Genomic DNA, 56445 nt, shown 5'->3' on the forward strand with positions numbered 1-56445 from the left:
GGGATGGAGCAGCCCGGTAGCTCGTCAGGCTCATAACCTGAAGGTCGCAGGTTCAAATCCTGCTCCCGCAACCAATATAAAAGCCCATTCCATCCTTCCCCCAATTCCCGCAAACCGCGGCAGGGCCCAGCCCGGATCCGCTGATCGCCCCGAAGCCTATGCTCGCGGGGCCACTGGCGCGTCTGCATCAAGCCCAATACGATGACTAGCGGGCGAGTTGCCCAACACATGATCGATAAGAGCCTTTGCCAGATCGGCGGCGCGCCAGGCGTGAACATCAAACCCTGGTGAGCCTGCTATTGCTGCCGAGACGGCTAGGCGATTTCATCGCGACCTGCGCGAACTTCCAGTCACCATCGAAGGCGTGTCCAAGGTGGGGCAGCTGCGGCAGCCGGGCATCGAACGACCGTGCCAGGCAGAACCTGCATCAGGACGCCGCGAAACGCGATTTGATCGTCCCAATTCTGCCCACTTCCCGACTTTTACATGTCAAATCGCGTCAAATTGACGTCGATTACGTCAACGAACGGGGTAAACTGTGTCTCGAAAACGGACATTTTGTAAAATCCGGCCAAATTCATGGTACCCAATCGGGATTCCCGGCTGCTGGCTGAGCTCCTGCCCACCCTACAGATTAACTACCGCAGCGCGCGGGAAAGCTGGGCTTTGATGAGTCCCAAGCCATTGCAACTCCATGCGAACGCGTCTGGATACCCCCAATATGGGGCTATCCTATAGTCTATTTGCACTATTTTACACTCCGTTAATCGCTCCTAAGGTCCCGTTAACAAAATTCGAGTCGCATGAATTTTATGCCGTTCGAGAGGCAAAAGCTTCCGGGGGCGAGCTGCAGGAGATGAGTTGTGCACTCGTACAAGCGTGCGGTCAGGGCCTTGACGGTGGCCTGGCTGGGAGTGGCCGGTATTGCCATGCCACTCGGAAATGAGGCCGTTGCACAGGACATCGTCTACCAGCCTGTCAATCCCAGTTTCGGCGGAAACCCGTTCAATTCCAATCACCTGCTGGGCATCGCCAATGCCCAAAACGATTTCACCAACCCGGCGTCGAGCTCGAGCAGTTCGCAGGCGGACATCTTCGCCCGCCAGCTCCAGTCGCGTCTGCTGTCCGCACTTTCCTCGCAAATTGTTACCGCGATTTTCGGTGACAACCCCCAGGAAAGCGGCACGATCAGTTTTGGCGGTCAGACTGTCAGATTCATCCGCTCGCTGACCGAGGTGACGATCACGATCATAAATGACGATACCGGTGAAGAAACGGTGATCGTCGTCCCGACCTTTGTGGATGTCGACTGAGCCATGCGTCTTCCGATCCTTCCCGGCCTGGCAGCCCTTTCAATTGCCCTGATGGCAAGCGGCTGCACCACCGTTGGCGGCAGCGGCAAGGCGTTTCTGCCCGAAACGACCAGCTATGCCTATCTGCCCAACGCGACCCAGACCCAGCTGCTGCTGCGCGGCATTCCCAAGCCGTCGCGCCAGGTTGCGGTGGCGGTCTACAGCTTCACCGACCAGACCGGCCAGTTCAAGCCCAGCGCGACCGGCCAGACGCTGTCGCGCGCAGTCAGCCAGGGCGGAGCCTCGGTGCTGGTCAAGGCGCTTCAGGATGTCGGCGATCGCAGCTGGTTCACCATCGTCGAGCGCGAGAATCTGAAGAACCTGCTTAACGAGCGCCAGATCATCCGCGAGATGCGCGAACGTTATCTTGGCGAGCGAGTCGTCAATCCCGATGCGCTGCCCGCACTGCTGTTTGCCGGCGTGCTGCTCGAAGGTGGGATCATCGGTTATGATACCAACACGCTGACCGGCGGCGCAGGCGCAGCCTTTCTGGGCATCGGCGGCCGCACCGAATATCGCCAGGACACGGTCACCGTCTATCTGCGCGCGGTATCGGTACGCACCGGCGAGGTGCTGACCACGGTCACCGCGTCGAAGACCATCGCCTCGCAGGCCTTTGGCGCGAGCGCGTTCAAGTTCGTCGCCTTCCGCGAGCTGCTCGAGGCCGAGGCCGGGTTCACCACCAACGAACCCGACCAGCTGGCGCTGCAGCAGGCGATCGAAAAGGCGGTCTATGCGCTGGTCATGGAAGGCGTCGAGCTGCGCCTCTGGGATTTCGCCGACCGCGATGCCGGCATGGCCAAGCTGCTGCAATATCAGCAGGAACGCGATGGAAAATTCACGCCGGGACAGGTTCAGCGCGCAGAAGAACGTGCGCGCCAGCTTGCCCCGATGAAGGTGAAGGACAGGAAAACGAACGGGAAGAAAAGCGAGGTAAGCTCGGAGACTAATTGACCAGCTATGTCCTGCATCACAGCTAGCGGCGTGTATGCAGGCGCAAGACAGGATCGGGAAAGTCCCCCAATCGGGGTACCCAACCGCTCCAGGATCGCGGACGAGAGCCGAAGCCGGTCAGGCGGCATTCGGAACTGACATAAAGACCTGACAAAACTCGCGCACCGGAGCTGCAACTCCGATGCGCGAGCATGACAACAATGAGTGCGTGTGAAACAATCATGCTGACCCCGGCGGCAATGCTGCTTCCGGAGCAGCATGGTTATGACCCTTGAACAGAGGATTATCAACCATGAAGACCTCCATTTACACCTCGGTCTCGGCACTGGCGCTGATGATCGGCATGCCGGCGATGGCCCAGACCGTCGTCAACAACAGCTCGACGATCGACCAGAGCGGCGCAAACAACAGTGCTGACGTCAGCCAGCTGGGCAGCAATGCCAAGTCGACCGTGACCCAAAGCGGCAACGGCACCACTGGCAGCCGCAACACGGTCGAAGTCGACCAGGCGGGCAACAGCTCGGAATCCGAAGTCACCCAGTCGGGCGGCGCGGGCAATGTCGCCAAGGTCAATCAGGACGGAGATAGCTTCTCCGAGATCGTCCAGTCCGGTGTCCTCAATGACGCCGACGTCGATCAGAAGGGCGGCGTCAACAACACCTCCGACGTCGCTCAGACCGGTGACAAGAATTTCGCGGAAGTCGATCAGGAAGGCAGCGACAACGAATCGACGGTTGACCAGACGGTCGGCGGAGAAGGTGCCACGGCCGATGTGGCTCAGTCTGGTGACGAGAACGTATCGACGGTGACGCAGACCGCCGAAGCGCTTGCGATGGTGACCCAGAACGGTAACGAGAACGACAGCACCATCGAACAGTCGGGTGACGGTTCGAGCGCGACCGTGTCGCAGACGACCAACGAGTCGGGCAACGGTGTCCGTTTCCGCGGCGAGGATGGCCGCGATGATGCGGGTGGTGACAGGATTCGCAGCAACTTCTCGAACATCGTTCAGGGTGGTTCGGGCAACACAGCGGGCGTGACTCAGACAGGCGATCTGAACCGTTCGGAAGTAAACCAGTCCGGAATTGGCGGCTCGGCGACTGTCGGCCAGACCGGCATCTTCAACAATTCGCAGATCGACCAGACCGCTGGCGCAACGGCCACTGTCAGTCAGGGTGATCTCGGATTCTATGGCGACAACAATTCGCAAATCGAGCAGAATGCCGACGGCGCTTCCGCTACCGTTACGCAGCTGGGCACTTCCACTTCAACCAATCCTAACTTCCCTACCAACAGCTCGGTAATTACGCAGGACAGCGCCGCAAGCGCTCTGGTAACCCAGACGGGTAGCCAGAACAGTTCGACCGTGACCCAGGAGGCAACGGCCGCCGGTGCCTCGGCGATCGTCACGCAGACCACAAACCCATTTGAAATTGGCGCAGACGATGTGGAAAACGTCTCGACCATCACCCAGTCGTCGGACGCTTCGGCCACGGTCACGCAGGATGGCCAGCAGAACAGCTCGACGGTTACCCAGCTGATCGATGCCACGGGTTCCAGCGCGCTGGTTTCTCAGAAGGGCTTCGATAACGATTCGAAGATCACTCAGAGCGGCTCGGCAGGGCTTGCTGATGTCGATCAGGACGGCACTTTGCTGACTTCCACCATTACGCAGAGCAGCCCCAACAACAATGCCACTGCGTTCGTCACGCAGACCGGCGAGGAAAATGACTCGAAGATCACGCAGGAAGCCAATGCCGGCGGCTCGGCAGACGTGACCCAGGCGGGTTCGCTCAACAATTCGACGATCACCCAGGCCTCGGTGGACTCCCAGGCTGTCGTGGATCAGGGTGGTACCAACAACACGTCCAAACTGACCCAGGGTCGCATTGCAAGCAACCCCAACCAGACCAATAGCCAGGGCGCGCTGATTGTTCAGCGCGGTGAGGGCAACGTATCCGATGCGATCCAATCGGGTTCTAGCGGTGATCTGAACGTCAATCAGTCGGGCGACCGCAATACGTCGGACGTGCTGCAGTCGGGCTTCGACAACTCTGCCGGCGAAAGCAGCGACTTGAGCATGGTTGGCGTTGATCAGAGCGGCGATGACAATACAGCCGAGGTGACCCAGTCCGGGCAGCTGTCGAATGCTATGATCGATCAGATTGGCAGTGGTAACCTTGCTACTATTAACCAGTCCGTTAACAACGCCCCGAACCCGTCGGGTGGTCCCGATCCGCGCGTGGCCTCGGCTTCGATTGATCAGATCGGTGGCGGCAACACCAGCACGATCAACCAGACCGGTGGCTCCAATACCGTCAGCGCTCGCCTGATGACTGCAACCAGCACCCAGGGTGGTGACGGCAACACCAGCACGATCAATCAGACCAACACGCTGATTGCTGCGTCTGCCGCCAACAACTCTGCTACTGCCGATCAGGGTGGCAGTGACAATATCTCGACCATCACTCAGGACGGTACGTTGATGATCGCCAATCTGGACCAGTCGGGCAGCGACAACCGCTCGACGATCACCCAGAACGGTACCGACCACTTTGCCGACGTGGACCAGTCCGGAAACGATAACGTTTCCATGCTGACCCAGAACGGCACCAACAACAGCGCTGAAGTCACGCAGACGAGCAACGAAAACGTGTCGACGATCACGCAGTCGGGAGCCAACAACTCTGCAATCGTGACCCAGGGCGGCGTCAACTAAGGCAAGAGAACTGACTGGCTGGTGTCCATAACCAGGCACCAGCCAGCATTCTTTGAAGGATATAAGATAATGAAAAAGCTTCTTCTTGCCGGCGCATCGACGCTGGCGATCTTTGCCCTTGCTCCGGCGAAGGCACAGACGGTCAACAACACGTCAACCGTCACTCAGACCGGCACTAATGGCAACGCGACGGTGGGCCAGAGCGGTACCAATGGTATCTCGGTCGTCACCCAAGGCGGCAACACCAACAAGGCCACGCTGACCCAGTCGGGCGACAAGAACGACTCGTCGATCGTGCAGGATAACGGCACAGGCAGCTCGGACGACAACAACACCGCCACGGTCACCCAGTCGGGTAGCGAGAACATCTCTAAGGTTTCGCAGACTAATGATTCGGCCCTAGCGACAGTCACTCAGGCAGGAACCAGCAACGAATCAACGGTGTTGCAGAGCGGCGACTTCGACGAGGCTACCGTCGATCAGGATGGCACGAATAATACATCCACGGTTACGCAGACTGGCAATTCGAACGCTGCCACAGTGACGCAGGATGGCAGTGACAATATCTCCACCGTGACACAGGCGGGATTGCTCGGCTCCAACGAAGCAATCGTCACCCAATCGAATGTCAGCAACGAATCCACGGTGTTCCAGAGCGGAGCCGGGTTCAATGCCGCCAATGTCGAGCAAACCGGTGCTGATAACACTTCTACCGTGACCCAAGGTGGCTTCGGCAACAGTGCTGGAACGACCGGGAGCAGTGCTGCTGCAGGTGTCGTCCAGCTGAGCAATGGCAATTTCGCCACCGTCACCCAGGCCGGTGGACTGCATGAAGCGTTCATCGAGCAGCAGGGCGGCGATGTGAACCGCGCCACGATCAACCAGGGCGCGGATGTCAGTAGTGACCATACTGCGTCGATCAGTCAGAACGGCGGCGCAAACGAGAGCGAAATCACACAGCGCGGTTTCAATCAGGATGCTGTCGTCAGTCAGAATGGGGATGCCAACAAGGCATTCATCAACCAGGGAACCGGAATCGGCAGAAATCATAATGTTCTCGTCGGCCAGACCGGTCGCGAAAACCGCACGGAAATCACGCAGACTGGCGTCAATCAAGATTCGATTGTCAACCAGAATGGCGATGAAAATCGCGCAATAATTACCCAGGGCGGTGACCTCTTCGGCGAAAATCACAATGTCGAGGTCAATCAAGGTGGCGACGACAACGAGACGAATATCCAGCAGACCGGTCGCAACCAGTTCGCTGATGTGACCCAAGACGGGACTGGCGGTCTTGCCAATGTCGACCAGGGTCGTGATTCGCCTTTCGCATCGCAGCGCGGCGACAATCAGACTGCTACGATCAATCAGGCCGCTGGCGGCAATAACAACACCGCACGCGTCGAGCAGCGGGGTGACAATCAGAATGCGTTCATTTCGCAGATTGGAACGCAGAACAATGACGGCGCCTTCCTCGAAGGCGTGACCCCCACAGTCTATGGTGCCGAAATTCGCCAGGGTGGAACTCAGGGTCGCGATAACGATGCGGATATCATCCAGATATCGGATGGAAACCGCGCCTTGACCATCCAAGACGGCATCAGTCTTTCGGCAAATGTCACTCAGGGGGCATTGGGTGTTAACACCGGTGACAACACGAGCTTCATCAACCAGTCGGGCAATGGTGGCTCGGTGCTGAATGCGGACGTTCTTCAGACGGGCTCGGGCAACGATTCCAGCATCATTCAAGGGGGCTCGAACCAGGTTGCGATCGTGAAGCAGACCGAGTTCGGCAATGACAACGACTCGTTCATCATCCAGAACGATTCGGGTCATGTCGCTGAGGTGACTCAAAACTCGAGCAACAACTTCTCGACCATCACCCAGAACGGCACGGGCATGATCGCCACCGTGACCCAGGGTGCACCGAACTGACAACTGATGACCTGAGGGGCGGCTCCGCTTCGTGCGGGGCTGCCCCAAGGGCAGTACAGGAGAGTTTCCATGCGCACATGTTCTGCCAGGCTGGCCATCGCCGCGATGATGGTACTGGGGGCACAGACGGTATATGCGCAATCCGCTCCGAGCGACCCGTGCGCAGGGGCCTCTGCGGGAGCCTGCACGGCGGGCCCGCTTTCGGAACCGATCGAGCTGATGCGGCCCGTGCCGCTGCGCACCAGCGCCTTCATCACGCAGATCGGCGACAACAACACCGCCACCATCAGCCAGAATGGCAGCCAGCAATTTGCGCGCATCGGGCAGGATGGTGACAACGGCACGGCCCGCGTGACCCAGGAGGGTGCGGGCACCGCCTATCTCGAAATCGACCAGGCGGGTCTGCTCAACAGCTTCATTTCCAAGCAGAATGCAAGCGATGGCGGCGGCAATATCGCGGTCGCGGCCCAGCAGGGCGAGAGCAACGCGATCTGGCTTGATCAATCTGCGATGGCCGGTAGTGTAAATACCGCAATGCTGGGACAACAGGGCGATGGCAACCAGATGCGACTGGGACAGAACGGGTCCGACAACCGCGCCGAGCTGTTCCAGCGGGGTGACAACAACGCCATGACCGCGACGCAGAACGGAACCGCCAACCAGCTTCGCTGGGTGCAGAATGGCAGTGGCCTGTCCGATCTCCAGATCGTGCAGAGCGGCAACCAGACGATGTCGATCACCCAGTCGAACGGGGGCAGCTGACATGCCCCGGCTGCCCCTGCTGCGTTCGCTGCCACCGCTTCGTCTGCCCAGCGGCGAAGAGATGGTGCGCTATGCGGTGCTGGGGCTGCTCGTTCTCGCAGCGGTCGCATCGACCCAGTTGCTCCCCCATGCATCGGCGCAGGATGCCGGCGCCGTGGATGCGCAGAGCGACGAGAGCGATGCCGCCGATCGCAGCGCGGCCGTCGTGACCGATCAGGCCTCGTCCCCCGACCGGTCGCTGGCAGTGCCCTCGATCGGCACCAGCCAGGGGGACAGCGCCGCTCTGCCGACCGAATTCCAGCTGTCCTCGCCCTCGGGCAACGCGGTGCCGCAGCGCCAGCTGAGCGCTGCCGGCCAGGATGGCGGCCAGCTCGGCACCCAGCGCCTGGAAGGCGCGGATGCGTGCGATGATGCCAAGCCCGGCGCCGGCCCCGATATCTGCGCACGTCCGATCGAAGCCCGGGCCGGCGAATTTGCCGGGCGTCGCCAGCCGCAGCTTTCCGCCGAACAGAGGCTGCTCGCGCAGCAGGCCGCGACCGGTGCCGTGGCCGACGCGCCCGATGCTGCCGCGCGCAGGCTGGGCAGCGGCCGCAGCGCCGATTTCAGCAATGACGATCTCGCCATTGCGGCAGCGGTGACGTCCGGTCAGGCGGGACAGGCACCGCCCACAGAAGAAGAGACCAGCGACATTCCGGCCGATGCCACCAATGCGATCGATGCAATTCTGGGAGCGATCGTCAATGCCCCACCACCGCGGTGATGCCCGATGGCTCACCCCCATTCTTCTGGCCGCGGCCATCTCCGCCGCGCCGCCTGCCGCCGCAGCGGATGATGCCATGACTGCAGGCGTTGCACAGGACCAGCCGATCACGCTGGTCGTCAGCAAGGATGGCGCGCTGGTCGATGCCAGGGTGATTGCCGCAGCCCCATGCCGCTGCGCCGGCCGGTTCCGCATCGAATCGCGCTCGGGCAGCTCCAACAATTCGGTGAACACCAGCAGCTTCGGCACGATCGAAGAGGCTGGCCGCATGCTCAGCCATGTACGCTTCGGCGGGTCGGACGATTGGAGCATCCGCCTGACTGTCTCGATCGACGGGCGCGACGATTACGTCATCACGCGGTCTTCCGGCACTGGCACATGACCGGCTCATGATCCTTCTTTCCAACCGGTTCGACAGGCTGGATGAGTTGATTGCTGATGCTGCGTTGGGCCATTGCACATGGTCCGATGCGCTCACGCGCATGCTGCCGCTGGCCGGGGCTGACGCCATGTTGATAAGCGTGATCTTCGGCAACAATCGCATGATCCGGCCTTTGGGCACCGCCAATATCGACCAGGGTGTCGTCGATGCCTATGCAGAGCATTTCTACCGGATCGGGCCGCGCGCCCGCCATGGGATGCCGCCGGCGGATCATGGCATCATCCTGCATGATGAATTGCGGCGTCCCGATGATATCGACGAGCAGGACGAATTCTGGGCGTGGTACGATTCGCACAACCCGCCGAGCGATGCCTCCATGCTGATCATGCCCTGTATCGGCGATGCCCGGATCGGCCTCGGGATCCTGCGACGTGGCGCCGAGGCCTCGCAGGCGGATATCGCCGAATTCTACCAGCGCTTTTACGACAAGTTCAGCGCGATCAACCTCTCGCTCCGCCGCAAGGTGGAACCGGAGCAGGCGGCGACGGCCATGGTGGCGCAGCTTCAGCAGATCGACACGTTTTCGCTGGTCGTCGATGAGGACATGCAGGTGGCCGCCGACGAGCGTTCGCCGATGATCCGCTATACCTTGCCGCTGACCGGCCTGGCGCGGCTGGACGAGGACGGGAGGCTTGGCACTATACTGCCCGACTTCCAGTCGGCGCTGACGGCGATGATCCAGAACCCCGGTCCTGGCCAAGTCATGGACCTGACGCTCAAGACCGGCCTTGCCGACACCATGGTGCGCGTGGTGTCGCTGCCGCAATCGACGGCGCTCCGCAGCGTCAAGGTCGACGTGACCTATATGAAGCACGCCCAGGACCCGGTGAAGGTGTTCATGGGCGCACTGGGCCTGACCAAGCGCCAGGCGGAATTGCTCGATGTCCTGCGCCGGGTCGATGCGCTCGACGAGGCTGCGGCGCTGATGGCGATCAGCCGCAACACGGCGCGGGTCTTTCTTGCGCAGATCTTCGAACGCACCGGCGTCCGGCGCAAGGCCGATCTGCTTCGGCTGGCGGGCAGCTTCGCCTGAGCCGGGCTCAGCGCTCGCCGGCGAGCGCGATCACGTCGATCTCGACCATCAGCTCGGGCAGCGCCAGTGCGCGCACCTCGACGATCGTGTCGGCGGGCCAGGGCGGGGTGAAATAGCGCCGCCGCGCCTCGACGATCGCGGGGAAATTTGCCATGTCGGTGAGATAGATCGTCACCTTGACGATGCGGCTGCGGTCGCTGCCGCCTGCAGCGAGCACGCGGTCGATATTCGCGAAGGTCGCCTCCAACTGCGCGTCGAAATCGCCCGCGCCGACGATCGCGCCGTTCGGGTCGATCGCCGCCTGGCCCGACAGGAAGAGCAGTCCGCCCGCTCTCCAGCCCGGCGAGATCGCATAGGGTGCCAGCGGATCGGGATCGAGCGTGATGACTTCGGCCTTGGCGGACATGACAGGCGACCTTTCGTGACGTACCATCGGGCATGGATTCGCGGAACGACTGTAACCTTGTGCGCCTGGATTGCGAATGACCGACATGATCGCCGCTCTCGACCCTGCCGAGCCCGTCGCGGTGCCCCAGGCCGCGCCAGAGATCGCGCCTCCGGTCAGCGAACCCGATCACAGCCATGCGCTGACGACGCGGATCTGGCACTGGGTCAATCTCGTTTCGCTGATCACATTGTTTATGAGCGGCCTCATGATCTTCAACGCCCACCCCCGGCTCTACTGGGGCGAATATGGCAATCGCGACGAGCCCGCCTGGCTCGAGATCGGGCAGCAGGGGAGCCGCGGATATCTCGGCATCGGTAGCACCCGGATCGATACCACCGGCGTGCTCGGCGTCTATCGCGATGGCGAAGGGCAGATGCGCAGCCGCGCCTTTCCCGGCTGGGCGACGATCCCCAGCGACTACAGCCTGGCCGATGGGCGCCACTGGCATTTCTTCTTCGCCTGGTTTTTCGCCTTCGGCCTGCTGTTCTTCATGATTTTCAGCCTGTTCAACGGGCATATCCGATCGATGATCGCGATGCGCGCGGCCGAATGGCACCCGCGCGCGCTGTGGCGCACGATCGTCGATCACGCGAAGTTCGATTTCCACACCGCGCCCGGCGAGGCGTACAACCCGCTGCAGAAATTGAGCTATATCGCGGTGATCTTCGTGATGCTGCCGCTGATGATCGTGACGGGGCTTGCCATGTCGCCGGGCACCGATGCCGCGCTGCATTTCCCCAGCATGATGTTCGGCGGACGCCAGACCGCGCGCTCGATCCATTTCATCATCGCCTGGTCGCTGATCGGCTTCATGGTGCTGCACGTCGCCCTGGTGATCGTGCACAAGCCGCTCACGCTGCTGCGCGGCATGACGATCGGACACCGGCGATGAGCGAGACGAAGAGCCCCCTGATCGTCACGCGCCGCGCGCTGGTCGGCTCGCTCGCGGTTGCCTCGGGCGGTCTGCTCAGCGGCTGCGATGCGCTCAACGCCAACCAGGGCTGGCGCGATACACTGCTGCTGGCGGAAAAGGGCAATATGGCGTTGCAGCGCGCGATCCAGGGGCGCGAGCGGATGGCGCGCGAATATTCGCCGCGCGATATCGGGCGCTCGGTCCCCGCCAACGGAACGCGTGCGCCGACCGATGCCGATTATCTCAAACAGGCCGCGACCGGCTTTTCCGACTGGACGCTCGCCATCGACGGGCTGGTCGAAAGGCCGATGCGGTTCGCGTTGGGTCAGATCCGGTCGATGCCGAAGCAGACGCAGATCACCCGGCACGACTGTGTCGAGGGCTGGAGCGCGATCGGCAAATGGACGGGGGTCAACCTCGCGCACCTGCTCGACAAGGTGCAGGTCAAGGACAGCGCGCGCTATCTGGTATTTCACTGCGCCGATACGCTGCGCGCCGGGCCCTATTACGAGAGCATCGACATGGAAGATGCGCGCCACCCGCAGACGATGATGGCCTGGGCGCTCAACGACGAATTGCTGCCGATCGGCAATGGTGCGCCGCTGCGTCTGCGGGTCGAACGGCATCTCGGTTACAAGCACGCCAAATATGTCCGGCGTATAGAGGCAGTCGCCGACTATCGGCTCGCCTATGGTGGGGGCGGCGGTTACTGGGAGGATGCGGCTGGATATGAATGGTATGCTGGCATCTGACTTTGGCTGCACTATCTAGGTCATCATGAGCCTTATCGACCGTTTCCTGAACCGGATCATCCGCCACGGCACGCTCGAGCTGACCGACCATCAGGGTCGTACCCGCAGTTTCGGCACAGCCACGCCCGGCTTTCCCGATGTCGCGATCCGGCTCGCCGACAAGGACGTGGCGAGCTTCATCGCGCTCCACCCGCGCCTCGGGGCGGGAGAGGCCTATATGGACGGGCGGCTTATCATCGAGCGCGGCGACATCATGGAGCTGATCGAGCTCGTCCGTGCCAATGCGCCGTGGGACAAGGGCGGCGACCTTAAGCCGAAAGGGCCGTTGCGCAAGCTCGTCCGGGCAATCGGCGGACGGATCGACCAGATCAATCCGGCGGGCCGCTCGCAGCGCAATGTCGCGCACCATTACGATCTCGACGACCGGCTCTACGATCTCTTTCTCGATGCCGACAAGCAATATAGCTGCGCCTATTTCACCGATCCCGGCAATTCGCTCGAGCAGGCGCAGGACGACAAGAAGGCGCATATCGCCGCCAAGCTTGCCCTGAGACCGGGGCTGAAAGTGCTCGATATCGGCTGCGGCTGGGGCGGCATGGCGCTGTATCTCAACCGCGTCGCCGATGTCGACGTGCTCGGCATTACCCTGTCGCAGGAGCAGCTCAAGGTCGCGCGCCGCCGCGCCGAGGAGGCGGGCGTTGCCGACCGGGTGAAGTTCGAGCTGATCGACTATCGCGCGCTCACCGGCAGCTTCGATCGTATCGTTTCGGTCGGCATGTTCGAGCATGTCGGCGTGCCGCAATACGAGACCTTCTTCCGCCAGTGCCGCAAGCTGCTTGCGCATGACGGCGTGATGCTGCTGCACACCATCGGGCGGATGGGCGGTCCAGGCGCGACCGATGCCTTCACCGCGAAGTACATCTTTCCCGGCGGCTATATCCCGGCGTTGAGCGAGATCGTGCGCGCGAGCGAGCCTTCGCGGCTGATCGCCACCGATGTCGAGACACTGCGGCTGCATTATGCGCATACGCTCAGGCTCTGGTATAAGCGCACGGTCGAGAAACAGGCCGAGATCGAGGCGCTTTACGATGCGCGCTTCTTCCGCATGTGGACCTTCTATCTCGCCGGGGCCACCGCTGCGTTCGAACATGGCGGCATGTGCAACTATCAGGTGCAGTTCGCGCGCAGCCGCCATGCGCTGCCGATCACCCGGGACTATATGGCCGAAGCTGAATCACAATACCGCTCGGGATAGAGCTCAGGCGGAATACCAGGCAACCCCGTCACGCACCGCACAGGTCGCGCGGCCGGCATATTCCAGATAGCGCAGATGCGCCATCGCCTCGCCGGTGGCGATGCCATAGACGCTGTCGTCGACCTTGCGCGCGAACAGGATGCCGAACGTGTCGACCGCGCGCATCTCGCGCTCCTTGAGCGCCGCCTCGAGCGCATCGAGCCGGTCGTGATGACCCGCTGCAAGAGCATCGAGCCGTTCGTGAACCCCGGTGAACGGAAAGCCATGCGCGGGCAGGATGAGCTCGTCGCCGGTCAGTGCGGCACGGAATTTCGCGATGCTGTCGAGCCATTCGCGCAAGGGGTCTGCGGTCGGTTCGCTCGCCATGATCGAGACATTGCTGGTGATGCGCGGCAAGATCTGGTCGCCCGCGATCACCACTTGCCCCGCCTTGTCGATCAGGCACGCATGTTCGGGCGTGTGCCCGCCGCCGGTCATCACCGTCCAGCACCGCTCGCCGATCTGCACCTCGCCGCCGTCTTCCATCCGGACATGGCCGATCGGCAGCGGGGCTACCATGCGCGCGAAATTGCCCCAGCCACGCGCGCGCATCTCGTCGAGGCGCTTGTCGTCCCACCCCGCCAGGCGCATCTGGTCGATGGCTTCCTCGGGAGGCTGTTCGCGCACATCGGCGGTCAGCATCCGCGCCATCAGCCATTCGGTGCGGTTCATCCATAGCCTGACGCCGAAACGGCGGCACAGCCAGCCGGCCGCGCCGACATGGTCGGGATGGAAATGGGTGACCAGCACGCGAGTGATCCGCCTGCCCTGCAGCCCTTCGGCGAACAGCTTCTTCCACGCATCGGTCGAGGCGGGCATGTACAGCCCGGTATCGACGATCGCGACGCCATCGCCCTCGTCGTCGGTGTCGTCGAGCAACCAGATGTTGATATGGTCGAGCGATCCGGGGACCGGCAGCCGGGTCCAGCCGAGCCCGGGCGCGATGGCGAAATAGTCGCCATAGCCGGGCGCATGATCGCCCAGCGGATAGGTCAGCCCGCGAAATTCCTTGGGCTCGAGCCCGTGATCGGCGAGCGAGGCATCATAAGCGGGCGGCCCCGAGCGCGTTGCCGCTTCTTCGGGGACCGCAGCCTCGGTCATCAGTCTTCGCTGCTCTCGGTTTCGACGGTCGCGTTGCCGAGCAGCGACGATTCGATCGCGGCCTCGCGCGCGGCTTCCTCGGCGGCGCGGTGCTGGGCATCGCGTTCGGCGCGCAGTTCCTCGATCAGCGCCTCGCGGTCGCCGCCCAGACGCGTGTCGGTCGGCGCCTGGTCGGTGATCCCGGCCTTCTTGGCGGCCTTGCTGACGATGGCGTCGAGCTCGCGCTGCGAGCACAGGCCGAGCGTCACCGGATCCTTGGGCTGGATGTTCGAGATGTTCCAGTGGCTGCGATCGCGGATCGCGGCGATGGTGTTGCGGGTGGTGCCGATCAGCTTGCCGATCTGCGCATCCGAGATTTCGGGATGGTTGCGCAGGATCCAGGCGATGCCGTCGGGCTTGTCCTGGCGCTTCGACACCGGGGTGTAGCGCGGACCCTTGGTGCGGCGCACCTGCGCGGGCCCTGCGATGATCTTCAGCCGATAGTCGGGATCGGCCTGGCCCTTCTCGATCTCGGCCATGGTCAGTTCGCCCGCGCGCACCGGATCGCGGCCGGTATATTTGCTGCTGGCAAGGTCATCGGCCATCGCCTGGACTTCCAGGATGTGCAGGCCGCAGAAATCGGCAATCTGTTCGAAGCTGAGCCCGGTATTGTCGACCATCCAGGATGCGGTCGCGTGCGGCATCAGCGGCTGGGGGTTGGCAGACATGCGCGTTTCTCCAAAAAATATGGCCACCCCTCGCGGGGTGGCCGAATGCTGCGCACGGCTATAGGCGAACGCGGTGCTTTGGGCAAGGAAAAGGGTCCGGGGGCAAGGAAAGGGGCTGGCGCGGCCCGAAATGTGGTGAACGTCCCCTCGGCCGGTGGCTTCAGGGCTTCAGCCCATAGCGCGCATATTGCCGCTCCAGCGATGGCGAGAGCTGCCGCGCGACCGCCAGATCGGCCGCCGCATCGGCTTCGCGGCCCAGTTTGCGATAGACGATCGATCGCAGGTACCGGCTTTCGGCGAGGCTGGGTGCCTGCAGCAGCGCGGCGTCGAGATCGGCCAGCGCCTCTTCGAGCCGCCCCATGCGCAGCCAGACCAGCGCGCGGCTGTCGAGAATGCCTGCGGTGCTGTCGCTGAGCTCCAGCGCGCCGGTACAGTCCTTCAGCGCCGATTCGGTCTGGACCATCCGCGTGCCCTTGATCCAGCAGCGCATGTTGAGCAGCGAAGGATCGCCGGGCTTGGTGGCCATCACCTGGTCGAGTTCGGTCAGCGCTTGCGTGGCGTCGCCATACATCCCCAGCAGATCGGCGCGGATCACTCGCAAGTCGGTCAGCGTCTTGCCGCCCAGCGCAATGCGTTCATCGACCAGCGCCAGCGCAGCGTCCAGATCGCCGAGCTCCGCCTTCAGCCCCGCGACCTGTCCAATATAGCCGATATCAGCTGGATCAAGCAAACGCGCCGCCTCGGCATCCGCCAGTGCGCCTTTCAGATCGCCCAGCTGCGCGCGCACCGACGCCCGGTCGCTATAGGCTTCGGCTGAAGGCAGCAGCGCGATCTGCCGATCGAGCACGCCTGCCGCCCCCTTGAAATCGCCGATGCCACGATACAGAGACAGGCTGCTGACCAGCGCGGTCGTGTCTTCCTCGTCGGCCTTCTGCACCTCCTTGTCATAGATCGCGCGGATTGCCCTGATCTGCGAATCCGACGGCGCACCGGCCAGCGACCAGCGCCGCCGCGCATCGGCCGGAGCGACCAGCCTGGGCGATCGCGCCAGCAGCGTCGCCATGCGATCGCGTTCGCGCGCCACATCGCTCGCCGCGATCTCGCCGCCCAGCGATGTCAGGTCTTCCTCGATCATCACCTCGCCGTTCGCCATCGTCAGCGACCGGCGGATCGCGGTGCCGCCGACCGTCATGTCGACCGACGGGTCACCTTCGATCGTGTAGCCGCGTCCGCCATCGGCCAGCCGGATCGTCATCTTGTAACGGCTGCGCAGCGGTCCGGCGGTCGCGACCGGGATCGCGGCCCAGGCTGGTCTTGCCCGGTCCGGCTTGAAATCGAGCAGATCCGGCACGCGCGAAAGCCAGCGCTCCATGCGCCGCTCCTGCATCTTCCAGCCGGTGTTGAACGCGCCCCGGCCGCGAATGGTGACAGTGCCCGCATCCGGATCGGGCACGGCCTCGAGTTGTTCGAACTGCGCCTCGCCGACAAATTCCTGGAGGACCGACTGCACGCCGTCGCGCAGCTCGGGTTCGGGCATCTGTGCGGTCATCAGCGTCAGCAGGCTGGCCAGCTCGCCGCGCACGACCATCTTGAGATCGATGACCGAAGGCAGGTCGATGCTGGTGCTTTCATCCGCCGTCATCTCCAGGTCGATCATCGGGCGTCCGGGCGCGCGCAGGTCCACTTGCATCAGATCGGCACCGTCTGCGCGCAATGGCAGCACATGGCCCAGACGCGGCGTGTCGCGCATGTCGGCCAGCCTGGTGCCCATCGCGGTGCCATCCAGCCACAGCGATTCCGATCCGATCGTCGCCCTGACCAGCACATGGTCGAACGCCGCCGCGCTTGGAATACGCTCGGGCACCAGTTCGCCCAGCCGCACGCCGGCCAGCACCGGCTCTGCCTCTATCCCCATCGCATGCAGCATGGCGAGCAGCAGCAGCGTCTTCGCCTTGCAGTCGCCATAGCGCGCGTCCCAGGTCTTTTGCGGTGACTGGGGCATGTAATTGCCGCCATCCATTCCCACGGCGAGATAGCGGATCTTGTCCTGCACCAGCTGCAGCGCCCTGGCGGCGCGCTCCATGGGATCGCTGGTCGCCTGCATGATCGCGGCGATCTCGGCGGCGATAGGGCTGTCCGGCGCGACGGTGCCTTGCGTGGCATAGAGCGGCGCCATCACCTTCGACACGTCGGCCCAACTGGCAAAGGTGGAGGCCTCGATCATCGGCAGCAGGCGATATCGGCCCGGCGCATCGTCGGGCATCTCGGCCAGCTTGGCGAGCGGTGCCGCGACCTCGAGGCGCATGAAATCGCCATCGCGCACCGGCTTCACGTCGAGCCTGCCCGCCAGCGACTTCCACTGCACCGGCTGATCCTTGCGCCAGGCCAGGCTGTAACCCGCCGAGGGGATGCGTGCGGGGGCGGCGGGCAGCCATTGCACGATCTGCGACCGTCCGCCCAGCGCGGCATCCTTGCGGGTGACCGAGGCGCGCAGGCGCAACCTGTCGCCGACGCGCAGCCCCTCGACCGCCAGGGTCGCAGACAGGATGCCGGAAAGCTCGCTCTTTTCGAGCTGCTCCTCGCGGCGCAGCACGGTGAATTTCTGCCCAGCCGCCAGCACGTCGATCGTCTGCCCGTCACGCAGGATCGAAAGCTGGTGGATGATGAGATCGCCCTTGTCCGGGCTCCAGGGCAAGGTGATGATGTTGCTCTGCGTCAGGCTTTCGGGCGAATCCAGCCGCCGGATCGTGTCGCTATACTGCCAGACGGTGGGGCCATCGATGCGGTGCTGGAAATCGAGCAGCATCACCCCGCCGGCCCCGCTGGGCTGCTTGTCATCGGGCAGGGCAGCCGGTTTCACCCATTCGGGGGCGGGAGCATAAAGGGGCTGATCGCCCGCAAAGGCCGGAGAGGCCAGAATCAGTCCAATGCAGCCTGCAACCCATAGCCCCCGCTTCACGCCTCGCTCCCCTGCCAGAATAGGCGGCGAGCTTGCAGACAGCCCGAGGACAAGGCAACTTGATTAAACTTCAATCTGAGGAGAGCGGGGTCGTGCGGCGAAACTCTGCCGCCTTTCGGGTGAGGCCGCTCGCATCGTAGATGGCGGCGGCGGTAGAATACAGATCGGGGGTGCGCCAGCGGGAGGCAAGGACGGTGTCGATCAGGGCGCGTGCCTCATCGATCCGGCTGTTCGCGAGCAGGGCAGCGGCGAGCTTGATCTTCGCTTCGCCATAGGGGCGTGCCTGATGATTGGCCTCCGCAAGCCTGAGCGCGCAGGACCAGTCCCGCTTCGCCATGCAATGGTCGATTGCATGACCATAGGTCGCTTCCGGGAACAGCTTCAGCCGCTCGGCCCAGATGGTCGACGAGCGGGCGTAGAGCCGCTGCGCTTGGGCCTTGTCGCCGCGCGCCTCGACGATCGCGGCCAGCGCATCGATGAACTCGGGATGGCCGGTGCGCCGGACGATATCGCGATACAGCGTTTCCGCCTGACCGGTCTTGCCCTGCAGCGCAAGCACCTCGGCGATATGCTCTTCGATCAGCCAGCGGCCGGGGAACAGCCGGTCGGCCTCGCGGAAATGCACCATGGCCTCAATGAGCCGACCCTGGTCGAGATCGAGAATGCCGCGCTGGAGCTGCATGTACGATCGGGTCTGCGGTGTGGGTGAGCGATAGGCCTTTTCCGCCTCGGTCAGATAGGCGTCGGCCAGATCGACCTTGCCGGTGCGCGCGGCAAAGATCGCGCGGCGGAAGTTGGCCGAACCCGGCACCAGCCGGTCGGCCGCGTCATACAGCGCCCAGGCCCTGTCATAATCACCGCGATAGAAGGCGATGTCGCCGCGCATCGCTTCGATCTCGGCGCGGTCGCCCGCATCGGGCGGAACCGCATAGGCATCGGTGGCCGCCAGCTGCGCTTCGGCGGCGGCCAGGCGATGCATGCTGAAATCGAGCGCGGCGCGCATCATGTGCGGTCCGCTGCCTTTCACCGCGACCGCAAAGGCCTTGTCGAGCGCAGCCTGGGCAGCGGCATAGTCGCGATAATCGCCCGAAAGCTGGGCGCGCGCCATCAGCTCGCTGGCATGGATTTCATGCATCAGCCACTGGTCCGCGCCCGCCTCGGCCGCCTTGCGGGCATTGGCGATCGCTGTCCGGCTGCGCCGCATCGCCTCGGCATAGCTCAGCGGCGGGCCGCTGCCCGAATAGGGCGAAGCTTGCCACGCGATCGGCTCTGGCAGGGGCTTGGCGTCATTCCAGGCGTCGATCGTCCAGACGCCTGCCAGGACCAGCAGCGCCATGATCCACCATTTCCAGGGTGACAGCCGTGCTGCCAGGCCGACCTCGCCCACCGCACCTGCCTCAGCCATTGGGTCGCGCGCAGATGCTCAGGCCCAGCCGACCGAAATCGTCGGCCAGCGCATTGGTCAGGATGGTCAGCGTGCTGCTGAGTTCAGGCACCCATTTGCCGGTCGCGTCGATCGCGGGGGTGTCGTCGTTATACTCGTTCTTGAACGGGTTGCCGGAGACGAGCGCGGTCGCCACCGCTGGCATGCCGGCACGATCGACCCGCCGATAGGCCGAGGGCAGATCGCTGCGGAAGGTGAAGTTCGTCCCCGCACCGCCCGATGTCGGCGGGCTGCCGAGCGGCGCGGCCAGAAACGGGAAGCTGGTGGGCAGCGGCTGGTCGAGCGTGTTGGGGTTGACCGGCAGCGCGGCAAAGGTGGTCGCGGGGTGCCGGGCGAGATCGAGGAAAATGACCGCGAGGGTCACATCGACTACCGGATCCTCGAACCGGCGGCCGTTGGGGAAGCCTGCCGGCTGGTTGAGATCGAGCCGGAGCAGATCGGGGACCACCAGATTCGCCACGGTCCGGCCGGGAACGACGGTCTGGTTGAGGCAGGGGCCGACATCGAAGCTGGTCGGCGGCGGCGGGGTCGGCGCGGGCGCGGGGGCGACCGCGACCGGCGGGATCACGATCGTATTGGTCTGCGGCTCGTTGCTGCCGCAGCCCGCAAGCAACGCAGATATGGCAAGGGCAGAGGCGAGCGCGCGCGGTGTGCGGTTCCGGGTCATGGTTTCAGCTCCTGATCCGGGCCGAGGTCGACCAGATATCGAGCGGCTGGCCCTGATCGAGCAGCCTGCGCGGGATCGAGATGACGACGAAGGTGGTGTTGAGATTGGCGAAGCGATTGCGCGCGTTGTTGAACGACAAGTTCCCCGTCGCGCGCGAATCGCGCAGCCCCTGCGGATCGAAGTTGAACGGATCGTCGAACAGCCCGGCGCGCACGGTTATGCCGTTGGGGGTGGTCAGGTTGCGTTCGACCGGACCGCGAACCAGGCTGGCCCCGGGCAGATTGCGGACCTCGATCCCCGGATTGGCCCCGTCGCGCCCGAAGCGGATCTCGATCGGAAACTCCACATCGGTGCGCGATCCGGCATTCGATATGTTGATCATGTACAGGACATCGGGATCGTAGAAGCCCGGCAGGTTGGTCGCCGACGGGCCACCGAAGCCGATCGACAGATAGACATTGTTGGCGTCGTGAAAGGCGTAGAGATCGGCAATGTCGGCGGCGACGTCGAATCCCACCGTGTTGGTGTCCGATCCCGTTCGAGCAGGCGGATCGAAATGGTCTGCGGCATCGAGCGCCTGGTGGCCTGTGAACATCACGCCGCCCAGCGCAAGCGCGCACGGCAGTATCACCCGGAAGAACGTGGCTGTTTGCATATCACCCCTGCATGCTGAACTGACTGTCTGGGGCGACCCGGATGTTGCATACTATACTATTTGAGGAAATGCGAGCGATCGTCAGGCCGCCATGGCGAGACGCGCGGTGATCGGTACCAGGGCGTTCAGGAACTGGCGGGTGCTGGCATCCCAGGTGAAGCTGCGCCCCGCGGCCAGGCAATCGGCGCGGTTCAGGCTGAGCGCGGCGGCGATCGCGGTGTCGAGATCGGCGTGCATCGCGCCCGCGCCCGGCGACAGCACGTCGAGCGGGCCGGAAACGGGGAAGGCTGCCACCGGGGTACCGCAGGCGAGCGCCTCGATCATCACCAGCCCGAAGGTGTCGGTGCGGCTGGGGAAGACGAACACGTCCGCGCCCGCATAATAGCCCGCCAGCGCCGCGCCCGATTGCGCGCCGACGAAATGCGCGTCTGGATACGCCCGTGCCAGCGCCTCGCGCGCGGGGCCATCGCCCACCACCACCTTCGATCCCGGATGGCGGCTCGACAGGAACGCCTCGATATTCTTCTCGACCGCGACGCGGCCGACATAGAGCTGGATGGGCCCCGCAAGCTCGGCATAGAGCGCGGGCCGGGGGGCGTGGGGCCCGAAACAGCCGAGATCGACGCCGCGACCCCAGTGTACCACCTGGCCCAGCCCCTGCTCGCGCAGCTGCGCCCGCACCGTCTCGGTCGATACCAGGATCGCATGGGCCGGGGCGTGAAACCAGCGGATGAACGGCCAGAACATCGCGGCGGGAAGCCCAGTGCGGCGCGCGAGATAGTCGGGAAACTGGGTGTGATAGGCAGTAGTGAAGGGATAGCCATGATCGAGGCAGAAGCGCCGGGCGGCAATGCCCAGCGGCCCTTCGGTGGCGATGTGCACCGCATCGGGCGCAAACTCGCTCAGCCGCGCGCCGATGCCGAAGCGCGTGGTCAGCGCGAGCCGTATCTCGGGATAGGACGGGCAGGGGATCGAGGCATATTGATCGGGCGAGATGACCAGCAGCTCGTGGCCCAGTCCGCGCAGACGCTCGGTCACCGCGGTGAGCGTGCGCACCACGCCGTTGACCTGCGGCGCCCAGGCATCGGTGATGATCGCGATCTTCATGCCGGGCTGCATGCTGTCCTCCGCTGTCGCACCATTCTGGATCAGGCTGCCACCGGTTCCAGATTCTGCCGCATGCGCGCCTCGGCCTCTGCCGCCTGGCGCTCCTTCATGATCTCGGCCCAGTGGAGCACTTCCATGCGTCCGTCGAAATGCTCGACCAAAGCGGTGCAGCCTTCGACCCAGTCGCCGTCGTTATAATATTCGACCCCGCCGATCTCGCGGATCTCGGCGGTGTGGATATGACCGCAGACCACGCCGTCGACACCGCGCTCGGCTGCGGCGCGCGCGACCAGTTGCTCGAAGCGCGAGATGAACTCGACCGCGTTCTTGACCTTGTGCTTGGCCATCTTGGAGAGCGACCAATAGGACAGGCCGAAGCGCTGGCGCACCCAGTTGACGCCGATGTTCAGGCTCATCAGCAGATGGTAGAGCGTGTCCCCGACGAACGCGAGCCAGCGGTGCGCGAGCATGATCGTGTCGAACTCGTCGCCGTGCAGCACCATCAGCCGCTTGCCGTCGGCGGTCTCGTGGAATGCGGCGCGCCGGATCTCGACGCCGCCGAAATTGAGCCCGCTGAACTGGCGGAACATCTCGTCATGATTGCCGGGAATGTAGACGATGCGCGTGCCCCGCTTGGCGCGCTTCAATATGCGCCAGACGATGTCGTTGTGCGCGGCGGGCCAGTAGAATTTCTTCTTCAGCCGCCAGCCATCGATGATGTCGCCGACCAGATACATGGTGTCGCTGTCGACATGGTCGAGAAAGTCGATGAGCATTTGCGCATTGCAGCCGCGCGTGCCGAGGTGAACGTCGGAAATCCACACGGTGCGATAGCGGCGGCGCGCATCGGCCGGGGGTTCGGGGACATAGGGCTGGCCGCCCGGAAAGCCGGTGACGTTGGCAAAATCGCCGCCCGCCAGATCATCGCCATCGGCCACCCTTGCCAGCAGGCTGCCAATGCTATCGCTGAAATCGTCGAGGGCCATGTGGCGCTTGCTCCCTTGCGGATATTGCATCCTCGGGACCACGCCAATGGCGGTTTAATGTGACAACTGGAATCGCCTAGCGATGACGACTTGATGACAGTGGGCGGACTATTCGCCGATCTCCAGCACGATCTTGCCGATGAGATCGCCCGATTCCATCTGCGCGTGCGCCTTGGCGGCTTCGTGCAGCGGATAGCGGCTGTGGATGATCGGCGAAAGCTCGCCGGTTGCGACCAGCGGCCAGACCTCGCGCGCAATCTCGTCGGCGAGCAGCGCCTTGAAGCCGTTCGAGCGCGGGCGCAGCGTCGAACCGGTCAGCGTCAGGCGGCGGCGCATGATCTCGAGCACCGAAATTTCCGCCTTCATGCCGCCCTGCACCGCGATGGTGACATTGCGGCCATCATCGGCCAGGCACGCCATGTTGCGCGGCAAATAGCTGCCGCCCACCATATCGAGCACGATCTCGACGCCCTTGCCGTCGGTGAGGCGCTGGACCTCCTCGACGAAATCATGGCTCTTGTAATTGATCGCGTGCGTCGCGCCGATATCGAGCGCTGCGGCGCATTTGTCGTCGCTGCCGCAGGTGACGATGGTCTTGAGGTCGAACAGCTTGCACAGCTTGATCGCCATCGTGCCGATGCCGCTGGTACCGCCATGGACCAGTACCGTCTCGCCGTCGCGGGCATAGGCGCGCTGGAACAGGTTGTGCCACACGGTGAACAGCGTTTCGGGCAGCGCGGCCGCCTCGACCATCGATATGCCCGAGGGCACGACCAGGCAGTGGTCCGCGCGGGCGAGGCAATATTCGGCATAGCCGCCGCCTGCGACCAGCGCGCAGACCGGCTGGCCGATCAGCGCATCGTCGGTATCGGGGCCAGCGGCCACCACCGTTCCGGCAATCTCCAGTCCGGGGATGTGCGGAGCACCCGGCGGCGGCGGATAGAAGCCCTGGCGCTGGATGACATCGGGCCGGTTCACGCCGGCGGCGGCGACGCGGATCAATAGCTCGCCAGCTGCTGGCACCGGAACTTGTGTCTCGCCGGCCACCAGTACTTCCGGCCCGCCCGGCTCGGCATAATCGACGGCACGCATGGTCGCCGGAATTACTTTCGCCATTTCCAGGGTCGTCATGACCTGGTGCTCCCCCCGTTCACGGACCAAACCGTCAACATCTGTAAACCCCATATTGACAGCTAAGGCACCGGGGTCAACAATAAGTCCCATGGAGCCCGACGAAAGCCTCGCGCGGTTGCGCGCAGATGCTGCCCAGAAACTGGGCGGCGAGGATATCGATGCCTATTCGCTGGACGAACTGGACGCGCGGATTGCGCTGTGCCGGGCCGAGATCGCCCGGTGCGAAGCGCGCAAGGCCTTTGCCGCGCAGCACCGGCTGAGCGCGGAAGCGCTGTTTCGCAAGAGCTGAGCACCGCCTGCAGGCTTTGAGCCCGAACGGCGCATCCGACATTCACGCAGGTGCCGTTCATCTGGCACGGCTCTTGCTGCGATTATTCGCGACGAGTGGCTTTGAGCCTGCTGGATTTGCCCGAATGCCGTCCTATATTGGTGCACGTGGAGCGCCCCGGAGTGGATAGGGGCAATGGCAAAGAGGCGCTTGACGATAAGGGGCCCGGCCCTTTTTTCCGGGCGAATTGAATAAGAAGGCGGGTATCTCGCCCGCTGCGGAGTATCGCAATATGCCATCCTTTGCCGAATCGCTGGAAAAGACGCTGCATCAGGCGCTGCACAATGCCGCCGATCGCCGTCACGAATATGCCACGCTCGAACATCTGCTGCTCGCACTGATCGACGATGCCGATGCCGCGCAGGTGATGCAGGCCTGCGGCGTGGACCTCGGCGAACTGGGCGATGCCGTCACCCATTATCTCGACAATGAGCTCGACTCGCTCAAGGTCGCCGAAAAGACCGACCCTGCGCCGACCTCCGGCTTCCAGCGCGTGGTCCAGCGTGCGATCCTGCACGTCCAGTCCTCGGGCAAGGATGTCGTCACCGGCGCGAACGTGCTGGTCGCATTGTTCTCCGAGCGCGAAAGCTATGCCGTCTATTTCCTGCAGCAGCAGGACATGAGCCGTCTCGATGCGGTGAGCTATATCAGCCACGGCATCGGCAAGGGCGGTCAGCCGGTCGAACAGCGTAGCGTGCGCGGGGCCGAGGAACCGCAGGAAGAGAAGCAGGACGCTGCCGCCAAGCAGAAGAAGGACAGCGCGCTCGACCAATTCACGGTCAATCTGAACGCGCGCGCCCAGGCCGGCAAGATCGATCCGCTGATCGGACGCGGGCCCGAGGTCGACCGCACCATCCAGATCCTGTGCCGCCGTTCGAAGAACAATCCGCTCTATGTCGGTGATCCCGGCGTCGGCAAGACGGCGATCGCCGAAGGTCTGGCGCGCAAGATCGTCGAGGGCGACGTTCCCGAAGTGCTGCAGAAGGCGGTGATCTATTCGCTCGACATGGGCGCGCTGCTCGCCGGCACGCGCTATCGCGGCGATTTCGAGGAGCGGCTGAAGCAGGTCGTCTCCGAGCTCGAGAAGATGCCGCACGCGGTGCTGTTCATCGACGAGATCCACACCGTGATCGGTGCAGGGGCCACCAGCGGCGGCGCGATGGACGCGTCGAACCTGCTCAAGCCTGCGCTGTCCAGCGGCACCATCCGCTGCATCGGATCGACCACCTACAAGGAGTTCCGCAACCATTTCGAGAAGGACCGCGCACTGCTGCGCCGGTTCCAGAAGATCGACGTGAACGAGCCGACGATCGAGGACACGATCAAGATCCTCAAGGGCCTGCGCACCGCGTTCGAGGACCATCACAAGGTCAAGTACACGCCCGATGCGATCAAGACCGCGGTCGAGCTGTCGGCGCGCTATATCAACGACCGCAAGCTGCCCGACAAGGCGATCGACGTGATCGACGAGGTCGGCGCGATGCAGATGCTGGTGCCGCCCGCCAAGCGGCGCAAGATCATCACCGCGCGCGAGATCGAGAGCGTGATCGCGACGATGGCGCGCATCCCGCCCAAGTCGGTGTCGAAGGACGACAAGAAGGTGCTCGAGCATCTCGAGCGTGATCTGAAGCGCGTCGTCTTCGGCCAGAACAAGGCGATCGAGGTGCTGTCGAGCGCGATCAAGCTCAGCCGCGCGGGCCTGCGCGATCCCGACAAGCCGATCGGCAACTATCTGTTCTCCGGCCCGACCGGCGTCGGCAAGACCGAGGTTGCACGGCAGCTTGCTAACATCATGGGCATTCCGCTGCAGCGGTTCGACATGTCCGAATATATGGAGCGCCACTCGGTCAGCCGGCTGATCGGCGCGCCTCCGGGCTATGTCGGCTATGACCAGGGCGGTCTGCTCACCGATGCGATCGACCAGCAGCCGCATTGCGTGCTGCTGCTCGACGAGATCGAGAAGGCGCATCCGGACCTGTTCAACATCCTGTTGCAGGTGATGGACAATGGCAAGCTGACCGATCACCACGGCAAGACCGTCGATTTCCGCAATGTCGTGCTGATCATGACGACCAATGCGGGCGCGGCGGACATGGCGCGCGAGGGCATCGGCTTTGGCGATGTCAGCCGCGAGGATGCGTCGGACGAGGCGGTGAAGAAGATGTTCACCCCCGAATTCCGCAACCGTCTCGATGCCATCGTGCCGTTCGGCTATCTCGGAACCGAGGTGGTCGCCCGTGTGGTCGACAAGTTCATCCTGCAGCTCGAACTGCAGCTGGCCGATCAGAACGTGCATATCCGGCTCGACCAGGAAGCGCGCGACTGGCTGTGCGAACGCGGCTATGATCGTCTCTATGGTGCCCGTCCGATGGCGCGGCTCATCCAGGAGAAGATCAAGCAGCCGCTGGCGGAAGAGCTGCTGTTCGGCAAGCTGGTCCAGGGTGGCGAGGTCAATGTCCATATGAAGGACGGCGCCATGGCCTTCGAGATCGTCCCCGCACCGCCCAAGGCGGGCAAGCCCAAAAAGGCGCGCGGATCGGCGAAGAAGGAAAGCGATACCAACGCGGATTGAACGAAAGGCCCGGCTGGCGAGATGTCAGCCGGGCTTTTTTGTGTCCATTCCATTTCACACCTACCCCCCGTTCGTCCCGAGCCCTTCGGCTGGCTGGCAAGCCAGCCGCTCAGGGTAAACTAAAGTCGAGGGACCTTGCACAACCGTTCGGGATTACGTCCCTCGACTTCGGTCGGGACAAATGGACAAGGGTTTGGCAAGAAGCCCCCCATGACCACCTTCTCCCTCCCCTTCACCGCCCAGCCCCAGCACATCGATGAACTCGGCCATGTCAACAATGCCGTCTGGGTGCAGTGGCTGCAGGAGCTGTCGGTCGCGCACTGGAATGAAGCCGCCGATCCCGCGCATGTGGCCGCCTATTTCTGGGTGATCGTGCGGCACGAGATCGATTATCGCGGCAATATCGGCCTGGGCGAGACCGCAATCGGCCGGACCTGGGTGCCCGGAACGCCCAAGGGCGCGCGCTTTGCCCGCCATGCCGCGTTCGCCGATGCGAACGGGCGCGACATCGTGATGGCCATCTCGACCTGGGCGATGCTCGACAAGGCGACCGGACGCCCGGCGCGGGTCACGGCGGATATCGTGGCCGCCTTCCAGCCCTGATGCTTCAGCCGCGCAGCGGGAAGGCGGCGATCACCTCATAGACGCTTCCGTCATGCCCCAAATGGCTCTGCATCAGCAGCAGCGCGTCAAAGCCGAACAGGTCGCCCGGCAGCGGTGGCTGTGATGCCATCCAGGCGGCGACCCCTGCCGGATCGGGCGCGGTGCTGCGGGCAAAGCGCGCGATCGTGATATGCGGCACATATTTGCGCGCTTCGGGCTCGAAGCCGGCGCGCACGCACAGCCGATCGAGCCGCGCGTGCAATGCCGCCAGCGGATCGCGCGGGGCGAGGCCAGCCCAGAGCTGATCGACCCGGCCCTTGCGGTCGAACCAGCCAAAGCCGTCAAGCCGCGCCTCGATCCGCGTGAAGCGTTCCGCGCCGAGCGCGAGCAGCAGCGCGTCTGCCCCGTGCCGGTCGGTCTCGCCGATGAAGCGCATCGTGGCATGCAACTGCGCGTCGCCTTGCCAGCGTGCCGCGCCCAGCCCCTGCATCCGGTCGAGCAGCAGCGCGCGAATGGCAATCGGAGGCACAAGGGCAAGGAACAATCGCATGGTAAGGATTGTATCGTAGCAAGGCGCGACGAACGGAAAACCGGTTTCGCTTGAAAATTCTGCCTTCAGGGGCGATATTGTGGCTATCCGGCAACAATGCCGGGCAAAGGAGACTCTTTCGATGGCTGACCGTTTTGATCCTCGCACGGCGGAGCGCATGCGCGCCGGTTCGATCAATGCGCCCGGCGGTGTTAGCGCGGCCCGGGACGAGGGCCTGCGCAAGTACATGCTGTCCATCTACAATTACATGACCAGCGGCATCCTGCTGACCGGCATCGTCGCGCTGCTGTTCGCCCAGTCGGGCATGGCCGCAGACATCATGTTCGGCCCGGGCCTGCTCAAGTACGTCATCATCTTCTCGCCGCTCGTGATCGTCCTGGCGATGAGCTTCGGCATGAACCGCTTCTCGACGCCCGCACTCCAGGCGATGTTCTGGGGCTTTGCCACGCTGATGGGCCTCAGCATGTCGACGATCTTCCTGGTCTATACCGGTGAGAGCATCGCGCTGGCCTTCTTCTCGACCGCAGCGGCGTTCGCGGGTCTCAGCCTGTTCGGCTATACCACCAAGAAGGACCTGACCGGCTGGGGCAGCTTCCTGATCATGGGCGTCGTCGGCCTGATTGTGGCGAGCGTGCTCAACATCTTCCTCAAGTCGTCGGTGATGGGCCTGGTCATCAGCTATGCCGCCGTCCTGATCTTCGCCGGCCTGACCGCCTATGATACCCAGAAGCTCAAGAGCCTGTACTGGCAGGTCGCGGGCAGCGACATGATGGGCAAGGTGGTCATCATGGGCGCGCTCAACCTGTATCTCGATTTCATCAATATGTTCCAGGCGCTGCTGAGCATCATGGGCAGTCGCGACTGATCTGTCCGGAAAAGCACTGGAACCCTGACAGCCCGGCGGATCCCCTTCCGCCGGGCTTTTCTTTTGCGCTTCGAAGGTTCACTCGGCTCGCCGCTCGAGCGACTCCGCTCATCCCGGCTTTTGGGTGGCTGTCGTCACCCAGCCTTTAACGGTTCACCGTTTTGGTGTTGAGATCGGCGCTTGGCGGGCATAAACCATGCCCATGAGAACGCGTGCGAGAGAGCCAAGGCCCCGCGCGTGCACCGGGAGATACTGAACATGGCACGTATGGCCCCCAGCCGTGCACTTCTGCTGGCCGTTACGGTCAGCCTTACCACCCTGATTTCGGCCTGTGGCGGCGCCAAGCCCGCCCCCGTCGCCGTCGCACCGCCGCCGCCCCCGGTTCCGGTCGCGCCGCCGCGCATGCCGACCCCGCCATCGAATGCCGTCACCGCCATGGCGATCCCGGGGCTGCGCGCCGACGGCCTGCGCGACACGCCGATGCGCGACATCGATGACAATGAAAAGCTCTGGTATTTCCGCGCCGCGTTCAACGTCGCCGCGCTCAATTGCCAGAATGCCGAGCATTTCCGGATCGCGGACGATTACAACCAGTTCCTCAAGACGCACAAGCGCGAGCTCGACCGGATCAACAGGACCGTCGAGGAGAAATATCGCAAGCGCTACGGCACCGGCTATGCGCGCATCCGCGATACCGAGAACACCCAGGTGTACAATTTCTTCGCCTTTCCCCCAGTCAAGAGCGATTTCTGCAATGCCGCGCTGATCCTGGGCCAGGAAGCGGTGGCACTGCCGTCGAAGGATCTGGTCGCCTTTTCGGTGCGCGCGCTGCCGACGCTCGAGGGCGTGTTCGACCGCTTCTATGCAAGCTACGAGAGCTATCAGAGCGACCTGCAGAAATGGATCGCGCTCTATGGCAGCCCCGAGATGCGGGCCGCCCAGGCCGCGCAGATGGGGCAGGCCCAGCCTGCCATCCAGCCGGCCTTGAACACCGCTCCTGGTGCTGCAACCCCGGCCAGCAACCCGCCGGTGCTGCCGACGATATTGCCGAGCAGCGGCGACTGATTTTTCCTCTGGATAGGCGCGGGGCGAACCATTATAGCCACGCGTCACCGGATGTGGGGCCGTAGCTCAGTTGGGAGAGCGCGTCGTTCGCAATGACGAGGTCAGGGGTTCGATTCCCCTCGGCTCCACCAGGTCCGCTCGTTCAGGCAAGCACGGGCTTGCGTTACCGACACCGTGGCGTGCGGTTTGTTAACCACTTCCGGAATAGGACAGACTAGCTTTTTCCCCGGAGCTAGACCCTTGTTCGATATCCTTTTCTGCATCCGCGACGATCATGACATCCGCTTTGTCGGACTGGCCGCCGCGATCTGCCTGCTGTCCACGATCACGGCGGTGCTGATGATCCGGCAGGCCCGGTCCGCTTCGGCGCGGGCGCGGCTGGGCTGGGCGGTGGCGGGCGGGTTCGCCACGGGCTTCGGCATCTGGTCGACGCATTTCGTCGCGATGCTCGGCTATGATCCGGGCATCATTATCGGCTACGAGATCGCGCGGACCGCAGGGTCGCTGCTCGTGGTCCTGGCGACCACCATTGCCGCGATGCTCATCGCAACGCGCGGGCAGGGGGCAAGGGCGCTGGCCGCCGCGAGCGTGCTAGCGGGATCGGGCTTTGCCGCGATGCACTATGTCGGCATGGCCGCGCTCGAAATGCCCGCGCTCATCCACTGGAACATGGGCTATCTGGCGCTGTCGGTCGTGCTGGGCATCGTGCCGCTCTATCCTGCCCTGTCGCTGGCGCGCCGCCGCGCCAGCCTGGCTTCGGGCCTTTCTGCGGCGCTGATCATGACCTGCGCGATCGTGGGCTTGCATTTTTCGGGCATGACCGCGATCGATCTGGTGCCTTCGCGCATCGAGGGTTCGCGCGCGCTGCTCTCGCCGACGACCATGTCGATCCTCATCACGCTGGCCTCTGCCTGCCTGCTGATGCTGTGCCTTAGCGGCCTCGTCATCGCGCGGCGGACCCGGGCGGCGATCCGCGCGAGCGAGATGCAGTTCGGCGCGCTGATCAAGGGCATTTCGGACTGCGCGATCTACATGCTCGATGCCGAAGGCCGGGTCGCCAACTGGAATGCCGGTGCGCAACGGCTCAAGGGCTATCGGCCTGAAGAGATCGTCGGCAAGCCGCTGGCGAGCTTCTACCTGCCCGAGGAATGCGCGGAAGGCGTGCCCGAACGGGCGCTCGTTACCGCGCGCGAGACAGGCAAGTTCAGCGGCGAAGGCTGGCGCGTGCGCAAGGACGGAACGCGCTTCTGGGCGCAAGTGACGATCGAGCGCTTCTGCGACGAATCGGGCAAGCTGCTCGGCTTTGCCAAGATCACCCGCGACATTACCCGGCTCAAGGAAGACCAGGACCGCATTGCCGAGGCGCGCCGCCATCGCGATGCCGCGCTCGATCATATGCACCAGGGGCTGTGCCTGTTCGACGCCAGGGGACGGCTGGTGCTGGCCAACCGGCGCTTTGCCGAAATGTGGGGCCTGGGCAACGACCAATGCCCGCCCGGAACCGGCGCGCTCGACGTTCTGCGCACCGCGCTGGCCGCGCGCACCGGCGAGGCGACCGCCGAATCGCAGCTGGCCAGGATCTGGGCGCGGCTGGAAGATTCGCTGCGCGACCCCAGCCTGCCGCCCTTCGTGCTCGAGCTCGACGAGGACCTGATCGTCGCGATGTCGAGCCGCAGCATGGCCGATGGCGGCTGGGTGACCACGATCGAGGACATTACCGCACGGCGGCGTTCCGAAGAGCAGATCGTGCACATGGCGTTGCACGACGGGCTGACCGGCCTGCCCAACCGCACCAGCTTCAACCAGTGGCTCGATAGCGAACTGGCCCAGGCAGCGGTGCAACGGGGACAGGTGGCGGTGATCGCGATCGATCTCGACCGGTTCAAGGAGATCAACGACACCCATGGCCATGCGGCGGGCGACCGGGTCCTGCAGCAGATCGGCACCGGCCTGGCCGAGGTGCTCGAGCGCGGCGAGATCGCCGCACGCGTCGGCGGCGACGAATTCGCCGTGGCCAAGCATTATACCGATCCGGCAGAGCTCGAGGGCTTCGTCGCGCGGATCAGCGCGTCGCTCGCGCCGGGCGAGGGGGAGGCCGCAAGTGTCGGCGCGAGCTTCGGCATCGCCACCTATCCGGGCGATGCGCAGGGCCGCGAGTCGCTGCTCAACAATGCCGACCTCGCGATGTACCGCGCCAAGGCCAGCCCCGGCGAGACGATCTGCTATTATCAGGCCGGCATGGACGAGGACGCGCGGCATCGCCGCCAGATCGCCAACGAACTGCGCCACGCGCTGGCGCGCGACGAGTTCCGGCTGCTCTATCAGCCGCAGCGCTCGCTGCGCACGCACCAGATCAGCGGTTACGAGGCGTTGCTGCGCTGGCAGCATCCGCGGCTGGGCCATATCTCGCCGATGGAGTTCATTCCCATCGCCGAACAGACCGGCGAGATCATCAAGATCGGCGAATGGGTGCTGCGCGAGGCCTGCCGGGAGGCGGCGAGCTGGACCAGCCAGGACAAGGTGGCGGTGAACCTCTCACCCGTGCAGCTGCTCCAGCCCGACCTGCCCGAAATGGTCACGTCGATCCTGCTCGAAACCGGCCTGGCACCGCGCCGGCTGGAGCTGGAGATCACCGAGACCGCGCTGATCACCGAAAAGACGCGCGCGCTGCACAGCCTCAGGCGGATCAAGGCACTGGGCGTTTCGGTCGCGATGGACGATTTCGGCACCGGCTATTCGTCGCTCGATACGCTGCATTCCTTCCCGTTCGACAAGATCAAGATCGACAAGTCCTTCCTGCTGCAATCGGGCGAGAGCCCGCAGGCTCAGGCGATCATCCGCGCGGTGCTGGCGCTCGGGCGCTCGCTCGGCATTCCGGTGCTCGCCGAAGGGGTCGAAACGCTCGACCAGCTCAAGCTGCTGGTCGATGAAGGCTGCGACGAGGCGCAGGGCTATCTGTTCGGTCGCCCGGCAGCGATGCAGCCCGCGTCCGAGGAACAGACCGCGCTGCGCGCGTGATGGAGGCGGCGGGCCCGAAGCCCCACCGCCGCCCTGTCACTTCATCGCGACCTTCTTCGACATCAGCGCCTTGTCCTCGTTGGCGCGGGCGATGACATACTGGCGGATGCTGTCGATCTCGCCCTTGGACATGACCGGTGCGAAGCTGACCATGCCATTGTCCTTGAGCGCACCGTCATGGACGATCATCTGCCAGTTCTCGGCGCTGGAGAGCGTGCCCGAATAGCGAAGGTCCGGGATGATGCCGCCCCGGCCCGAGGCCTGGACCGCCGCATCGCCATGACAGACGGTGCAATAGCGGCCATAGAGCTGCGCACCGCCCTGCACGACATCGGCCGCAGCCGTCAGGCCAGGCGGATCGAGCGGCAGCGCATCGGCGGCGGGCATCGCGGGAAGCTTGCCCTTGCCGCCCAGCTTGAACACCAGCAGCCGCGAGATGTTGCGCACCGGGCCCGACATGTCGCTGAGCACGCCGGCAGTGATCGGCCAGGCACCGCCCCATCCGGCGAGCACCGCGACATATTGCTGGCCGTCGATGCTGTAGGTCATCGGGGCGGCGACCACGCCGGTCTGCGCCTCGAAGCTCCACAGGTTCTTGCCGCTCGCCGAATCATAGGCGACGAAATTGCCCATGGCATTGCCCTGGAACACGAGGCCGCCCGCCGTCGCCAGCACGCCGCCGTTCCACGGACCGCCCAGTGTCACGCGCCAGCGCTCCTTCTGCGCCACCGGATCCCAGGCGATCAGCACGCCCTTGGTGGCCTTTTTCGCGGCCTCGCGCACCGCATTGTCAGCAGGCATCGCGTTGTTCGCGGTGTCCATGCCGACATTGAAGCCGATCTTGGAGGGCTTCCAGCCGGCGGCCGGGATATAGGGATAGCTGGTGATCTGCGCCGGGATGAAGACGAGCTTCTGCTTCGCGTCATAGGCCATCGGGTGCCAGTTGTGCGCGCCCAGCGGGCCGGGCGAGACGATGAAGGGCTTGCCGGTCTTGTCGACGCGCGCCGCCGGGTTCTCGATGGGGCGGCCGGTTTTCTGATCGATGCCCGTCGCCCAATTGACCGGCACGAAATTGTTGGCGGAGATGAACTCGCCGGTCGTGCGGTCGATCACGTAGAAAAACCCGTTCTTCGGCGCCTGCATCAGCACCTTGCGCGTCTTGCCGCCGATGTCCAGGTCGGCGAGCATGATATGCTGCGTGGCGGTATAGTCCCAGGTCTCGCCCGGCGTGGTCTGGTAGTGCCAGGCATATTCGCCGGTCTTCACCTTGATCGCGACGATCGAGGACAGGTACAGATTGTCGCCGCCGCCGGGCGACCGATAGGCCTGGTTCCAGGGGCTGCCGTTGCCGACGCCGACATAGAGCAGCCCGAGCTCCGGATCATAGGCCATCGCGTCCCACACGGTTCCGCCGCCGCCGATATTCCAGTATTCGCCCTTCCAGCTGGTCTCGGCGGCTTTCAGATACTCCGCCTCGTTGGCGCCGGGCCGGTCGGGCACGGTGTAGAATTTCCACAGCTGCTTGCCGGTCGCGGCATCATAGGCGGCGACGAAACCGCGCACGCCGAATTCCGCGCCGCCATTGCCGATGATGACCATGCCGTCGATCACGCGCGGCGCGCCGGTGATGGTGTACGACTTGTCCTGATCGACCGTGACCTTGCTCCAGATCTCGCGGCCCGTGCCGCGATCGAGCGCGATCAGCCGGCCGTCGAGGGTGCCGAGGAACAGCATGTTGCCCCAGGCGGCGAGGCCGCGATTGACGACGTCGCAGCACGCCTTGACCCCGGTTTCGCCCGGCACCTTGGGGTCATAGTCCCAGAGCGGCTTGCCGGTGGTGGCGTCGAACGCCTTGACCTTGGACCAGGCCGTCGTGACGTAGATCTTGCCGTCGATCACCAGCGGCGTCGCCTCCTGGCCGCGCGCGGTGTCAAGATCGGCATACCAGGCCAGGCCCAGCTCGCCGACATTGCCGGTATTGATCTGGTCGAGCGGGCTGAAGCGCTGCTCGTCATAGGTGCGGCCATAGCTCAGCCATTCGCCGCCATCGGCCTTGATGATCCTTGCGCCGTCGATTCCCGTGGTGTCGGTCGCCCTGTTGTCGTCCGCCCCGCCCGAACAGGATGCCACCAGCAGCGCCAGCGCCGCTCCCACAGCCGCTTTCAGCCTCATCGCCTCGATCCTCTCTCCATGCGCCCAGCCGCTTTTGTCTTGACCTTTGGCGGCCAATGGCTGTCTTTCTCGCAACCGGATATTGACGGGGGCCAGACGGCTTGTCCATGGTGATTTAACCACTCGGTTAAGAGCTGGCCGATCAACAACAGGAGAGTTCCATGTTTTCACACGTCATGCTGGGCGCGGACGATATTGACGCGTCCAAGGCGTTCTACGATGCGACCATGGCTGCGCTGGGCGGCAAGCCCGGAATGGTCGACCCCAAGGGCCGCGTCATCTACATGAACAATGGCGGGCTGTTCCTGCTGACCAAGCCGATCGACGGCCAGCCGGCGAGCTGCGGCAATGGCAGCACCATCGGCTTTGCGGCCAGCTCCACCGAAGCCTGCGATGCATGGCACGCGGCCGGCCTGGCGCATGGCGGTACCGCGATCGAAGACCCGCCGGGCGTGCGCGAAGGCGCAGGGATGAAGCTGTATCTCGCCTATCTGCGCGATCCCGCCGGCAACAAGATCTGCGCGATGCACCGGCTCTGATCGGATCATGGCCACCTGGCGGGATTCTGTGCCTTGCAATTGGCGCAGAATCCCGCTAGGCGCGCACGCTTCCGAATAAGCGGGCTGGCTGGTTATGGGCTGCCATGTTCGCTTGATGCGGATTTCCAAAAAGGAGACCAAAATGCCCAAGCTGAAGACCAAGAGCGGCGTCAAGAAGCGCTTCAAGCTCACCGCCACCGGCAAGGTGAAGCACGGCGTCGCTGGCAAGCGCCACCGGCTGATCAGCCACAATGCCAAGTATATCCGCCAGAATCGCGGCACCAGCGTCATTTCGGACGCCGATGCCAAGACCATCAAGAAATGGGCGCCCTACGGCCTGGGTTGATCCCGCCGGACCCCTTCTCTCGATTTTCACAAGGATATAACTCATGGCACGCATCAAACGGGGTGTTACCACCCGCGCCAAGCACAAGCGCATTCTCGCCCAGGCGAAGGGCTATTATGGCCGTCGCAAGAACACCATCCGCATCGCCCGTCAGGCCGTTGAAAAGGCAGGTCAGTATGCCTATCGCGACCGCAAGGCCAAGAAGCGCAACTTCCGCGCTCTGTGGATCCAGCGCATCAACGCCGCGACCCGCATGGAAGGCCTGACCTATGGCCGCTTCATGCACGGCCTGAAGCTCGCCGGAATCGAACTCGACCGCAAGGTCCTGGCCGATCTCGCGATGAACGAGGGCGAAGTGTTCAAGGGTCTGGTCAAGCAGGCACAGGCAGCTCTGCCCGCCGCCTGATCCGGCACCTTTATCGGTTCAACGCAATAAGCGCCGAAGTCCTCGCGATTTCGGCGCTTTTTGCTTGCGCAGGCGCGGCCTACCCCCACAAGGCCGCAAGATGACCCCCGCAGCACCGCCACCGCGCACGCGCTCCCGCTGGACGTTGGTGCTGCGCCTGCTGGCGCTGGTGATGCTGGTCGCGGTCTTTCTGGCGATCGATGGAAAGCCGTTGGTCGGCCCGCCGGTCCCGCCCGATGCGCGCAGCATCGCTCTGGCGCGCGGCATCGCCAAGCAGGTCGCGGGGCAGAATGCCGTCGCGGGCGCGCGCGAGACGATCGTCCTGGGACAGCGCGAGCTCGACGGCTTTTCGGCCATGGCGAGCCAGGTGATCGCGCCGAGCCGGGCCGAGGCACGGCTGATCGCACCCCCGGGACGCGCCGCTGCGCCGCCCGAACTCGTGCTGCGGCTGAGCCGCAGCCTGCTGCTGGGCGCGTGGCTGAACATCGAGGCGAGGGCGCACAGCACCGGCGCAGGCCGGGGGCTGCCGACCGTGCGCGCCAGCATAGGCCATCTGCCGGTTCCGGCCTGGCTGATGCGATGGCTGATCGGTCAGGCCTGGTCGATCGCCCAGCCCGACATGCCCGATCCGCCGACGCTCGAGGAGACATTGCTGCAGGTGCAGATCGCGCCGAAAGCCGTGCGTGTCGTGCTGATCAATCCCGGGCGCAACGCGGCGCTCGCGGGCCTCGCGCAACTGGGCGGCACGGCCAGCGATCCGCGCTGGGTGGCGCGCGCCTATTGTGCGCTGTCGCGCCATGCCGATCCCGATCTGGCCGTCATCGTCCGCCGCGCCTGGCAGCTGGAGCGTCCGGCGGAGCTCGGCCCGGCCGAACAGAATCGCGGTCTGCTCCTTGCGGTCGCGATGCGGACGGTGCCCGAATATCGCGATCGTCTCGCCGGGGCGTCGCTGCCGCTGGTGAGCGGATGCTCCCCGCCCGACGACCCGGTCGCGCTGGCAGGGCGCGCCGATCTCGCCAAGCACTGGGCGCTCTCCGCCGCGCTGGGGGCGAGCCTGGGCGGTCAGGCGGCGCAGTCGCTGGGTGTGTTCAAGGAACTGTCGGATAGCCTCAAGGGCGGATCGGGCTTTTCGTTTGTCGATCTCGCTGCCGACCGTTCGGGCGAACGCTTCGCCCGCGCCGCGACCAATGCGCAGCTTGCCCGCTTCCTCCAGACCCGGCTGGCGGCAGTGACCGACGATCAGCTGCTACCGGGCGAGGCGCTGGACAGGCCCGAGGGCCTGGATGCCGGGCTGTTCGAGCGCACCTATAGCAGCATCGATTCGCCCGAATATGCGGCGGCTGTGGCCGCAATCGATCAGCTGCTCGACAATATCGGCGTGCCCAAGCCCTAGCTCTTGGTGTCCTGGCCCTTTTTCAACGCCTGCAGCGCCGCGAAAGGCCCGCTCGCTTCGGGCGTGGAGAGGCCGTATTCGGCGCGCGCGGCATCGGCATTCGGCCCTTCGGCATAAGGGTCGATCTCGAGCGCCAGCGTCTGCGCGATCGCCTCGCCCAGATCGATGCTGCTGCCCGAATAGGCGATGGTATCGAGATCGTCGCTGCTGAGCTCGATCTCCTCTCCGGCATCGGCGAGGGCTGCTTCATATTCGGCTTCGGGCACGAAGCGCAGCCGATAGTCCGAAGCAATGCGCACCGGAAAATCCTCGCCCGAAATCGCGCAGGACTGGACCAGCGCCGCCTCGATCCGTCCCGAGACATCGACACCCGAGGCGCGCTCCTCGATGCTGGCGGTCGCGCTGAGCGAAGCGATCGAGACGATATCGAACCGGCGCGCGAGCGCGGCACGCTCCGCCTCATCGGCGCTCAGCTCGACGATCTGCCGGGGAATGGCGCGCAGATCGACGGGGCGCGAAAATTCGGTCGGCTCCTGCATCAGAAGCTCCCCTGCATGATCGTTGTCGCCGGAAGGGCGCGAAGCCGCGCATAAAGCTGCGCCAGATGATCGGCCGTGGCGGTGACGGCGGCGTCGTCGACCGGGGCATCGCGATAGAGGTTGCGGCGCAGCGCCTGGGCGAGCTGGTCGCCATTGCCGCTGCCCAGCGCCTCGCGATAGGCCCCCAGCCGTCCGCCCAGCGCGCTCATCATCTTGCCGATATGCTTGCCGACGACGAGATCGCCGACGCCGTTCTGGCGCAGTTGCCCGTCCATATCGTCGACGAACAGTTCGGCAAGGAACACCGAGAACTGGCGAACCTGCGGGTCGGTATCGTCCTGCTCCAGCCGCAGCAGCACGGCGGCGAGCACCATGGTCACCGCTTCGAACCGGCCGTCGACGCTGTCCTCGACCTTTCCGTCCAGATACCAATAGGGGTCGCGGCCCATGGCGATGATGCGGTCATAGGCCGCGCGCGCGATCTCGCGCGGGTCCTTGCGGCTGAACAGGCGGGAGAGGACGGACATGGGGCGTGTGATATCCTGCAGGGAAATCGCGGCGTTAAGCCACAATTCATTGGCCACTTGTGATGCAGCGGCTTAGTGCATATTGAGGCGCCAACGGCAAGTTGCAAGACATGCGGCATGGCTTGCGCCTGACAGCATCGCGCCGCAGACATCGCGGATAGACCGCCAAGGAATGATGATGACCAGCAAAGCTCCGACCTCCCGCGCGACCCGGTTTTCGCGCCCCCGCGCTGCTTTGCTGGTGGCGATGGCAGCGCTGCCGCTGCTGGCGGGATGCGGCCAGCTGCGCGGGCATCAGGGTTTCATCTATGACCAGACGCTGGCGGGCCAGATCCTGCCGGGCGTCGACAACCGCCAGTCGGTCGAACGCACGCTGGGCCGCCCGACCTTTACCGGCCAGTTCAGCGACAGCGAGTGGTATTATTTCGCGCGCGACACGCGCCAGCTCGCCTTTGCCAATCCGCGTCCGACCGCGCAGCAGGTGATGCGCGTCAAGTTCGATGCCGCCGGCAATGTCGCGGCGATCGATTTCACCGGGCTCGATCAGGTTGCGAAGATCGATCCCGAAGGCGAAAAGACGCCGACGCTCGGCCGCAAGCGCACTTTCTTCCAGGATCTGTTCGGCAATATCGGCGCGGTGGGTGCGCCGGGCGCGGGCGCAGGCGCACCGCAATAAGCGCGTCGCCGCCGGTCAGTCGCTTTCGGCGATCCGGCTGACCAGCAGCTTGTCGACCTTGCGATTGTCCATGTCGACAATCTCGAACCGCCAGCCCTGATCGTTGAACACCTCGCCCTCCTTGGGCAGGTGGCGCAGGCAGTGCAGCACATGGCCGGCCGTTGTCGCGTAATCGCGGTCTTCGGGCAGCGAGATGCCGAGGCGTTCGGCCATGGCGTCGGCCGGGAGCGCGCCCGAGATCAGCAGGCTGCCGTCGGCGCGTTCGACCACCATCGGCGAATCACCCTCGCCCTGATCCGACGCGAAATCGCCGACCAGTGCCTGCAGCAGGTCGGCGGGCGTCACCAGCCCTTCGAAATGGCCATATTCGTCATGGACGAGCGCCATCGGCACCTCGCCCTTTTGCAGCACTTTCAGCGCATCCATCGCATCAACGCGGTCGGGGACGATTGGAGCAGGTCGCGCGAGCGCGGCCAGATCGAGCGGCGCGCCCTCGATGATCGCGGTCAGCAGGTCGCGCACGGTGACGATGCCGATAATCGCGTCGACCGAACCATTGGCGACGGGCAGGCGGCTGTGCGGCGAATCCGCCATGATCCGGCGCAGATCGTCGAGCCCGGCATCGGCGGGCAGCCAGTCGACCTCGGTGCGCGGTGTCATCACCTCGCGCACCGGACGGTCGGCGAGGCGGACCACGCCCGAGATGATCGCGCGTTCGGATTCCTCGATCACCCCCGATTTGGTCGCCTCGGCGAAGATCATCTGCAGCTCTTCGGCGGTGACGATATTTTCCGATTCGCGGTTGAGCCCGAGCAGGCGAAAGATGAGCGCGCTCGATCGGTCGAGCACCCAGACCAGCGGGGCCGCGCCGCGCGCCATCAGGTCCATCGGGATCGCCATGATCACCGCCAGTTCCTCGGCCTTGCGCAGCGCGAACTGCTTGGGCACCAGCTCGCCGATCACCAGCGACAGATAGGTGGTCACGCCGATGACCAGCGCAAAGCCGACGCTGTCGGCAATATCGGCGGGCACGCCGACCAGCGCCAGCCGCTCGCCGACCGGAGCGCCGAGGCTCGCGCCCGAATAGGCCCCCGCCAGAATGCCGATCAGGGTGATGCCGATCTGCACGGTGGAAAGGAACTTGCCCGGATCGGACCCCAGCTTGAGCGCAGTGCGCGCGCCGTTGCTGCCGTCGCGCGCCATCGCTTCCAGCTTGGCGTTGCGCGCCGAGACGATCGCAAGCTCGGACATAGCGAAAACGCCATTGAGCACGATCAGCGCCAGGATGATGACGACATCGAGCCAGGGAAAGGGGGGAAGAGGGTCCATCGGGCCTTACAGGGTTAAGCGTGCACCCTATATCGTGCGCGCGCGCGGTGTCACGTGCTTTCGCACCTGCAACCAGACCCGCAAACGGGCTGGGCGTTCCCGGAAATTAAACGATGTTACATTCAGGTTCGGGAACCATTCAGCCGCGAAACCGAATAAGCGGATGAGACGCAGCGACGCGTCTGCACGATGAAAGACTTTTCGCGGGAGCTTATGATGAACAGCAAGACCATCCGTATCGCGGCCTTTGCGGGCCTGGCCAGCCTGGCACTCGGTGCCTGCGTGACCGATCCGGAGACCGGCCAGCAGCGCATCAGCAAGTCCGCGATCGGCGGCATCGGCGGCGCGCTCGGCGGCTATCTGCTGGGCGATATCGTCGGTGGTCGCCGCGACCGGACCGAAAAGATCGTGGGCGCGGGCATCGGCGCGGTGGCCGGTGCAGGCATCGGCTATTATCTCGACCAGCAGGAGCGCGAACTGCGCCAGAAGACCGCTGGCACCGGCATCGACGTCGTCCGCGACGGCGACAGCCTGCTGCTCAACATGCCGAGCCAGGTGACCTTCGATGTCGACAGCTCGGCGGTGAAGCCCGAGTTCCGCAACACGCTGAACGATGTCGCGTCGACCCTGGTCCAGTACGAGAGCACCTATATCGACGTGTACGGCCATACCGATTCGACCGGCAGCGACGCGTACAACCAGACTCTGTCCGAACGCCGTGCGCAGTCGGTCGCAAGCTATCTGACTACGCGCGGCGTCCAGTCGGCGCGCCTGGCGACGCGCGGCTTTGGCGAATCGCAGCCGGTTGCATCGAATACCACCGAGGATGGCCGCGCCCAGAACCGCCGCGTCGAGATCCGCATCGTCCCGGTGACCCAGGCCGATGTGAACGGCTGATAGCCAACTCCATTCCCGCAAGAGGGGCGCGCGCTGCACCAGCGGCCGCACCCCTTTTTGCGTTTACCCCGCAAAGAAATTGAGCTCGAGCAATACCCCGTTCGGGTCGAGCGTGAACAGCTGCTTGAGGCCGATCGCCTCGACTTCGTTGACGCGAAAGTCCGCGCCGCGCGCCTCAAGCCGGGCGACCATCGCGGGATAATCCCGGCAGCGGAAGGCGACATGGTGGATCGATCCGGTCGGCCCGGGGGTGACCGCGCGGTCATAGGTGCGCGGGCAGTCGGTGCTGTTGATATGCACCACCGCGTTGCCCGCAGCGTCATGCGCCCAGCGGGCATTGTCGGGCGTCAGCGGCGGCGGCGCGAGGCGGATCTCGAGCTCGAGCAGCTCGGCATAGAAGCGTGCGGTGCCCATGAGATCATCGGTGATGATGTTGACATGGTCGAGCCGCTCGATCGTCATCGGCTCATTCCCAGACCGCTTCGGGCGGCAGGCTCATCAGGATGGCGTCGATATTGCCGCCGGTCTTGAGGCCGAACAACGTGCCGCGATCGTGGATCAGGTTGAATTCGGCATAGCGGCCGCGCCAGACCAGCTGCTGGTGCTTTTCGGCCGGCGAAAAATCCTGGCCCATCCGCCGGCGCACCAGCGCGGGGAAAATGTCCAGAAACGCGCGGCCAACATCCTGGGTGAAGGCGAAATTCGCGTCGAACGCGGCTTCGTCCGGGCATTCGAGATGATCGTAGAAGATGCCGCCGACGCCGCGGTGCACGCCTCTGTGGGGGATATAAAAATAGTCGTCGGCCCAGGCCTTGAACTTCGCATGATAGTCCGGATTGTGCGCGTCGCACGCCGCCTGCATCCGGCTGTGAAAATCGTCCGTATCTTGCGCGTAAGGCAGCGGCGGGTTGAGATCGGCTCCACCGCCGAACCATGCCTTGGTGGTCACAAGAAAACGGGTGTTCATATGCACCGCAGGCACGTGCGGATTCGACATATGGGCGACCAGGCTTATTCCGGTCGCAAAGAAGCGCGGGTCCTCGCCCGCGCCGTGGATCGATTTGGCGAATTCCTCGCTGAACCGGCCCTCGACAGTCGACACGTTGACGCCGGCCTTTTCGAACACCTTGCCCTTGATCAGCCCGCGCACCCCGCCGCCGCCGGGCGTTCCGTCTGCCTCGGTGCGCTCCCACGGGGTATATTCGAAGCTCGAATCGCTGCCGGCCTCCCGCTCGATCGCGGTAAACTCGGCGCAGATCGCATCGCGCAGGCTTTCGAACCAGGCGCGGGCCTGAGGCTTTTGTTCGGTCCAGTCAGTCATCGCGCTCCCCTAATCGGTGATGGCCGATCATGCCTCACCCAGTTTCCGTGTCTGCCGCAGCGCTTCGCCCAGCGCAATCCCGGTGGCGACCGATATGTTCAGCGATCGGACGCCCGCGGTCATCGGAATGGTGGTCTGCAGGTCGCAGGCGTCGCGCACATGATCCGGAACGCCTGCGCTTTCCGAGCCCATCAGCAGGATGTCATTGTCCTGGAACGCGGTGCGGTAGATGCTTGTGCTGGCCTTGCTGCTCATCAGCACGAGCCGCGCGCCGCTGTCGCGCGCGAACGCCTGGAAGCTCGGCCAGTCGGCATGGCGGGTCATCTCGGCCAGGGGGCCGTAATCCATCGCCGCGCGCCTCAGCCGCTTGTCGTCGAACACGAAGCCGCAAGGCTCGATGATCTCCACCGGCACCGCCAGGCAAGCGGCCAGGCGGAGAATGGCTCCCACATTTCCGGCGATTTCGGGTTGGTACAGGGCAATGCGCATCGCCCCTTCATAGCGCGCGCGGCGCGGCTGTCACCTGTCCTGCTCGGTCCGGCGCGCGCACGGCACGGCATAACGGCGCAGAATCGGCGCTATGATGCTGCGGCGCGCCAATTTCCCTGTTGGCAAGATGACGATTTTGCGTCTATCAGGCCCGCAATCATGCGGACGGGCCAGGGGCGAAGCCGTGCCATGCCGCTTCCTATATCGATAAAAAACGTATCCTTTTCAATAACTTGAGGGTCAGGTTAGCGACATGGCAGAACAAGTCACGATGAATCAAGATGGCACCGCTGCCGTCGAATCCGATGGCGTGCGTCGCCGCGATTTCATCAACATCGCCGCGGTCAGCTTTGCTGGCGTCGGTGGCGCATCGGTGCTGATCCCGCTGATCACGCAGATGGCGCCCAGCAAGGACGTGCTGGCGCAGGCCTCGACCGAGGTCGATGTCTCGGCGGTGCAGCCGGGCCAGGCGATCAAGACCGTGTGGCGAAAACAGCCCATGTTCATCCGCAACCTGACGCCGGAAGAAATCGCCGCAGCCGACAAGGTCGACGTGGCGTCGCTGCGCGATCCGCAGTCGCTCGCCGACCGCACGCTGCCGGGCAAGACCAACTGGCTGGTGACGCTGGGCGTCTGCACGCATCTCGGCTGCGTGCCGCTGGGCGCGGCCGCCGGTGAGGTGAAGGGCGAATTCGGCGGCTATTTCTGCCCGTGCCATGGTTCGCATTATGATACCGCCGCGCGCATCCGCAAGGGTCCGGCGCCGAAGAACCTTGAAGTGCCGGAATATGAATTCCTGTCAGACACTGTCATCAAGATCGGTTGAGGAGCATAGATCATGAGCTTTTCCTGGGCCAAGCACTACGAACCCAAGTCCGATCTGACCAAATGGCTGGATGAGCGCCTGCCGCTCCCCCGTCTGGTCTATGGTGCGATCGGTGGCGGCTATCCCGTGCCGCGCAATCTCAACTATTTCTGGAATTTCGGCGTGCTCGCCGGCATCGCTCTGGTCATCCAGATCGTCACCGGCATCATCATGGCGATGCACTATGCGCCCAACGCGCTGGTCGCCTTCGATTCGACCGAACATATCATGCGCGACGTGAACTGGGGCTGGATGCTGCGCTATGCGCACGCCAACGGCGCCAGCTTCTTCTTCATCGTCGTCTATATCCATATCTTCCGCGGCCTCTATTTCAGCTCGTACAAGGCGCCGCGCGAAATGATCTGGCTGCTCGGCCTGGTCATCTTCCTGCTGATGATGGCGACCGCCTTTATGGGCTATGTGCTTCCCTGGGGCCAGATGAGCTTCTGGGGTGCCAAGGTGATCACCGGCCTGTTCGGCGCCATTCCGCTGGTCGGCGAACCGATCCAGACATGGCTGCTTGGTGGCTTCGCCCCCGATAACGCCGCGCTGAACCGCTTCTTCTCGCTGCACTATCTGCTGCCGTTCGTCATCGCCGGTGTCGTCATCCTGCACATCTGGGCGCTGCACATTCCGGGTTCGTCGAACCCGACCGGCGTGGAAGTGAAGTCGGAATCGGACACCGTGCCGTTCCATCCCTATTACACCGCGAAGGACGGTTTCGGCCTGGGCGTGTTCCTGATCCTGTTCTGCTCGGTGCTGTTCTTTGCGCCGAACGCACTGGGTCACCCGGACAACTACATCCCGGCCAACCCGCTCTCGACCCCGGCGCACATCGTCCCCGAATGGTATTTCTGGCCGTTCTACGCGATCCTGCGCGCCTTCACCTTCGACTTCTTCATCGTGCCGGCCAAGCTGCTCGGCGTGCTGGCGATGTTCGCATCGATCCTGCTGCTGTTCTTTCTGCCCTGGCTCGATCGCTCGCCCGTCCGTTCGGGCAACTATCGCCCGCTGTTCCGCACCTTCTTCATCATTCTGGTGCTGGACGTGCTGCTGCTCGGCTATCTTGGCGGTGCACCGGCTGAAGAACCCTATGTGATGCTCAGCCAGCTGGCTTCGGCTTATTATTTCGCACACTTCCTGATCATCCTGCCGATCATCTCGAAGATCGAAAAGCCCAAGCCGCTGCCCTTCTCGATCACCGAAGCGGTGCTCGGCAAGGACAGCTCCGGCACGGTTGGCGGCCCTGCGCTGCAGCCGGCCGAATAAGCCCTGACGCTAAAAGGAAAGTCATTCGACATGATTCGCATTGGTGCATTTTTGGTCGGGCTGTTCTTCAGCGGCTGGCTGCTGGTGTCCTTCGGAGTTGGCGCGGCCGCCTATATCAGCGAGCCGCCCCAGCCGACGGCAGAACATGAATTCCACCTCCACCCCAAGAAGCTGGCGCTGAGCAGCGATGGCCCGATGGGCAAGTTCGACCGCCAGCAGCTGCAGCGTGGTTTCCAGGTCTACAAGGAAGTCTGCTCGGCCTGTCACTCGATGCGTCTGGTCGCGTTCCGCAACCTGACCGAGCTCGGTTACACTGAGGACGAGGTGAAGGCGATTGCGGCCAACTGGGCAACCCAGACCCCGTCGATCGATCCGGCCACGGGCGAGCCGACCACGCGCAAGCCGTTGCCGCAGGACTATATCCCTTCGCCGCACGCCAACGAGACGGCAGCCCGTGCCGCCAACAACAACGCTCTGCCGCCTGATCTTTCGCTGATCACCAAGGCGCGTCACGGCGGTGCAGCCTATGTCTATTCGCTGCTGACCGGCTATCAGGATCCGCCGGCGGAACTCGCCAAGAAGTTCCCCGACGCGATGCCGGGACCGGGCCTCAACTATAACCCCTATTTCGCGAACCTGAACATCGCGATGGCCAACCCCCTGGGCAGCGACGGCATCGTCACCTATTCGGACGGCACCAACGCCACCCGCGAACAGATGGCCAAGGACGTCGCCGCATTCCTGGTGTGGACCGCAGAGCCCACGCTGGAAAAGCGCCACCAGACCGGCTGGGCCGTGCTGATCTTCCTGATCATCGCGACGGGCCTCGGCTATATGGCCTATCGCAACGTCTGGGCGGGCGTGAAGCACTGAGCTTCTGACACGCTGATAGACTGACAACCGATCCGGCCCGGCAGCGCAAGCTTCCGGGCCGGATTGCGTTTGCGGGGAGCGGGAACGCGCCACTCTCCCCTCTCCCCCACGAGGGTTGGACAGAGGCAAGTGGCTCTGTCCACGGTTGCGAAGCCTTCTGAGCGCAGCGAATTAGGCGAAGCTGGGAGAGGGGGTCACGCACGCACGCGGCCGTAATAGCGGGGCCTTCGACAGGCTCAGGCTGAGCGGAGGTGGGAGGGGCGGCGTTCAAGCTGTCCTCGAACAAACCGGCCGTTCGGAAAACGACCCCGTTTCTGTCTCTACCGGCTGATCGCAAGCTTGCCCTTCCCGGACGCTCGCTCGCTAGCTTGTAACGGTGGCACCGAGTTGAAGCCCAGTCCCTCAACCTTGGCTCCAAGCAACATCCCACACACCGCTTGCGAGAGCAGGTCGATTCAGAGAAAGATGCCTCATGGCATTCCTCGCTCTGTTCTTTGCTCTCGTTACGGTGCCCACGGTCGATACCCAAAGTGAGGCCGCACCAGCTAGTGATGAGGTGCGACCATCAAGTGCTTGTCGCTATGATTTGGCGGTCCGCACCAGTAATGCTGCTCGCTCATGGAACGACTTTGAGTTTGATACCCAGAAGCTTGGCGGGCCCATGTGGTACAACTCTCGAGGGTGTTATGTCCAAGCCGTTGAGGCTGCCCGCGATTATCTCGCCACAGGGCCGCTGCTGACAACCCGCCAGCACGCGATCACGACCTTCCACATGTCTCGCAATCTCGCGCGTTCCGGAGCAGATTCTGGTACGCGCGCAGCCGCAGCGTTGCTGGCGGCTGCATCCCGACGAGCGGATCAGCCTCCAGATGCCGCGCTTGATTGGAACACATATGTAACTGGGTTTACCGCCTACCTAACGGGCGATCGCGCTACTCTGGAACGCGCGCGAGATGCGTTGATAGCAGCAGGTGGCGAGGGCAACATGATAAATGCAGCAGTCTTGGCGCGAGCAGCCCGTTGCATCGAGCGCCCGTTTCTGGATGTCGAGACAAGCGAGGAATGCAGCGCGCAGCAGCCGGATCGCGAGATACGGCCGTCACCCGAAAGCTCCTATTCGCCTGCCCACCCTTCAGCAGCCACTACCGTCACCAACGCTCGCCGCTGAAACCGGACGCGCGTCGCCCCATCCTACTGCCCTTCATCCTCATCGCGCAACCTCGGCGCCACCCGATCCTCCTGCGGGTTCGGCGGAGGCCTGCGCACTGGGGGCCTGGGTTCGGCCTGGCGGACCTGCGGGCGTTGCGGTGGCGTGTCCCGGCCTAGCGCGCGGTCGATGAAATTCTCGTCGAGCCGTTCGGGCTGTTGCGCTTCGCCGGGGATGCCGCCGCCGGTCTGGGGCGGGCTGATGCCTTCGCCCTGGCCCACCGGATTGCCGTTCTCGTCGATGAAGATCACGTCGTCGGGTGAGCCGAAATAGGCCTCGTCATCGGGTTCCAGTTCGGATTCGGGCAGGGTGAGTTCGGTCTCGAACGGCTCGATCTTGCGCTTGGCGACCGCAACTTTCATGAACGCGGCAAAGGCGCGCGCGGGCGCGGTGCCGCCCTGCAGGCCGCCGACGGGTCTTGCATCGTCGCGGCCCATCCACACGCCGGTGGTGATCCCGCTCGAAAAGCCCAGGAACCAGCCATCCTTGTTGCTGTTCGTCGTGCCGGTCTTGCCCGCGACCGGCCGCCCGATCTGCGCCGCGCGGCCGGTGCCGACATTGACGGCGGTCTGCAGCAGATCGGTCATGCCCGCAGTGACATAGGGGGGCACGAGCACCTGGCTCATGTCCGCCTCGTGCTGGTAAAGCAGCTCGCCCTTGCTCGTCGTGACCTTGGTGATGCCATAGGGCTGGATCGCAACGCCGCCCGAGCTGACCCCGGCAAAGGCGCGCACCATGTCGATCACGCGCACTTCGGACGATCCCAGCACCATCGAGGGCAGCGTCGTGATCGGCGTGGTGATGCCGAAGCGGCGCGCCATGTTGGCGATCGTGCTGGTGCCGACATCCTCGCCGATGCGCGCGGCGACGGTGTTCTTCGAATAGGCAAAGGCGGTGCGCAGCGAGATGTCGCCGGCATAGCTGCCGCCGCTGTTGCGCGGGGTCCAGCCGCCGATGGTGATCGGCGCGTCGGTGACGATGTCCTCGGGCTTGTAGCCTGCCTCGAGCGCGGCCATGTAGACGAACAGCTTCCAGGCCGATCCCGGCTGGCGCAGCGCGCTGACCGCGCGGTTGTAATTGGAGGTGACGTAATCGGTGCCACCGACCATCGCGCGGACCGCGCCGTCGCGGTCGAGCGCGACCAGCGCACCCTGCGCGCCGCCGGGGACATAGGCTTGGATCGCGTTGGTGCCCGCGCGCTGCATATTGAGGTCGAGCGTCGTCCACACGACGATCGGCTCGTCATTGTCCTCGATCAGCGTGTCGAGCTGCGGCAGCGCCCAGTCGGTGAAATAGCGCACCGAATTCTGGCCCTTTTCCGGCGCGAACTTCACCGCGTCCAGATCGGCCTCGGCGGCTTGCGCGGGCGTGATCGTGCCGACATCCTGCATCACCTGCAGCACGACGCCGGCGCGGCCGATAGCTGCCTCGCTGTCGGCGGTGGGCGAATAGCGCGACGGGGCCTTCACAAGACCTGCGATGATCGCCGCCTCGGCCAGCGACAGCGTGGTCGCATCATGGTTGAAGAACTTGCGCGAGGCGGAATCGACGCCATAAGCGCCGCCGCCGAAATAGACCTTGTTGAGATAGAGTTCGAGGATCTGGTCCTTGCTGAACTTTTGCTCGAGCGCCAGCGCAAGTATGCCCTCGCGAATCTTGCGGGTGTACGAGCGGCTGTTGCTGAGGAAGATGTTGCGCGCCAGCTGCTGCGTGATCGTCGATGTCGCACGCAGCCGTCCGCCGCCGCTCGCAGTCGTGAAGATCGCGCGGCCGATGCCGATCACGTCGACGCCGGGATGATAGGCGAAGCGCCGGTCCTCGACCGAGATCATCGCATCCTTCATCACCTGCGGGATGTCCTCGATGTCGAGCCATTCGCCGAAGCTGGGGCCGAGCTGCATGATCTCGGTCCCGTCGGCGGCCTTGACCAGGATCATCTGGCCATTGGGCGAGGATTTGAGATCGTTGAAGCTGGGCAGCGAGCCCATCACCGTCGCCACCGCGACGACCAGCGCGATCAGCCCGAAAAAGCTGGTCGCGGCACCGATCTTGACGATGCGCCAGAACCAGAGGCGGGCCCCGCTTCTGGGTGCGGCCGTGCCGCCCTTGTCTTTCACCGCCATGCCAGATTGGCCCCTGTGTTCCCTGCTGCGTGCCGCGTCGCGTGTCGGCGGCAAAGCGCCGCTCTATATGGTTTTCGGCTTTCGCTATGCTGAATATCGCGTTGACCCGGCCGCGCCAAGCCGTTTCCCACGCGCATCGAGCGCATGGCGGCGCGCGATTTCAAGCTCTTGCGGCGTATTGATGTTCATCAGGGCACCAGCGTCGGGAAAGCACACCGCGCGCATGCCGATGGTCTCGCCCAGCCGCTGCAGCGACCAGCGTTCGCCGCAGCGCTCGGGCGGCAACGCCTGCAGCACCGCACGCGCGCTCCACAGCGCGAACACCGGCTGCAGGGCGCCATCAGCCTCGGCCATGGCGAGCGGAGCCTCGACCATCAACCGCGCGGCCAGATCATCGGGGACGAATGGTGCGTCGACCGGGCAGGTGACGAACGCGTCGCCGCCCAGGCCTGCCAGCGCCGAAGCGACCGACCGGATGGCACCGACCGGCCCGGCGGGAGCCTCCGGGTCATCGCGAATGACGGGCAGGGCGGTACCGTAATCCCGCGCTGCCGACAGCCAGAGCGTGCCTGCCTGGGGCGCAAGCCGCGCCAGCACCCGGTCGATCATGCGCTGACCATCGATCTCGGCGAGCGCCTTGTCCTCGCCCTGCATCCGCCGCGACTGCCCGCCTGCGAGCAGCACGACCAGCGGCTCGGGTGGCGGGCCTGCAGGCATGGCGCGTATCAGCCTGCGGGCGGAGCCAGCGGCGATGGCTGCTCGATCGGCTGGCCGGTCGCATCGCGCAGGCCGCGCGGCTCCAGGATCGCGGCGCTCTCGATGATGTCGAGCGCGCGCCGTGCCTCCGCATAGCTGCGCGCCTTGGCGATCCAGTCCGCCGCCTTGGCGCGACCGGGAAGCTTCTCGATCTCGCCGAGCGCGGCCTCGACCCGGCCCGCCTCGAGATAGCGCCGCGCGCGCTGCACGCGCTGGGTCGGGGTCTGCGATTCCTTGCCCGCCTGTTCGATCACGAACAGTTCGCTCGCCTCGCGATGCAGAGCCGCCCAGAAGCTCTCATTGGCAGCGCGGCCCGATCCCAGCGAGGGGCCGATCTCGTCGAGCTGCGCGCGCAGCTGGTCCATCGTCACCGGGTTTTTCGAGGCGCGGATGATCGTGGCCACGGCATTGGGCTGCGCCGTGCCGAAGCGTAGCTGCAGCTGGCCTTCCAGATAGCCCAGTGCCGATGCCCGGTCGAGCGCGCGGCGCGCGGCAAAGGCGATCAGCAGCCCTTCGGCGCGCCCGGCATTGCCCGAAGCCGCCTGGGCCTGAACATTGATCAGCGACAGCCGGTTTTCCAGCTCGGCGACGCGCTGGTCGAGCGCGCCGGGCGGCACCGGGCCGCTGAGCATGCCGGTCGCCATTGATGGCGGAATCGGCGCAGGTGCCGGGCTAGCCGGAGCGGCGGTGATCACATTGCGGTCGACCGCAGCCTGGGGCGGGGCCTGCGTGTCGAACCAGCCCGACCGGGTGATGATCCAGCCGGAGAGCACCGCTCCACCGACAAAAGCGAGCAGCAGCAGGATCAGCAGCGAGCGCCCGCTCGCCCCTTGCCCCTGGCTGGGGCTTGCCTGGCTCGGGCTTCCCTGGCGGGGTGTATCCACGTTCATTCGGTCTCCGGCTTTTTCGCCTGTTGGCGTCCCGCCTCATGCTGGCACAGCATGGGCAGCACGTCCAGCAAGGCGCGGTCATCTGCGGCAGCCGCGATGCGCACCGCGGCCCAGCCGTCGCCTGCCGCATCGACCAGCGCCGGGGCGAACAGCGCGAGGCTGATATGGCCACGGTCGATCCCAGCGCTGTCGACCAGCGTGCCGAAATGCTGTGCCGCGCGCGCCGAATGGAGCAGCACGATCGCAGGTCCCGTCAGCGCCTCGCGAAGGGCATCGGGCATTGGCAGCGCGCGCGAGCGATAGACGATGCGCGTATCGATCGCGAGGCGCGACGCGGGGAGATCGACCCGGTCCTCGCCCGCCAGCCGCAGAACGTGCAGATGTCCGTCCTCGACCAGCATCGGCAGCATCGCGGCAAGACCGCCACTGCCCTGGCCGCGCACGCGAAAGCCCAGATCAGTCGCCATGCGCGCGGTCTTGCCGCCCACGGCATAGACCGGCAGACCCTTGATGTCGGCAAGCGCCGGGCCGCCATGGCGGAACACATTGGCGCTGCCGACGAGCAAAGCGTCATAGGCTTCCGGGTCGGCGGGCGTCCAGGCGACCGGTTCGATCGCGAACAGCGGCGTGACGACAGGGTCGTAACCGGCGTTGCGCAGCGCCTGTGCGGTGGCGGTCGCGCCGGGCTGCGGGCGCAGCACGATGATGCGCGGGCTCGCCATCACGCGGGGGTGAACAGCCGGGTGATCGTCTCGGGGGCGCGGGCGAGCAGTCCGGCGGCAAGACCTGCCGGGCCTTGCGCATCGCCGGCGGCAAAGCGCGCTTCGCCCGCGACATGATCGGCACCGTCCTCCGAATAAAGCATGGCGCGCAGGTGCACGCTCTCGCCCTCCATCCGCGCGAGCGCCGCCACCGCCGAGTGGCAATCGCCGCCCAGCGCGAACAGCAGCGCGCGTTCGGCGCGCACGCAGATCGAGGTGGGCTTGTCGTCGATGCCGCCGATCAGCGCGCGCATCGGTGCGTCATCGGCGCGCACCTCGACGCCCACCGCGCCCTGCGACGGCGCAGGCAGCCAGGTGTCGCTATCGAGCCGCGCCGAGACCATGCCGTCCAATGTCTCGCCCAGCCGGTCGAGCCCGGCGGCGGCGAGCAGCGTCGCATCGGCCTCGCCCGCCTGCAGCTTGCCGATGCGCGTGGCGACATTGCCGCGGAACAGCACGGTGGTGATATCGGGGCGGATCGAGCGGATCTGCGCGGCGCGGCGCGGCGAGCTGGTGCCAAAGCGCGCGCCCTGGGGCAGGGCCTCGATGCCCACCGCGCCCAGCAGCACGTCGCGCACATCGGCGCGCGGCAGCATCGCGGCGATATGGAAGGCGTCAGGCCGCACGGTCTCGACATCCTTCATCGAATGCACCGAAAGGTCGATAGCGCCGCCGCCCAATGACCAGTCGAGCTCGCGCGTCCACAGGGCCTTGCCGCCGACATCGGCGAGCGGACGGTCGGTGATGCGGTCGCCGCTCGCCACCACGGGCGACAGTTCGACCTGATCCTCGGCCAGGCCCCAGCGCTCCCGCAGCGCGGCGGCGGTCATCCGCGCCTGCGCCATGGCGAGCGGCGAGGCACGCGTGCCCAGCCGGATCGGCCTTTGCTCCAGAATTTCCGCTATCCCCTCGGGCAGGCCCGCATGTGTGTCATTACCCATGCCCTTGTGCTAGCGGCGTATGCCGATAAGGGGAAGCCTTATGGCAATCATCCTGGGCATCGAATCGAGCTGTGACGAGAGCGCGGCGGCGCTGATCGGGTCGGACCGGACCGTGCTGGCGCACCGGCTGGCGGGGCAGGAGGATGCGCACCGGCCCTATGGCGGCGTCGTGCCCGAGATCGCGGCGCGCGCGCATGTGCAGGTGCTCACCCCATTGATCGAAGCTGCACTGAAGGACGCGGGGCTGGCGCTCGACGATGTCGATGCGATCGCCGCGACCGCAGGCCCGGGGCTGATCGGCGGGGTGATGGTCGGCCTCGTCACCGCCAAGGCGCTGGCGATGGCGGCGGGCAAGCCGCTGATCGCGGTCAACCATCTGGAGGGCCATGCGCTCTCGCCGCGTCTTGCCGATGCGAGCCTCGAATTTCCCTATCTGCTGCTGCTTGTTTCGGGCGGGCATTGCCAGATTTTGCGCGTCGACGGGGTCGGCCAGTATCGCAGGCTGGCAACCACGATCGACGATGCGGCGGGCGAGGCATTCGACAAGACCGCCAAGATTCTGGGTCTGGGCTATCCCGGCGGGCCGCGCGTCGAGGCGCTGGCCAAGACCGGCGATTCGAAGGCGGTGCCGCTGCCAAGGCCGCTGCTGGGCAGCGCCGAGCCGCATTTCTCGTTCGCAGGGCTCAAGAGCGCTGTGCTGCGCGCGGCGCAGAGCGGAGCGCACCGGCCAGAGGATATCGCAGCGGCATTTCAGCAGGCGGTGGTGGATTGCCTGGTCGATCGGCTGGAGCGAGCGCTCGCTGCATCCGATGGCACTGGCGGCAAACCCAAAACCCTGGTCGTCGCAGGCGGTGTCGCCGCCAATGGCGCGATCCGCTTTGCGCTCGAGGCGCTGGCGGCGCGGCACGGCATGGGCTTTGTCGCTCCACCGCTCTGGCTGTGCACCGACAATGCCGCGATGATCGGCTGGGCCGGGGCCGAGCGGTTCGCGCTGGGGCTGACCGATCCGCTCGACATGCCTGCGCGCCCGCGCTGGCCGCTCGATCCTGAAGCCGAAGCGGCGCGCGGGGCGGGGGTGAAGGCATGAGCAGCCAAACCCTCGGCGTGATCGGCGGCGGGGCCTGGGGCACCGCGCTCGCACAGATGCTGGCGAGCGATGGCAGCAAAGTGCGGCTCTGGGCGTTCGAGCCTCCGGTGATCGAGGAGATCAACCGCGATCATCGCAACAGCGCCTATCTCAAGGGCATTGATCTCAACCCGGGTATCCGCGCGACGAGCGATCTGGCCGAGCTGGGCGACCTGCCGCTGTTGCTGGTGGTCACGCCCGCGCAGCATATGCGCCGCGTGCTGGCGGCCCTGCCCGAAGGTCCCGGCGATCTGGTGCTGTGCTGCAAGGGCATCGAGGAAGCGAGCGGCGAGCTGATGGTCGATGCCGCGCGCGCCGCCGCGCCTGGCAGGCCGCTCGCCGTGCTCTCCGGCCCCACCTTCGCGCACGAGGTCGCAAACGGCCAGCCGACCGCCGTAACGCTGGCCTGCGAAACCCGGGCGCAATGGGACCGGATCGCGCCGCTGATCTGGCGTCCCGCCTTCCGCCCCTATTTCAGCACCGACATTATCGGCGCGGAGATCGGCGGCGCGGTCAAGAACGTGCTCGCCATCGCCTGCGGGGTGGTCGAGGGGCTGGGCCTCGGCCAGAACGCCCGCGCCGCGCTGATCGCGCGCGGCTTTGCCGAAATGACGCGCTTCGGCCTCGCCTGCGGGGCGCAGGCCGAGACGCTGTCGGGCCTGTCGGGGCTGGGCGATCTGGTGCTGACCTGCTCGTCGATGAGCTCGCGCAATTTCTCGCTCGGCAAGGCGCTGGGAGAGGGGCGCAGGGCCGCCGATGTGCTCGCCGACCGCGCGACGGTCGCCGAAGGCGCGTTCACCGCGCCGGTGCTGCAACGCGTGGCGAAGGCGCGCGGCGTCGCGATGCCGATCGTCGATACCGTCTGCGCGCTGCTTGCGGGCGATGTGGCCGCAGGCGATGCCGTCGCCGCGCTTCTCGCCCGCCCGCTGACTGCCGAGTAACGCTCAGGGCGTCACCACCGCGAAGGCGGGGTCGAACGGCGGGTGCAGCATCAGCCAGCGCAGGAACAGCCCCGAATCGCCCTCGATCTTCATCGCGCCCGATTTCATCAGCGTCGGGAAATCGGTCTCGCCGATGACGATCGCGTCGAAATCCTTGCGGTTCAGTGTCACCGTGGCGTTGGCATCGGCGAGCGTCGCGCCATAGCGCGGCACCTCGACATCGCCATTGACCATGATCCCCAGCGTTTCCCTGGTATCGGGCAGGATGAAATTGATGCGCGCGCGCATGTTGCCCGCGCGTTCGGCGGCAAAGCGGGTGGCGAGCGCGTCGAAGAATTCCGCCGTGGGGATGGCGCTGATGAAGCTACGGCTCTGCGTGCTCGATCCCTTGCGCGGCAATTCGGTCCCGCGCAGCGTGGCGGCACCGGCGAGATAGTAATTGCGCCAGATGCCCGATTCGGCGGCAAAGCCGAGCGCCTCATAGCTGTCGGCCAGCGCCGCCTTGGCGGCGGCGTTGTTTGGCTCGGCAAAGACGAGATGGTTCAATAGCTCGGCGGCCCAGCGGTGGTTGCCAGCCGCTTGCGCTTTCCTGCCCGCTTCGAGCAGCTTGTCCGCGCCGCCCGCCAGCTCGACATAACCCTTGCCGGCTGCGACCGGGGGCAGCGGATTGAAATTGGCAGGAACCCCGTCCCACCAGCCGTAATAGCGCTGATAGGTCGCCTTCATATTGTGGTTGATCGTGCCGTAATAGCCGCGCGCGGCATAGGCCTGTTGCTGCGCCGAAGGTTCGGCAATGCCGTCTGCCACCTCGTGCAGGGTCATCCCCGCATTGGCGCGGCCCAGGGTGCGGTCATGGACATAGCGATAGGCGTCGCGCTGGTTCTCCAGATATTTGGCCACGCGCGCCTGGCCCCAGGTCGGCCAGTTGTGCGAG

At 64.9% G+C, this 56445-nt stretch carries 53 protein-coding genes and 1 tRNA gene (1 of these 54 only partly in view); 30 read left to right on the forward strand and 24 right to left on the reverse strand.

The window, feature by feature from the left end; all coding sequences use genetic code 11:
* The first annotated feature begins 863 nt into the window (after positions 1-863).
* The 8 genes from OPU69_RS03220 to OPU69_RS03255 all read left to right on the forward strand — a co-directional run bounded on the left by OPU69_RS03220 (position 864) and on the right by OPU69_RS03255 (position 9957).
* A complete protein-coding gene (locus OPU69_RS03220; RefSeq protein ID WP_498509322.1) occupies positions 864-1313 on the forward strand; it encodes a curli assembly protein CsgF in 450 nt (149 codons plus the stop codon).
* Positions 1314-1316: 3 nt separating this feature from the next.
* Positions 1317-2306 (forward strand): CsgG/HfaB family protein, encoded by a 990-nt coding sequence (locus tag OPU69_RS03225; protein ID WP_066044051.1) that lies wholly within the window; start codon positions 1317-1319, stop codon positions 2304-2306.
* A 292-nt stretch (positions 2307-2598) separates the two neighbouring features.
* Complete coding sequence (locus OPU69_RS03230) at positions 2599-5025, forward strand: beta strand repeat-containing protein (RefSeq protein ID WP_498509323.1); 2427 nt, start codon at positions 2599-2601, stop codon at positions 5023-5025.
* A gap of 69 nt (positions 5026-5094) precedes the next feature.
* The gene (locus OPU69_RS03235) at positions 5095-6960 is read left to right on the forward strand and encodes a beta strand repeat-containing protein (protein WP_498509324.1); all 1866 of its coding nucleotides are present in this window, start codon (positions 5095-5097) and stop codon (positions 6958-6960) included.
* A gap of 69 nt (positions 6961-7029) precedes the next feature.
* Positions 7030-7722 (forward strand): hypothetical protein, encoded by a 693-nt coding sequence (locus tag OPU69_RS03240; protein ID WP_498509325.1) that lies wholly within the window; start codon positions 7030-7032, stop codon positions 7720-7722.
* 1 nt (position 7723) lies between these two features.
* Entirely contained in the window at positions 7724-8482 is a 759-nt protein-coding gene (locus tag OPU69_RS03245; RefSeq protein WP_498509326.1) for a hypothetical protein, read from the forward strand.
* Positions 8463-8864 carry a hypothetical protein gene (locus OPU69_RS03250; protein ID WP_498509327.1) on the forward strand — a complete coding sequence of 134 codons (402 nt, stop codon included), beginning with the start codon at positions 8463-8465 and terminating at the stop codon, positions 8862-8864. The genes OPU69_RS03245 and OPU69_RS03250 overlap by 20 nt, the downstream gene beginning before the upstream one ends.
* Positions 8865-8871: 7 nt before the next feature.
* Positions 8872-9957 (forward strand): helix-turn-helix transcriptional regulator, encoded by a 1086-nt coding sequence (locus OPU69_RS03255; RefSeq protein WP_498509328.1) that lies wholly within the window; start codon positions 8872-8874, stop codon positions 9955-9957.
* A gap of 7 nt (positions 9958-9964) precedes the next feature.
* Here OPU69_RS03255 and OPU69_RS03260 read toward each other — a convergent pair whose 3' ends face one another.
* Positions 9965-10363: a RidA family protein gene (locus OPU69_RS03260; RefSeq protein ID WP_498509329.1), complete on the reverse strand. Its 399-nt coding sequence runs from the start codon at positions 10361-10363 to the stop codon at positions 9965-9967.
* A gap of 76 nt (positions 10364-10439) precedes the next feature.
* Here OPU69_RS03260 and OPU69_RS03265 point away from each other — a divergent pair, with 76 nt between their 5' ends.
* Genes OPU69_RS03265 through OPU69_RS03275 form a run of 3 tightly spaced genes read left to right on the forward strand, consistent with a single transcriptional unit; the run spans position 10440 to position 13325 of the window.
* Entirely contained in the window at positions 10440-11297 is an 858-nt protein-coding gene (locus OPU69_RS03265; protein WP_498509330.1) for a cytochrome b/b6 domain-containing protein, read from the forward strand.
* Positions 11294-12070: a molybdopterin-dependent oxidoreductase gene (locus OPU69_RS03270; RefSeq protein ID WP_066044021.1), complete on the forward strand. Its 777-nt coding sequence runs from the start codon at positions 11294-11296 to the stop codon at positions 12068-12070. The genes OPU69_RS03265 and OPU69_RS03270 overlap by 4 nt, the downstream gene beginning before the upstream one ends.
* A 25-nt stretch (positions 12071-12095) precedes the next feature.
* Complete coding sequence (locus OPU69_RS03275) at positions 12096-13325, forward strand: class I SAM-dependent methyltransferase (RefSeq protein ID WP_498509331.1); 1230 nt, start codon at positions 12096-12098, stop codon at positions 13323-13325.
* Between the two features lie 3 nt (positions 13326-13328).
* Here OPU69_RS03275 and OPU69_RS03280 read toward each other — a convergent pair whose 3' ends face one another.
* From OPU69_RS03280 to OPU69_RS03320, 9 genes are all read right to left on the reverse strand, one after another.
* Entirely contained in the window at positions 13329-14465 is a 1137-nt protein-coding gene (locus tag OPU69_RS03280; RefSeq protein WP_498509332.1) for an MBL fold metallo-hydrolase, read from the reverse strand.
* Complete coding sequence (locus tag OPU69_RS03285) at positions 14465-15172, reverse strand: DUF1013 domain-containing protein (protein ID WP_498509333.1); 708 nt, start codon at positions 15170-15172, stop codon at positions 14465-14467. Before OPU69_RS03285 ends, OPU69_RS03280 begins: the two co-directional genes overlap by 1 nt.
* Before the next feature lie 160 nt (positions 15173-15332).
* Complete coding sequence (locus tag OPU69_RS03290) at positions 15333-18131, reverse strand: DUF3857 domain-containing protein (protein WP_498509334.1); 2799 nt, start codon at positions 18129-18131, stop codon at positions 15333-15335.
* 70 nt (positions 18132-18201) lie between these two features.
* Positions 18202-19536: a tetratricopeptide repeat protein gene (locus tag OPU69_RS03295; protein WP_498509335.1), complete on the reverse strand. Its 1335-nt coding sequence runs from the start codon at positions 19534-19536 to the stop codon at positions 18202-18204.
* Complete coding sequence (locus OPU69_RS03300) at positions 19529-20242, reverse strand: DUF4331 family protein (RefSeq protein WP_066044010.1); 714 nt, start codon at positions 20240-20242, stop codon at positions 19529-19531. Before OPU69_RS03300 ends, OPU69_RS03295 begins: the two co-directional genes overlap by 8 nt.
* 4 nt (positions 20243-20246) lie before the next feature.
* Entirely contained in the window at positions 20247-20897 is a 651-nt protein-coding gene (locus OPU69_RS03305) for a hypothetical protein (protein WP_066044006.1), read from the reverse strand.
* Between the two features lie 81 nt (positions 20898-20978).
* Positions 20979-22004 (reverse strand): glycosyltransferase family 4 protein, encoded by a 1026-nt coding sequence (locus OPU69_RS03310; protein ID WP_498509580.1) that lies wholly within the window; start codon positions 22002-22004, stop codon positions 20979-20981.
* Positions 22005-22045: 41 nt separating this feature from the next.
* On the reverse strand, positions 22046-22990 hold the full coding sequence (locus OPU69_RS03315) for a UDP-2,3-diacylglucosamine diphosphatase (protein ID WP_498509336.1): 945 nt from the start codon (positions 22988-22990) through the stop codon (positions 22046-22048).
* A 108-nt stretch (positions 22991-23098) separates the two neighbouring features.
* On the reverse strand, positions 23099-24121 hold the full coding sequence (locus tag OPU69_RS03320) for an NAD(P)H-quinone oxidoreductase (protein ID WP_066044002.1): 1023 nt from the start codon (positions 24119-24121) through the stop codon (positions 23099-23101).
* A gap of 91 nt (positions 24122-24212) precedes the next feature.
* On the opposite strand from OPU69_RS03320, the gene OPU69_RS03325 reads away from it, so the two are divergent.
* The 3 genes from OPU69_RS03325 to OPU69_RS03335 all read left to right on the forward strand — a co-directional run bounded on the left by OPU69_RS03325 (position 24213) and on the right by OPU69_RS03335 (position 27627).
* The gene (locus OPU69_RS03325; RefSeq protein ID WP_066043999.1) at positions 24213-24413 is read left to right on the forward strand and encodes a DUF1192 domain-containing protein; all 201 of its coding nucleotides are present in this window, start codon (positions 24213-24215) and stop codon (positions 24411-24413) included.
* A gap of 271 nt (positions 24414-24684) precedes the next feature.
* Positions 24685-27024, forward strand: coding sequence for an ATP-dependent Clp protease ATP-binding subunit ClpA (gene clpA, locus OPU69_RS03330; RefSeq protein WP_498509581.1), 2340 nt, complete (start codon positions 24685-24687; stop codon positions 27022-27024).
* Positions 27025-27234: 210 nt separating this feature from the next.
* On the forward strand, positions 27235-27627 hold the full coding sequence (locus tag OPU69_RS03335; protein WP_498509337.1) for an acyl-CoA thioesterase: 393 nt from the start codon (positions 27235-27237) through the stop codon (positions 27625-27627).
* 4 nt (positions 27628-27631) lie between these two features.
* Here the strand turns inward: OPU69_RS03335 and thpR are convergent, their stop codons facing one another.
* Entirely contained in the window at positions 27632-28177 is a 546-nt protein-coding gene (thpR, locus tag OPU69_RS03340) for an RNA 2',3'-cyclic phosphodiesterase (protein ID WP_498509338.1), read from the reverse strand.
* A gap of 121 nt (positions 28178-28298) precedes the next feature.
* On the opposite strand from thpR, the gene OPU69_RS03345 reads away from it, so the two are divergent.
* The 4 genes from OPU69_RS03345 to OPU69_RS03360 all read left to right on the forward strand — a co-directional run bounded on the left by OPU69_RS03345 (position 28299) and on the right by OPU69_RS03360 (position 33125).
* On the forward strand, positions 28299-29042 hold the full coding sequence (locus tag OPU69_RS03345) for a Bax inhibitor-1/YccA family protein (RefSeq protein ID WP_060979255.1): 744 nt from the start codon (positions 28299-28301) through the stop codon (positions 29040-29042).
* Positions 29043-29300: 258 nt separating this feature from the next.
* Positions 29301-30107 carry a hypothetical protein gene (locus tag OPU69_RS03350; RefSeq protein ID WP_156439006.1) on the forward strand — a complete coding sequence of 269 codons (807 nt, stop codon included), beginning with the start codon at positions 29301-29303 and terminating at the stop codon, positions 30105-30107.
* A 55-nt stretch (positions 30108-30162) separates the two neighbouring features.
* Positions 30163-30238: transfer RNA gene (locus OPU69_RS03355), tRNA-Ala, on the forward strand.
* Positions 30239-30347: 109 nt separating this feature from the next.
* On the forward strand, positions 30348-33125 hold the full coding sequence (locus OPU69_RS03360; protein WP_498509339.1) for a bifunctional diguanylate cyclase/phosphodiesterase: 2778 nt from the start codon (positions 30348-30350) through the stop codon (positions 33123-33125).
* A 36-nt stretch (positions 33126-33161) separates the two neighbouring features.
* On the opposite strand, the gene OPU69_RS03365 is transcribed toward OPU69_RS03360, so the two are convergent.
* Entirely contained in the window at positions 33162-35297 is a 2136-nt protein-coding gene (locus OPU69_RS03365) for a PQQ-dependent dehydrogenase, methanol/ethanol family (protein ID WP_498509340.1), read from the reverse strand.
* A 161-nt stretch (positions 35298-35458) separates the two neighbouring features.
* Here OPU69_RS03365 and OPU69_RS03370 point away from each other — a divergent pair, with 161 nt between their 5' ends.
* The 4 genes from OPU69_RS03370 (at position 35459) to OPU69_RS03385 (ending at position 37981) form a co-directional block, all read left to right on the forward strand.
* A complete protein-coding gene (locus OPU69_RS03370; protein WP_060979251.1) occupies positions 35459-35836 on the forward strand; it encodes a VOC family protein in 378 nt (125 codons plus the stop codon).
* A 142-nt stretch (positions 35837-35978) separates the two neighbouring features.
* Complete coding sequence (gene rpmI / locus OPU69_RS03375; RefSeq protein ID WP_023837522.1) at positions 35979-36182, forward strand: 50S ribosomal protein L35; 204 nt, start codon at positions 35979-35981, stop codon at positions 36180-36182.
* A 43-nt stretch (positions 36183-36225) separates the two neighbouring features.
* On the forward strand, positions 36226-36588 hold the full coding sequence (gene rplT, locus OPU69_RS03380; protein WP_023837523.1) for a 50S ribosomal protein L20: 363 nt from the start codon (positions 36226-36228) through the stop codon (positions 36586-36588).
* A gap of 100 nt (positions 36589-36688) precedes the next feature.
* Complete coding sequence (locus tag OPU69_RS03385; protein WP_498509341.1) at positions 36689-37981, forward strand: YfiM family lipoprotein; 1293 nt, start codon at positions 36689-36691, stop codon at positions 37979-37981.
* Here the strand turns inward: OPU69_RS03385 and OPU69_RS03390 are convergent.
* Together OPU69_RS03390 and OPU69_RS03395 are read right to left on the reverse strand one after the other, a co-directional pair.
* On the reverse strand, positions 37978-38520 hold the full coding sequence (locus OPU69_RS03390) for a YceD family protein (RefSeq protein ID WP_060979249.1): 543 nt from the start codon (positions 38518-38520) through the stop codon (positions 37978-37980). The two genes, OPU69_RS03385 and OPU69_RS03390, sit on opposite strands and share 4 nt — an antisense overlap.
* On the reverse strand, positions 38520-39047 hold the full coding sequence (locus tag OPU69_RS03395) for a ubiquinol-cytochrome C chaperone family protein (protein ID WP_498509342.1): 528 nt from the start codon (positions 39045-39047) through the stop codon (positions 38520-38522). The genes OPU69_RS03390 and OPU69_RS03395 overlap by 1 nt, the downstream gene beginning before the upstream one ends.
* Before the next feature lie 175 nt (positions 39048-39222).
* Here OPU69_RS03395 and OPU69_RS03400 point away from each other — a divergent pair, with 175 nt between their 5' ends.
* Positions 39223-39723 carry an outer membrane protein assembly factor BamE gene (locus tag OPU69_RS03400; protein ID WP_498509343.1) on the forward strand — a complete coding sequence of 167 codons (501 nt, stop codon included), beginning with the start codon at positions 39223-39225 and terminating at the stop codon, positions 39721-39723.
* Positions 39724-39738: 15 nt separating this feature from the next.
* Here OPU69_RS03400 and OPU69_RS03405 read toward each other — a convergent pair whose 3' ends face one another.
* Positions 39739-41052: a hemolysin family protein gene (locus OPU69_RS03405; RefSeq protein WP_060979247.1), complete on the reverse strand. Its 1314-nt coding sequence runs from the start codon at positions 41050-41052 to the stop codon at positions 39739-39741.
* 216 nt (positions 41053-41268) lie between these two features.
* On the opposite strand from OPU69_RS03405, the gene OPU69_RS03410 reads away from it, so the two are divergent.
* Positions 41269-41949, forward strand: a complete 681-nt coding sequence (locus OPU69_RS03410; RefSeq protein WP_498509344.1) for a YiaD family glycine zipper/OmpA-like lipoprotein — start codon at positions 41269-41271, stop codon at positions 41947-41949.
* A gap of 63 nt (positions 41950-42012) precedes the next feature.
* Here the strand turns inward: OPU69_RS03410 and OPU69_RS03415 are convergent, their stop codons facing one another.
* Genes OPU69_RS03415 through OPU69_RS03425 form a run of 3 tightly spaced genes read right to left on the reverse strand, consistent with a single transcriptional unit; the run spans position 42013 to position 43759 of the window.
* Positions 42013-42411 (reverse strand): glyoxalase/bleomycin resistance/extradiol dioxygenase family protein, encoded by a 399-nt coding sequence (locus tag OPU69_RS03415; RefSeq protein WP_060979245.1) that lies wholly within the window; start codon positions 42409-42411, stop codon positions 42013-42015.
* Between the two features lie 4 nt (positions 42412-42415).
* Complete coding sequence (gene hemF, locus OPU69_RS03420; RefSeq protein ID WP_498509345.1) at positions 42416-43270, reverse strand: oxygen-dependent coproporphyrinogen oxidase; 855 nt, start codon at positions 43268-43270, stop codon at positions 42416-42418.
* A 27-nt stretch (positions 43271-43297) separates the two neighbouring features.
* Complete coding sequence (locus OPU69_RS03425) at positions 43298-43759, reverse strand: tRNA (cytidine(34)-2'-O)-methyltransferase (RefSeq protein WP_498509346.1); 462 nt, start codon at positions 43757-43759, stop codon at positions 43298-43300.
* Between the two features lie 271 nt (positions 43760-44030).
* Here OPU69_RS03425 and petA point away from each other — a divergent pair, with 271 nt between their 5' ends.
* The 4 genes from petA (at position 44031) to OPU69_RS03445 (ending at position 47934) form a co-directional block, all read left to right on the forward strand.
* Positions 44031-44585 carry a ubiquinol-cytochrome c reductase iron-sulfur subunit gene (gene petA / locus OPU69_RS03430; RefSeq protein WP_208598002.1) on the forward strand — a complete coding sequence of 185 codons (555 nt, stop codon included), beginning with the start codon at positions 44031-44033 and terminating at the stop codon, positions 44583-44585.
* Positions 44586-44597: 12 nt separating this feature from the next.
* Complete coding sequence (locus OPU69_RS03435) at positions 44598-45893, forward strand: cytochrome b (RefSeq protein ID WP_060979241.1); 1296 nt, start codon at positions 44598-44600, stop codon at positions 45891-45893.
* Positions 45894-45923: 30 nt separating this feature from the next.
* Positions 45924-46766, forward strand: coding sequence for a cytochrome c1 (locus OPU69_RS03440; RefSeq protein WP_060979240.1), 843 nt, complete (start codon positions 45924-45926; stop codon positions 46764-46766).
* Between the two features lie 472 nt (positions 46767-47238).
* The gene (locus OPU69_RS03445; RefSeq protein ID WP_498509347.1) at positions 47239-47934 is read left to right on the forward strand and encodes a hypothetical protein; all 696 of its coding nucleotides are present in this window, start codon (positions 47239-47241) and stop codon (positions 47932-47934) included.
* Between the two features lie 23 nt (positions 47935-47957).
* Here OPU69_RS03445 and OPU69_RS03450 read toward each other — a convergent pair whose 3' ends face one another.
* The 5 genes from OPU69_RS03450 to hemC all read right to left on the reverse strand — a co-directional run bounded on the left by OPU69_RS03450 (position 47958) and on the right by hemC (position 53444).
* Complete coding sequence (locus OPU69_RS03450) at positions 47958-50096, reverse strand: transglycosylase domain-containing protein (RefSeq protein ID WP_498509348.1); 2139 nt, start codon at positions 50094-50096, stop codon at positions 47958-47960.
* A gap of 84 nt (positions 50097-50180) precedes the next feature.
* Positions 50181-50813: a molybdenum cofactor guanylyltransferase gene (gene mobA, locus OPU69_RS03455; RefSeq protein ID WP_498509349.1), complete on the reverse strand. Its 633-nt coding sequence runs from the start codon at positions 50811-50813 to the stop codon at positions 50181-50183.
* Positions 50814-50821: 8 nt separating this feature from the next.
* Positions 50822-51742, reverse strand: coding sequence for a mitofilin family membrane protein (locus OPU69_RS03460; protein ID WP_498509350.1), 921 nt, complete (start codon positions 51740-51742; stop codon positions 50822-50824).
* Entirely contained in the window at positions 51739-52464 is a 726-nt protein-coding gene (locus OPU69_RS03465; RefSeq protein WP_498509351.1) for a uroporphyrinogen-III synthase, read from the reverse strand. The genes OPU69_RS03460 and OPU69_RS03465 overlap by 4 nt, the downstream gene beginning before the upstream one ends.
* Positions 52464-53444: a hydroxymethylbilane synthase gene (gene hemC, locus OPU69_RS03470; RefSeq protein ID WP_498509352.1), complete on the reverse strand. Its 981-nt coding sequence runs from the start codon at positions 53442-53444 to the stop codon at positions 52464-52466. Before hemC ends, OPU69_RS03465 begins: the two co-directional genes overlap by 1 nt.
* A gap of 40 nt (positions 53445-53484) precedes the next feature.
* Between hemC and tsaD the strand changes: the two genes are divergently transcribed.
* A complete protein-coding gene (tsaD, locus tag OPU69_RS03475; RefSeq protein WP_498509353.1) occupies positions 53485-54531 on the forward strand; it encodes a tRNA (adenosine(37)-N6)-threonylcarbamoyltransferase complex transferase subunit TsaD in 1047 nt (348 codons plus the stop codon).
* On the forward strand, positions 54528-55511 hold the full coding sequence (locus tag OPU69_RS03480) for an NAD(P)H-dependent glycerol-3-phosphate dehydrogenase (RefSeq protein WP_498509354.1): 984 nt from the start codon (positions 54528-54530) through the stop codon (positions 55509-55511). The genes tsaD and OPU69_RS03480 overlap by 4 nt, the downstream gene beginning before the upstream one ends.
* Positions 55512-55514: 3 nt before the next feature.
* Here OPU69_RS03480 and OPU69_RS03485 read toward each other — a convergent pair whose 3' ends face one another.
* Positions 55515-56445 carry the end of an alkyl/aryl-sulfatase gene (locus tag OPU69_RS03485; RefSeq protein ID WP_498509355.1) on the reverse strand. Its footprint extends 1013 nt past the window's final position, so 931 of the gene's 1944 nt are visible here — the last part of the coding sequence; its start codon lies beyond the right edge, outside the window; its stop codon occupies positions 55515-55517.

The sequence above is a fragment of the Blastomonas sp. 34TW genome (assembly GCF_059803595.1).

Excerpts from the sequence above, each read along its gene's own strand:
- OPU69_RS03480 (WP_498509354.1), top strand. The coding sequence starts at position 54,528 with ATGAGCAGCCAAACCCTCGGCGTGATCGGCGGCGGGGCCTGGGGCACC.
- OPU69_RS03280 (WP_498509332.1), bottom strand. The coding sequence starts at position 14,465 with ATGACCGAGGCTGCGGTCCCCGAAGAAGCGGCAACGCGCTCGGGGCCG.
- hemC (WP_498509352.1), bottom strand. The coding sequence starts at position 53,444 with ATGGGTAATGACACACATGCGGGCCTGCCCGAGGGGATAGCGGAAATT.
- OPU69_RS03345 (WP_060979255.1), top strand. The coding sequence starts at position 28,299 with ATGGCTGACCGTTTTGATCCTCGCACGGCGGAGCGCATGCGCGCCGGT.
- OPU69_RS03325 (WP_066043999.1), top strand. The coding sequence starts at position 24,213 with ATGGAGCCCGACGAAAGCCTCGCGCGGTTGCGCGCAGATGCTGCCCAG.
- OPU69_RS03285 (WP_498509333.1), bottom strand. The coding sequence starts at position 15,172 with ATGTCTGCCAACCCCCAGCCGCTGATGCCGCACGCGACCGCATCCTGG.
- OPU69_RS03410 (WP_498509344.1), top strand. The coding sequence starts at position 41,269 with ATGAACAGCAAGACCATCCGTATCGCGGCCTTTGCGGGCCTGGCCAGC.
- OPU69_RS03465 (WP_498509351.1), bottom strand. The coding sequence starts at position 52,464 with ATGGCGAGCCCGCGCATCATCGTGCTGCGCCCGCAGCCCGGCGCGACC.
- rpmI (WP_023837522.1), top strand. The coding sequence starts at position 35,979 with ATGCCCAAGCTGAAGACCAAGAGCGGCGTCAAGAAGCGCTTCAAGCTC.
- OPU69_RS03320 (WP_066044002.1), bottom strand. The coding sequence starts at position 24,121 with ATGACGACCCTGGAAATGGCGAAAGTAATTCCGGCGACCATGCGTGCC.
- OPU69_RS03350 (WP_156439006.1), top strand. The coding sequence starts at position 29,301 with ATGGCACGTATGGCCCCCAGCCGTGCACTTCTGCTGGCCGTTACGGTC.
- OPU69_RS03225 (WP_066044051.1), top strand. The coding sequence starts at position 1,317 with ATGCGTCTTCCGATCCTTCCCGGCCTGGCAGCCCTTTCAATTGCCCTG.
- OPU69_RS03390 (WP_060979249.1), bottom strand. The coding sequence starts at position 38,520 with ATGCAGGAGCCGACCGAATTTTCGCGCCCCGTCGATCTGCGCGCCATT.
- OPU69_RS03400 (WP_498509343.1), top strand. The coding sequence starts at position 39,223 with ATGATGACCAGCAAAGCTCCGACCTCCCGCGCGACCCGGTTTTCGCGC.
- OPU69_RS03235 (WP_498509324.1), top strand. The coding sequence starts at position 5,095 with ATGAAAAAGCTTCTTCTTGCCGGCGCATCGACGCTGGCGATCTTTGCC.
- OPU69_RS03270 (WP_066044021.1), top strand. The coding sequence starts at position 11,294 with ATGAGCGAGACGAAGAGCCCCCTGATCGTCACGCGCCGCGCGCTGGTC.
- OPU69_RS03440 (WP_060979240.1), top strand. The coding sequence starts at position 45,924 with ATGATTCGCATTGGTGCATTTTTGGTCGGGCTGTTCTTCAGCGGCTGG.
- mobA (WP_498509349.1), bottom strand. The coding sequence starts at position 50,813 with ATGCCTGCAGGCCCGCCACCCGAGCCGCTGGTCGTGCTGCTCGCAGGC.
- OPU69_RS03295 (WP_498509335.1), bottom strand. The coding sequence starts at position 19,536 with ATGGCTGAGGCAGGTGCGGTGGGCGAGGTCGGCCTGGCAGCACGGCTG.
- OPU69_RS03445 (WP_498509347.1), top strand. The coding sequence starts at position 47,239 with ATGGCATTCCTCGCTCTGTTCTTTGCTCTCGTTACGGTGCCCACGGTC.
- tsaD (WP_498509353.1), top strand. The coding sequence starts at position 53,485 with ATGGCAATCATCCTGGGCATCGAATCGAGCTGTGACGAGAGCGCGGCG.
- OPU69_RS03300 (WP_066044010.1), bottom strand. The coding sequence starts at position 20,242 with ATGACCCGGAACCGCACACCGCGCGCGCTCGCCTCTGCCCTTGCCATA.
- hemF (WP_498509345.1), bottom strand. The coding sequence starts at position 43,270 with ATGACTGACTGGACCGAACAAAAGCCTCAGGCCCGCGCCTGGTTCGAA.
- OPU69_RS03460 (WP_498509350.1), bottom strand. The coding sequence starts at position 51,742 with ATGAACGTGGATACACCCCGCCAGGGAAGCCCGAGCCAGGCAAGCCCC.
- OPU69_RS03335 (WP_498509337.1), top strand. The coding sequence starts at position 27,235 with ATGACCACCTTCTCCCTCCCCTTCACCGCCCAGCCCCAGCACATCGAT.
- clpA (WP_498509581.1), top strand. The coding sequence starts at position 24,685 with ATGCCATCCTTTGCCGAATCGCTGGAAAAGACGCTGCATCAGGCGCTG.
- OPU69_RS03245 (WP_498509326.1), top strand. The coding sequence starts at position 7,724 with ATGCCCCGGCTGCCCCTGCTGCGTTCGCTGCCACCGCTTCGTCTGCCC.
- OPU69_RS03415 (WP_060979245.1), bottom strand. The coding sequence starts at position 42,411 with ATGACGATCGAGCGGCTCGACCATGTCAACATCATCACCGATGATCTC.
- OPU69_RS03275 (WP_498509331.1), top strand. The coding sequence starts at position 12,096 with ATGAGCCTTATCGACCGTTTCCTGAACCGGATCATCCGCCACGGCACG.
- OPU69_RS03230 (WP_498509323.1), top strand. The coding sequence starts at position 2,599 with ATGAAGACCTCCATTTACACCTCGGTCTCGGCACTGGCGCTGATGATC.
- OPU69_RS03365 (WP_498509340.1), bottom strand. The coding sequence starts at position 35,297 with ATGAGGCTGAAAGCGGCTGTGGGAGCGGCGCTGGCGCTGCTGGTGGCA.
- OPU69_RS03310 (WP_498509580.1), bottom strand. The coding sequence starts at position 22,004 with ATGAAGATCGCGATCATCACCGATGCCTGGGCGCCGCAGGTCAACGGC.
- OPU69_RS03425 (WP_498509346.1), bottom strand. The coding sequence starts at position 43,759 with ATGCGCATTGCCCTGTACCAACCCGAAATCGCCGGAAATGTGGGAGCC.
- OPU69_RS03250 (WP_498509327.1), top strand. The coding sequence starts at position 8,463 with ATGCCCCACCACCGCGGTGATGCCCGATGGCTCACCCCCATTCTTCTG.
- petA (WP_208598002.1), top strand. The coding sequence starts at position 44,031 with ATGAATCAAGATGGCACCGCTGCCGTCGAATCCGATGGCGTGCGTCGC.
- OPU69_RS03315 (WP_498509336.1), bottom strand. The coding sequence starts at position 22,990 with ATGGCCCTCGACGATTTCAGCGATAGCATTGGCAGCCTGCTGGCAAGG.
- OPU69_RS03265 (WP_498509330.1), top strand. The coding sequence starts at position 10,440 with ATGACCGACATGATCGCCGCTCTCGACCCTGCCGAGCCCGTCGCGGTG.
- rplT (WP_023837523.1), top strand. The coding sequence starts at position 36,226 with ATGGCACGCATCAAACGGGGTGTTACCACCCGCGCCAAGCACAAGCGC.
- OPU69_RS03260 (WP_498509329.1), bottom strand. The coding sequence starts at position 10,363 with ATGTCCGCCAAGGCCGAAGTCATCACGCTCGATCCCGATCCGCTGGCA.
- OPU69_RS03255 (WP_498509328.1), top strand. The coding sequence starts at position 8,872 with ATGATCCTTCTTTCCAACCGGTTCGACAGGCTGGATGAGTTGATTGCT.
- thpR (WP_498509338.1), bottom strand. The coding sequence starts at position 28,177 with ATGCGATTGTTCCTTGCCCTTGTGCCTCCGATTGCCATTCGCGCGCTG.
- OPU69_RS03370 (WP_060979251.1), top strand. The coding sequence starts at position 35,459 with ATGTTTTCACACGTCATGCTGGGCGCGGACGATATTGACGCGTCCAAG.
- OPU69_RS03395 (WP_498509342.1), bottom strand. The coding sequence starts at position 39,047 with ATGTCCGTCCTCTCCCGCCTGTTCAGCCGCAAGGACCCGCGCGAGATC.
- OPU69_RS03240 (WP_498509325.1), top strand. The coding sequence starts at position 7,030 with ATGCGCACATGTTCTGCCAGGCTGGCCATCGCCGCGATGATGGTACTG.
- OPU69_RS03450 (WP_498509348.1), bottom strand. The coding sequence starts at position 50,096 with ATGGCGGTGAAAGACAAGGGCGGCACGGCCGCACCCAGAAGCGGGGCC.
- OPU69_RS03435 (WP_060979241.1), top strand. The coding sequence starts at position 44,598 with ATGAGCTTTTCCTGGGCCAAGCACTACGAACCCAAGTCCGATCTGACC.
- OPU69_RS03405 (WP_060979247.1), bottom strand. The coding sequence starts at position 41,052 with ATGGACCCTCTTCCCCCCTTTCCCTGGCTCGATGTCGTCATCATCCTG.
- OPU69_RS03305 (WP_066044006.1), bottom strand. The coding sequence starts at position 20,897 with ATGCAAACAGCCACGTTCTTCCGGGTGATACTGCCGTGCGCGCTTGCG.
- OPU69_RS03385 (WP_498509341.1), top strand. The coding sequence starts at position 36,689 with ATGACCCCCGCAGCACCGCCACCGCGCACGCGCTCCCGCTGGACGTTG.